Raw genomic sequence first — 55,812 nt, forward strand, 5'->3', positions numbered from 1 at the left:
GATGTGGCCGTTGGGCCAGGGGGAGATCCAGACGTCCTTCCAGGCGGGCGGGATGGCCAGGGCCCGCAACCGGTCCAGCCGGTCGTCCTTGATCAGCGCCCCGCGCTCGTCCTGGTAGGAGAACCCCTTGCCAGCGCGACGCCGGGTCCAACCCGGGGCGTGCACGTCACTGCGCCGCAGTCTCACGCCGGAGGGATGTGCACCACCGGGTGGGCTCAAACACGAGCGGTCACCAGGTCCCCCCGCCGGGTGGCGTCGCGCCTGATCCGGCCGTGGGCCGGCGTTTGGCGGTGCGCCCCGGTGGGCAACGCAGCCAGGCGGTCGGTCTACCGTCAAGGGAGCCGGGTCAGGCCTGACACCCGTCGCAGAGCGACCGCTCGTCGTCCGCGCTCCGAGCCGGAGCCGTGGGACGGGTGCGCGAAGACGGACAGCCGCGCTCCCGTCCGGGGGCGCGGGGGACGACGAAGGAGTGAACGACGCATGGTCGACACGACGGGCGCCGCCACCGGCGAGCGGCGCACCGAGCGGCTGGAGCTGCGGGTCCCCACCTCGCCGACCCAGCTGCCCGCGGTGCGGGCGATGACCGGTGACCTGGCGATGCGGATGGACTTCGACCTCGACGCGGTCGAGGACCTGCGGCTCGCGGTCGACGAGGCCTGCGCCACGCTCTCCTCCGTCGCCCTGGGGGACGCACCGCTCACGGTCGTCTTCGAGGCCGCCCGCGACGGTCTGCGGATCGACGCCTGGGTGCCGACGGCGACCGGGGTCGACGTGCCGCGCGACGGCTTCGGCTGGGCCGTGCTGCACACCCTGGTCGACACGGTCGAGGCCGGCCCGAGCGACCAGTCGATCGTGGCGGCCGGCGACGGCCGGAACACACCTGTCGCCTGCATCAGCCTGGTCAAGAAGCTGCGGCGCTACAGCGCGATCGACGCCCTGACCGAGCAGCCCGATCCCGACGTGTCGGTCGCACGGTGACCCGGTCGGCTGCTCCGGACTCCCCGGCTGCCGACGACGCCGTCCTCGGCTCGGGTGAGCCCCTCGGGTCCCCGGCCCCCGCCGCTGTCGCCCCTGCGGTCGCCGACACCGCCTCGGAGACCGAGATGACGACCGAATCCACCGACACCCCGAAGGAGGCCCCCACGGAGTCCTCCGCGACGACCCCGGAGCCGGCTGCTGACCCGGTGCCGATGTCGGACAACCGCAAGCGGGCCGAACGGACCGCACCGCTGTTCGCCGAGCTGGCCACCCTGGACAAGGGCGACCCGCGGCGGGAGCGACTGCGGGAGATCCTGGTCGAGGAGCACCTGCCGCTGGTCCGGCACTTCGCCCGCCGGTTCAGCAACCGCGGCGAGCCCTTCGACGACCTGCTCCAGGTGGGCACCCTCGGCCTGATCGCCGCCATCGACCGGTTCGACCCGGGTCGCGGGGTGGAGTTCCTCTCCTTCGCCGTGCCGACCATCACCGGCGAGATCAAGCGGCACTTCCGCGACCAGGGCTGGTCGGTGCGGGTGCCGCGGCGGCTGCAGGAGCTGCACCTCTCGCTGAACGCGGCGGTCAGCGAGCTGTCGCAGAAGAACGGCCACGCCCCCACGCCGTCCGAGCTGGCCGAGCACCTCGGCATCCCCCGGGCAGAGGTGCTCGAGGGCCTGGCGGTGGCCAACGCCTACCGCAGCAGCTCGCTGGACGAGCGCCTCTCCGGTGAAGAGGACTCCCCCACCCTCGCGGCGACCCTCGGCGAGGAGGACGCCGCCCTGGAGGGCGTGGAGTACCGGGAGTCGCTGCAGCCGCTGCTGGCCACCATCCCGCCCCGCGAGCGCCGCATCCTGATCCTGCGGTTCTTCGGCAACATGACCCAGTCGCAGATCGCCGCGGACATCGGCATCTCCCAGATGCACGTGTCCCGGTTGCTCAGCCAGACCCTCGCCAAGCTCCGCGAAGGCCTCCTCAAGGATTGACGAAGGACCCCGTCCTCCTCACCCCTCGCAAGCTCGGGGACGAGCCTCTGGACGGGGGGCCGTGAACGCCGATGGCCCAGAACTCGACGAGTTCTGGGCCATCGGCGTTCATCGGGTCAGCCCGGGGGCAGCTGGAGCGGGTCGTCGTCCGCGGGGCGGTTGCGCGGGTCGGCGGCCGGGCCACTCTCCTGCACGTCCTGCTTGACCTGGGACAGCGGTGGCGGCTTGGGGATCTGCGGCGCTGTCTCCCCCGCGGCGTCGGCGATGCTGGACAGCGAGATCTTGGCCTCGGGCTGCTCGGCGGCCGGCGGCAGGTTCGAGTCGAACCAGTTGCTGGTGTCCAGGGACGACGCCGGCGGCTGGGTCGCACCCTGGGCGCCGGAGGACGCGTCGACGTCCAGCCAGCTGCGCTGCCCCTCACCGTCGTCGCCGCCACCCAGCTTGGACAGCCCCTCCAGCGCCTTGCTGAACTCGCTGGGCACGATCCACATCTTGTTGGCGTCGCCCTGCGCGATCTTCGGCAGCGTCTGCAGGTACTGGTAGGCCAGCAGGCCCTGGTCGGGCTTGCCGTCGTGGATGGCCTGGAACACCGTCTCGATGCTCTTCGCCTGCCCCTGCGCCTGCAGGAACAGCGCGGCGCGCTCACCCTCGGCCCGCAGGATCCGGCTCTGCCGCTCGGCCTCGGCGTCCAGGATCGCGGCCTGCTTCTTTCCCTCTGCGGAGAGGATCGAGGCGGCCTTCTGGCCCTCGGCCGTGGTGATCGCCGACTGCCGCTGCCCCTCGGCGGTCAGGATGACCGCGCGCTTGTCGCGGTCGGCGCGCATCTGCTTCTCCATGGAGTCCTGGATGGACGGCGGCGGGTCGATCGCCTTGATCTCCACCCGGGCCACCCGCAGGCCCCACGGGCCGGTGGTGCCGTCGAGCACGGTGCGCAGCTGGGAGTTGATGCCGTCCCGGCCGGTCAGCGCACCCTCGAGGTTCAGCCCACCGACCACGTTGCGCAGCGTCGTGGTCGTGAGCTGCTCCATGCCGGTGATGTAGTTGGCGATCCCGTAGACCGCCAGGCGTGGGTCGGTGACCTGGAAGTAGACGACGGTGTCGATGCCGACCTGCAGGTTGTCGGCGGTGATCACCGGCTGCGGCGGGAAGGAGATGACCTGCTCGCGCAGGTCGATCGTCGCGCGCACCCGGTCGACGAAAGGCACGAGCAGCGCCAGGCCGGGCGAGAGCGTGCGGCTGTACCGGCCCAGGCGCTCGACCACCTTCGCCTGCGCCTGCGGGACGATCGTCACGCTCTTGGCCAGCACGAAGGCCACGAGCACGGCGATCACGATCAGAGCGATCAGGGCGGGTGTCACGAGGGCGGTTCTCCGTTCCTAGGAGTGGTGCGACCATCTGATCTTGCCCCGTCCGGCGCCATCTGAGGACCCCTGGGGGCTCCCGGTCACCCGGACGTCGACTCAGAGACGGCTGACGTAGGCGATCGGCCCCTCGATCTGCACGATCCGCACGTCGGCGCCCACGTCGTATGCCTCGTCGTCGAGCTGCGTGCGAGCCGTCCACTCGTCGTCGCCCAGCCGGATCCGGCCCGCGTTGTTGTCGACGCGCTGGCTGACCACGGCCTCCCGGCCGACGTAGGTCGCGACCCCGTCGATCTGCTCGGGGGTGCGGTCGACCAGGTGCCGCTTGGCGACCGGCCGGACGAGGACCAGCAGCCCGGCCGAGACGACGATGAACGCGACCACCTGGAGGAGCAGGTCCCCACCCAACAGGGCCACGCCCATGCCGCCCAGCGCGCCGCCGGCGAACATCAGCAGGACCAGGTCCAGGCTGGCGACCTCACCGGCCGCGAACAGGCCTGAGGCGATCAACCAGAGCAACCAGGCGGGCACGGTCCGAGTCTGGCACGCGAACGCGTGATCCGGTCGCCGTCCCACGCCTGCGCGACCCACGGGACCGCGACCCACGGCACATCGCCGGTCGGGCGGGCGACGGCCGGTGGCGCGACCGTCGTAGCCTCGTTCACCGTGCACGACATCGCCGCCGGCCGGTTCGCCGTCTGGGCCACCGCCTGGCTCACCGGCCGCAGTTCCTACGACGAGGCACTCGACGTCCTGCTGGGCGAGACGGCCCACCGGGTCGTCGGGCTGCCCGGCACCGACGAGGCGGTACCGCTGGGCTGGGCGCTGAGCGCCCTGCGCGGCCTGGGCGAGCAACGGCTGCGGCTGGTGCTGCCGGTGCCCGGTGACACCCGGGGCCTGCCTGGGGTGCCGGAGCTGGTGGCGCTCGGTCTGGAGGCCGGGCAGGCCGCCGTCGGCACCCGGCTCGCCCTGGTCCCGGAGGCGCTGGGGCCCGAGGCGGTCCCCTGGACGGCGGTCTCCCTCGACGGCGCCCCGCCCCTGGCACCGCCGGTGGAGGGCAACCTGCGGGCGGTCTCCGGTGCGCTGGACCTCGCCGTCGGCGACTCCGCCCGCACGCTCGCCTCGCTGGACCTCGCCCGCTGGAACCCCGAGGTCCCCGGTCTGCTGGCCGGGCTGGCCCGGACCGTGCACGCCCCCGGGCTGCCGGCCGACCACGACCCGGTGGCGCTGTCGGTGCTCGGCCGGGCGCAGCGGCTGTCCCAGGTGCTCGACCTGGCGATGGCCGACGCGCCGGGGGCCGCGGTCACCCACGCCCAGGCAGCAGCCCGCGACGAGGCGCTGCGCCCGCTGGCGACCGCCGTCCGCGAGGCGACGGTCGCCGCCTACAACTGGGTGCCCCGGGGCTGACGCCCCGGCGCTCTCTCGCCCTTCCACCTGCTCCCGCGCTGCTGCGACAGCGCCGGAGCGTGCGGAACTGCGCCAGAGCGCGGCTCAGCCCGCGGTTAGGGCCCGGGCCATGCAGACCGAGGTCGCGCTGTCGGCGTACGGGCCGAACCGCGGGACCTCGACGAAGCCGTGCCGGCGGTAGAACCGCATCGCCGCCTGCTGCTGGTCACCGGTCTCCAGCCGGAGCAGCCGCACGCCGTGCCCCGCGGCGTGGTCGACCAGGGCGGTCATGACCGCGTCCGCCACGCCGGTCCCCCGGCTCGCCGGGACGACGAAGAACCGCTTCAGCTCGGCGACGCCGTCGTCCTGCAGCTCGACACCGCCGATGCCGACGAGCTCATCGCCGCACCGGGCGCCCACCAGGTGCACGCCGGACGCCGCGAGCTGCTCCGGCGAGTAGCCGAAGGTCTCCTCGGCCCGGTACCCGCCGCTGGCCAGCTCCGCGGTCAGGGCCTGCACCATCGCGAGCACCGCGCGGTCGCGGACGTCCGCCACCTGCACGCGGACGTCCGCCACCTCCAGCCGGTCGGTCACGGAGCGGTCAGGCCTGCGGGCGGGCCGGGCGCTGGACGAAGCAGCAGGACGCCGGGCAGTTGGTGCCCAGCCGGGGCTCGCCGCCTCCCCGGCGCTCGACCAGCAGCTCCCGCAGCGAGGCGACGAAGGCCGGGTGCGTGCCTGCGGTCGCCGCCCGGGCGAAGGCCAGGCCCAGTTCGCCGGCGGTCTCCTCGGCCTCGTTGTCCAGGTCCCAGATGACCTCGAGGTGGTCGGAGATGAAACCGACCGGGAAGACGACGACGGCGGTCTCCCCCGACTCGGCCAGCGCGCGCAGGTGGTCGTTGACGTCGGGCTCCAGCCACGGCACCGACGGCGGCCCGCTGCGGCTCTGCCACACCAGGTCGAAGTCGCGCCCCGGCGCCGCCGCCTCGACGACCAGCTGGGCGGCCCGCTGCAGCTCGGCCTCGTAGGCGCCCCCGCCCGGCCCGGCCACCGCGGCCATCGCGTTCGGGATGCTGTGCGCGGTGGCCACCAGCCGCGCGGTGCCGCGGACTGCCTCGGGCAGCGAGGCGATCGCGGCGGCCAGCGCCTCGGCGTTGGCCTGCACGAACCCCGGGGCGTCGAAGTAGTGCGGCAGCTTCTCCGCGGTCGGGCCGGCCGGCGCGGACGGGTCGAGCTCCAGCGCGACCCGGGCCCGGGCGACGTCCTCGTGGTACTGCCGGCACCCGGAGAACGAGGCGTAGGCCGAGGTGGCCAGCACGTAGGCGTGCTCGATGCCGTCGTCGGCCATCTGCCGCCAGGCGTCCTCGACGTAGGGCGCCCAGTTGCGGTTGCCCCAGTAGACCGGCAGGTCGATGCCGGCGCCGGCGAGCTCGGCCTCCAGCGCGGCGACCAGCGCCTTGTTCTGGTCGTTGATCGGGCTGACGCCGCCGAAGTGGTGGTAGTGCTCGGCGACGGCTTCCAGCCGCTCGGGCGGGATGCCCCGGCCACGGGTGACGTTCAGCAGGAAGGGCATCACGTCGTCGGAGCCCTCGGGGCCGCCGAAGCCGAGGACGAGCAGCGCCTCGCGCCGGCCGTCGGGCGCCGGCTCGCGCGAGGGCTCGACGCCGCCGTTGTTGCGGATGGCCAGCGACGGGGACTCGTTCGGCTGCTGGCCGGGAGGGGTGATGGAAGCCCCGGCGGGGAGCGGGTGCCGGGGGCGCGCGAGGTCGGTCACCAGACCGTCATACCCCCACAGCGTGGAAGCCGCCGTCGACGTGCACGATCTCACCCGTCGTGGCCGGGAACCAGTCCGACAGCAGCGCGGTGACGGCCTTGCCGGCCGGCTCGGTGTCGGTGACCGACCAGCCCAGCGGGGCGCGACCCTCCCAGGCCTCCTCGAACTGAGCGCTGCCCGGGATCGACTTCATCGCCATGGTGCGCAGCGGGCCGGCCGCGACCAGGTTGACCCGGACGCCCTCAGGGCCGAGCTCACGGGCCAGGTACCGGGACGTCGACTCCAGGGCCGCCTTCGCCGCGCCCATCCAGCCGTAGACCGGCCAGGCGACGGTGGCGTCGAAGGTCAGGCCGACCACCGAGGCGGTGTCGCCGAACAGCGGCCGGCAGGCCTGGGTGAGCGAGGCCAGCGACCAGGACGAGACCTGGAACGCCGTCGCCGCGTGCTCCCACGCGACCTCCGGGAACCCCTCGCCCATCGCCTCCTGCGGCGCGAAGCCGATGGAGTGCACCACGCCGTCCAGGCCGTCGACGTGCTCGCGCAGCCGGTCGGCCAGCGTGGCCAGGTGCTCGGTGTTCGTGACGTCCAGCTCGACGACCGGCGCCTCCTGCGGCAGCCGCTTGGCGATCCGCTGGCAGAGCGACAGGGCCCGGCCGAAGTTGGAGAGGACGACGGTGGCGCCCTGCTCCTGCGCGAGACGCGCGACCGAGAACGCGATCGACTGCTCGGTGAGCACGCCCGCGATGAGGATCTTCTTGCCGTCCAGAATGCCCATGGTCAGTGCCCCATCCCCAGTCCGCCGTCGACCGGGACGACCGCCCCGGTGATGTACCCCGCCTGCTCGCCCGCCAGGAAGCGGACGACGCCGGCGATCTCGTCTGCCTCGGCGAGCCGGCCCAGCGGCACCTGCCCGAGGATCTCCTGCTGCCGCTTCTCGGGCAGCTCCGCGGTCATGTCGGTCGACACGAACCCCGGCGCGACCACGTTGGCGGTGATGTTGCGGCCGCCCAGCTCACGGGCGATGGAACGGGCGAGCCCGACCAGGCCGGACTTGCTCGCCGCGTAGTTGACCTGGCCGGCCGAGCCGAGCAGCCCGACGACCGAGGAGATGAAGACCATCCGCCCCGCGCGGGCGCGCACCATCTTCGGCGCCGCCCGCTTGGCGACCCGGTAGGCGGCGGTGAGGTTGGCGTCGATGACGTCGGTGAACGCGTCCTCGCCCATCCGCAGCAGCAGCCCGTCCCGGGTGATCCCGGCGTTGCTGACCAGGACCTCGACGGGCCCCTGGTGCTCCTCGACCTCGGTGAAGGCGCGGTCGACGGCGGCGGCGTCGGTGACGTCGCACTGCACCCCGAACAGCCCGTCGGGGGCGCCACTGCCGCGATGGGTCACCGCCACGGAGTCACCCGCCTCGGCGAACGAACGGGCGATGGCCAGCCCGATCCCGCGGTTCCCACCGGTCACCAGCACCGACCTGCCCACTGCGCCCACCTCATCGAGCCGACCGTGCACTTCGTCGTGGTGAACCTAGTCGGTGGGCCCAGGTCACATCGGACGAGCCCCGAGGTCGAACCCGCCGCACACTGGCCGGGTGACCTCCCCCCTGACGGGCCCGCGCGGGCTGGTCCGGCTGCTGAACACCGCCGACGGGCGTGCCCTGTGCCTGGCCGGAGCGGTGGACGCCGACGTCGTCGCAGCCTTCCAGCGCCGCTACGGCCGCGAGCCGGTGCGGGTCGACGTGATCGACGCCGGATCGGTGACCGCACTGTCCGGAGCGGCCTTGGAGCTGGTCCGCGACCACCTGGACGTCGCCGCGCTGGGCGGGCGAACGGTCGCCCTCCGGCGGTCGCCCGCCTTCGGCAGGCTGCTCCAGCAGACCTGAGGAGACCGGGGCAGTCAGCCCCGACCACCCAGTGGCGGGCTCCCCGAGTGACAGCTCAGCGGGGTCTCCCGTGCCGCTGATGCCCGCTGAGCTGTCACTCGGGGAGGAACGCCCCTCCTCGGGAGGGGCGCCTCGTCAGTCCAGGTAGTCGCGCAGCACCTGGGAGCGGCTGGGGTGGCGCAGCTTGGACATCGTCTTGGACTCGATCTGCCGGATCCGCTCGCGGGTGACCCCGTAGACCTGGCCGATCTCGTCCAGGGTGCGCGGCTGGCCGTCGGTGAGCCCGAACCGCAGCCGGACGACGCCGGCCTCCCGCTCCGACAGCGTCTGCAGCACGCTGGTCAGCTGGTCCTGCATCAGGGTGAAGCTGACCGCGTCGACGGCCACGACGGCCTCGGAGTCCTCGATGAAGTCACCGAGCTGGCTGTCGCCCTCGTCGCCGATGGTCTGGTCCAGGCTGATCGGCTCCCGGGCGTACTGCTGGATCTCCACCACCTTCTCCGGGGTGATGTCCATCTCCTTGGCCAGCTCCTCCGGGGTGGGCTCGCGGCCCAGCTCCTGGAGCATCTCCCGCTGCATCCGGCCGAGCTTGTTGATGACCTCGACCATGTGCACCGGGATGCGGATGGTGCGGGCCTGGTCGGCCATCGCGCGGGTGATCGCCTGCCGGATCCACCAGGTGGCGTAGGTGGAGAACTTGAAGCCCTTGGTGTAGTCGAACTTCTCCACCGCGCGGATCAACCCGAGGTTGCCCTCCTGGATCAGGTCCAGGAACGCCATGCCGCGGCCGGTGTAGCGCTTGGCCAACGAGACCACCAGGCGGAGGTTCGCCTCCAGCAGGTGGTCCTTCGCGCGCTCACCGTCCCGGACGATCCAGGTCAGGTCACGACGCAGCTGGGTGGCGAGCTTCCCGCCGCCCTCGATGGCCTCGTGCAGCTTGTGGCCGGCGTAGAGGCCGGCCTCGATCCGGCGGGCGAGGTCGACCTCCTCCTCGGCGGTCAGCAGCTTCACGCGGCCGATGAGCTTCAGGTAGGCGCGGACCGAGTCGGTCGACGCAGTGAGCTCGGCGTCCTTGCGCGCCTGCCGGAGGGCGAGGGTGTCCTCCTCGTCGTCCCACTCGGACGCGGCTGCGGCGGCGCCGCCGTCGGTGTCCTCGGCGACCTCCTCCTCGGCCGGCGCAGCCGTGGTGATCACGTCGGCAGCCGTCATGGGCGGTGGGGTCTCGGCGGTCGCGATGGCCGGGTCCTTCGTGTCAGCAATGCTCATGTTCGCCTTTCCTGACGATGCCAGTCGGCATCGCACACCGGGGACGGGTGGCGGAGAGGCCGTGGGGTGAGGTGCAGTGCTGGCACCGGCACCTGTCAGCGGCCTGGGCGACTGCCTGGCGCAGCAGCCGGTCGCCCGGGCCGCCAACGGATCAACGCCATGGTAGGCGCCGGTGCGGAGGGAGCAACCCTCGCCCGAGGGATGAGGCCCCACCGCCACTGTGCTCTCCCCCGCCGCGCCCACGCCCGTTTGGCCTCGCGGCCCCGGTGGGAAGGGTGAGCGGAGCCGTCCACGTCGAACGAACGCGTCCTCGAGGAGAGTCCCGCCATGCTGTCGTCCCACGGCAAGCCGATCGCCCGCGTGTCCCTGTTCGGGCTCACCACGGCCCTCGTGCTGGGCCTGTCCGGCTGCGGTGAGGAGGAGCTCGCGGTCGGCGAGACGGACGTCGCGGACGTCCGGGGCGAGGACGACCTCACCGATCCCTACACCGGTGAGTACGACGAGGCGTTCCGGGAGGACGTCGACGTGTACGCCGGCACGGAGGTGACCGTGGGCGCCCAGGTCGAGGACGTGCTGAGCCCCAACTCCTTCACCATCGTCGGCCCGGACGACACCTCGGTCGAGCCACTCCTGGTGGTGGTCGCCGAGGAGCCGGACCTGGAGCTGGAGCCGGGCCTGCCGGTGACGGTGGCCGCCACCGCGGCCCTCGAGTTCGACCTCGCCGAGGTCGAGGGCCAGCTCGGGGTCGACCTGGAGGACGAGCAGTACGGGGAGTGGGAGGACCAGCCGTTCCTGCTGGCCACGATCGTCGAGGCCTCGGCCGAGTAGCTCGGGCCGCCGCTGCCCTCGTCTACGGAGCTGCCCTCGTCGACGGAGCTCCCCTCGTCAGCGGAGCAGGACGAAGGCCAGCGCCAGCAGCGCCACCAGCAGGCCGACGCCGGCCAGCGCGGCGATGGGGGCACCGGCCGAACGGACGGCGGCCAGGTCCCCCCGGGCCCTGAGCGACTGGTGGACGGCGCGGTACCTGCGGCGGGACACCACCAGGACGACCACCGCCCCGACCACGCCCAGCACGGCGACCGCGAGGGACCCCGCGCCGAACACGGGAACGGCCAGCCGCCCGGCGACGAGCGCCCCGATCGCCACGGCCAACGCGGTCCGCTGCCAGGCCAGCGCCGTCCGCTCGGCCTGCAGGCCCAGGTCGAAGACGGCGTCGGGGCGGTCGGTCACCGCAGGACCAGGCCCACGAGGACCAGCAGGCCCGCCACGGTGGTGCCGACCGCCAGCAGCAGGCCCAGCCGTGGCGAGGGCAGCGGACGCCCCTGCCGCAGCGCCCGCTCGGTGGCGGCCCAGCCCAGCCACGCCTGGGCGGGGGCGAGCAGGCCCAGCACGATGAAGACCAGCGCACCGGCCAGCCGCAGACCGTCGGCGATGGGCAGGTCCAGCGCCTCCAGGGCGACCCCGGCGGCCACCAGTGCCAGCGACGTCCGGATCCAGGCCAGGAACGTGCGCTCGTTCGCCAGGCTGAACCTGGGGTCCGGCTCCCGCCCCGCCCGGTAGACCCGCCTGGGGAACCGGCGGTCGGTGGGCGCCTCGTCCGGCACGTCCTCGGCTCCCTCGTCCACGGCAGGTCACGGCGCCCGCTCCCGGCGATGCTCGCACGACGACCGTCGGGGTCAGGGGCACCGCACCGGCGACAGACGCCTCCGGATGGGTTGTGTCACAGGACACACGACCACTACGCTGAGCCGGTAAGAGAACGCATCGCTCGATATGCGGGCGGTGTTCCATCCTGCACGGGAGCTCTCATGGCAGCGAAGCCCTTCGCCTCATCCGCAGACCTCGGCGTCAAGGAGCAGACCCTCGAGGTGCTCGCCGACGGGGTGTACGCGCTCACCGCGGAGGGCGATCCCAACCTCGGCGCCATCGAGGGCGAGGACTTCCTCGTCTGCTTCGAGGCGCTGGCCACCCCGGTCGCGGCCCGTCGCTGGCTGGCCAAGCTCCGCGAGCACACCGACAAGCCGGTGCGGTACCTGGTGCTCAGCCACTACCACGCCGTGCGGGTGCTCGGGGCCAGTGCGTTCGACGCCGAGGCGATCATCAGCTCCGAGCAGACCAAGGGCCTGATCGCCGAGCGCGGCCAGCAGGACTGGGAGAGCGAGTACGGCCGGATGCCGCGGCTGTTCGAGGAGCCCGAGTCCATCCCCGGGCTGACCTGGCCGACCATGACGTTCCGCGACAAGCTGACCATCGAACTCGGCGGCGACCGCGGCGAGCTGGTGCTGGAGCACCTGGGCCGCGGGCACACCGAGGGCGACATCGTGGCCTGGCTGCCGAAGACGAAGGTGCTCTTCGCCGGCGACCTGGTGGAGTCGCAGGCGGCGCTCTACACCGGCGACGCCTTCCACTTCGACTGGGCCACCGGCACCCTCGACCGGATCAAGGCCCTCGGCGCCGAGCAGCTCATCGGCGGCCGGGGTGCCATCGCCCGTGGCCGCGACGAGGTCGATGCCGCGATCGAGCAGACCCGAGCCTTCCTCACCACGATGCACGAGACGGTCGGCACCGCGCACCGCGCCGGCGGGACGCTCAAGGAGGCCTTCGAGGCCACCCACGCCGCCCTGGCGCCCAAGTTCGGGCACTGGCCGATCTTCGAGCACTGCCTGCCCTTCGACGTGCAGCGGCTGTGGGACGAGTTCAGCGGCATCGAGCGCCCGGTGATCTGGACCGCCGAGCGCGATCGCCAGGTCTGGGACGAGCTGCAGGGCTGACCCGGCGATGACCACCCCCGAGAGCTCCGGGACGGCGCCGGTCGTCGTCATCGGGTGCGGCCCGGTCGGCCAGACCACGGCCCTGCTGCTCGCGCGCTGGGGCCTCCCGGTGGTCGTGCTGGACGGCCGTCCCGCGCGGGACCTGGTCGGCAGCAAGGCGATCTGCCAGCAGCGCGACGTCCTCGACGTCTGGGACTCCGTCGGCGTCGGGGCCGAGGTCGCCCGCCGCGGCGTCACCTGGACCACCGCGCGCACCTTCCACCGCGACGCCGAGCTGTTCAGCTTCGAGTTCGTCGACCGCGGGCAGTCCCCGTTCCCGCCCTTCGTCAACGTCTCGCAGTGCCTCACCGAGGAGCTGCTCGACTCCGCGATCGCCGCCCAGCCGTTGATCGAGGTGCGCTGGGGTCACGAGGTCACCGGCATCGAGCAGGACGACGCCGGGGTGTGGGTCTCCTGCGCCGACGGGACGACGGTCGCCGGCAGCTACGCGGTCGCCTGCGCCGGTCCGCGGGCCGACGTCGTCCGCACCGCCCTGGGGCTGACCTTCGAGGGGCAGACCTTCGGCGACCAGTTCCTCATCTGCGACATCCGCACCGACCTGCCCGGCTGGGAGACCGAGCGGCGCTTCTACTTCGACCCGGAGTGGAACCCCGGCCGCCAGGTGCTCATCCACCCCTGCCCGGACTCCACCTTCCGGATCGACTGGCAGGTGCCGCCGGAGTTCGACCTGACCGCCGAGGAGGCCTCCGGCGGGCTGGACCGGCGGATCCGCCAGGTCATCGGCGAGCGGCCCTACGAGGTCGTCTGGAAGTCGGTCTACCGGTTCCACTCCCGGGTGGTCGACCGGATGCGGGTCGGGCGCGTGCTCGTGGCCGGGGACGCCGCCCACCTGGTCTCCCCGTTCGGCGCCCGCGGCCTGAACTCCGGGGTGCTGGACGCCGAGAACGCGGCCTGGAAGCTCGCCTTCGTGCTCCGTGGCTGGGCGCCGGAGACGCTGCTGGACAGCTACCACGACGAGCGGCACGCCGCGGCCGTGGAGAACCTCGACGTCACCGGGGCCACGATGCGCTTCCTGGTGCCGGGCACCCCGGCCGAGGCCGCGCACCGGCTCGAGGTGCTGGAGCGCGCCACCACCGATCCCGAGGCACGGGCACAGGTCGACTCCGGTCGGCTGGCGGAGCCGTTCTGGTACGTCGACTCCCCGCTGACCACCCCCGACGAGCGGCGCCCGTTCCCCGGCCGGCCGGCGCGCGGCGACGTCCCGGTACCGGCGCCGGGGGTGCTGGCGCCCGACGCCCCGGTCACCGTCCCCGGTCGGCCGGACGTCGTCCGGCTGCGGCAGCTGGCCCGGGCCGGGGTGACCGTCCTCGTCGGCGACGACGCCGCCCTGCCCGACGCGCTCCCCGGTGACCTGCCGGTCGCGGTGCACCGGGTCAGCGACCTGGACGCCGGCTCCACGCTGCGCGAGGCGCTGGGCGTCCGCCCCGACGAGACCTGGGTGCTCCGCCCCGACGCGCACGTCGCCGCCGTGCTGACCCGCCCCGCCGACGTCGCCCCCGCGGTGGCCCGGCTGCTCGCCCGCCCCGTCCCCGCCCCCGTCTGACGACGACCCGATCCCACCAAGATGGCCATCTTGGTGGGGACCAGCCCCGAAGGAGAGCCCCGATGGCGTTCTACCGGCAGGTGGGCAGCGTCCCGCCCAAGCGGCACACCCAGCACCGTCGTCCCGACGGCGGCCTGTACTCCGAGGAGCTGGTCGGTGAGGAGGGCTTCTCCTCCGACTCCGCGCTGCTCTACCACTCCGGCATCCCGTCGGCGCTGGTCGACGCCCGGCCGTGGGAGCTGCCCGACCAGACGCTGACCCCCAACGCCCCGCTGGTGCCCCGGCACCTGAAGCTGCACGACCTGTTCCCCGGCGAGGAGCACAAGGCGACCGACGCGGTGACCGGCCGACGACTGGTGCTGGGCAACGCCGACGTGCGGATCTCCTACGCCGTCTCCTCGCTGACCAGCCCGTACTACCGCAACGCCACCGGGGACGAGTGCGTCTACGTGGAGCGCGGGTCGGCGACGGTGGAGACCTCCTTCGGCGCACTGGAGGTCGGCCAGGGCGACTACGTGATCATCCCGCGGACGACGACGCACCGCTGGGTCCCCACCGGCACCGAGCCGCTGCGCACCTACGCCGTCGAGGCGAACTCGCACATCGCCCCGCCCAAGCGCTACCTGTCGAGGTACGGGCAGTTCCTGGAGCACGCCCCGTACTGCGAACGCGACCTCCGCGGCCCCACCGAGCCGCTGCTGGGCGAGGGCACCGACGTCGAGGTGTACGTCAAGCACCGCGGCAACGGGCCCGGTGGCCTGGCCGGCACCGTGCACGTCGTCCCCGAGCACCCGTTCGACGTGATCGGCTGGGACGGCTGCCTCTACCCGTACGCCTTCAACATCGCCGACTACGAGCCGATCACCGGTCGGGTGCACCAGCCGCCGCCGGTGCACCAGGTGTTCGAGGGCAACAACTTCGTGATCTGCAACTTCGTGCCCCGCAAGGTCGACTACCACCCGCTCGCGGTGCCGGTGCCCTACTACCACTCCAACGTCGACTCCGACGAGATCATGTTCTACGTCGACGGCGACTACGAGGCCCGGAAGGGCTCCGGGATCGGCAAGGGCTCGATCTCCGTGCACCCCGGCGGGCACAGCCACGGCCCCCAGCCGGGTGCGGTGGAGCGCTCGCTGGGTGCGGAGTACTTCGACGAGACCGCCGTCATGGTCGACACCTTCCGGCCGCTGGACCTCGGTGAGGCCGGCGTCGCCTCCGACGACGGCAAGTACGCCTGGTCCTGGTCCGGCCGCGGGCCGTCGGCGTGACGGGCAGCTGGCTGGAGCTCCCCGCGGACACCGGCTACGGGCTGGGCAACCTGCCCCACGGCGTCTTCTCCACCGCGGGCACCGCCCCCCGCACCGGGATCGCGATCGGTGACCGGGTGCTGGACCTCGCCGCGGCCACCGGTGACGACGTGCACGCCACCGGCACCCTCAACGGCTGGCTGGCGCGGGGGCCGGAGGCGTGGGCGGCGCTGCGCGCCCAGCTCGTCGAGTGGTTCACCGACTCCGCGCACCGCGCCGAGGTGGAGCCGCACCTCCTGCCGCGGGCCGACGTGACGATGCACCTGCCGATCGAGGTCGCCGACTACGTCGACTTCTACAGCTCCCAGCACCACGCGGAGAACCTCGGGGCGATGTTCCGCCCCGACTCCGCGGCACTCACCCCGAACTGGAAGCACCTGCCCATCGGCTACCACGGACGGGCCGGCACCGTGGCCGTCTCCGGCACCCCCGTCGTCCGGCCCTGCGGTCAGCGCAAGGCACCGGCCGACGACGCCCCGACCTTCGGGCCCTCCCAGCGGCTGGACATCGAGGCCGAGGTCGGCTTCGTCGTCGGCGTCGGCTCGGAGCTGGGCACCGCGGTGCCGGTCGGCCGGTTCGCCGACCACGTGTTCGGGGTCTGCCTGGTCAACGACTGGTCCTCCCGCGACCTGCAGGCCTGGGAGTACGTGCCGCTGGGGCCGTTCCTCGGCAAGTCCTTCCTCACCTCGGTCTCCCCCTGGGTCGTGCCGCTGGCCGCCCTCGAGGCCGCCCGCGTCGACCCGCCGGCCCGCGACCCGCAGCCGCTGCCCTACCTGCGCGACGACGCGGAGCCCTGGGGGCTGGACATCAGCCTGGAGGTGCGGCTCAACGGCGAGGTGCTCAGCCGGCCGCCGTTCGAGCTCATGTACTGGACCCCGGCGCAGCAGCTGGCGCACCTGACCGTCAACGGGGCGTCACTGCGCACCGGCGACCTGTTCGCCTCCGGCACCGTGTCCGGCCCCCGCGCCGACCAGCGCGGCTCGTTCATCGAGCTGTCCTGGGGCGGCAAGGAGCCGATCACCCTCGCCGACGGCTCCACCCGCACCTTCCTCGCCGACGGCGACGAGGTGGTCCTCACCGCCACCGCGCCCGGCCCCGACGGCACCCGCATCGCCTTCGGCGAGGTCACCGGCCGGGTCGAACCGGCCCGCTGACCGCCCCTGTCCGTCCCCTGCACCGCCCCCACCACGAGAGGCCGACGATGACCACTCCCACCGTTGCCACGCCCGTCGACACCGACGCGGACACCCCGACGTACGAGCGCCTGCTGGCCGCCGTCTCCGACCCCGCCGGCCGGGAGGTCCTCGACCCGGCGACGGGCGAGGTCGTGGGGCGGGTCGCCTTCGGGTCCGCCGAGGACGTCGACCGCGCCGTCACGACCGCACGGGCCGCCCAGCGGGCCTGGGCGGCCCGCGCGGACTCCGAGCGCATCGACCTCCTGCTGCGGGCCGCCGACGCCGTCGACGCGGCCGCCGAGCCGCTGGCCGAGCTGCTCTCCCGCGAGCAGGGCAAGCCGCTCAACGGCCCCAACGCCCGGTTCGAGGTCGGTGCCTGCTCGGCGTGGCTGCGGGCCACCGCCGCCACCGAGCTGCCCGTGGAGACCGTCGTCGACGACGGGGACACCCACGCCGAGCTGCACTACCGGCCCATCGGCGTCGTGGGCGCCATCGGCCCGTGGAACTGGCCGATGATGATCACCATCTGGCAGGTCGCCCCCGCGCTGCGGATGGGCAACACCGTGGTCGCCAAGCCCTCGGAGCACACCCCGCTCAGCGTGCTGGCGCTGCTGGAGGTCCTCAACGGCGTCCTGCCGGCCGACGTCCTCATCGGCGTCGCCGGCGAAGGTGACGTCGGCGCCCGGCTGTCCAGCCACGCGGGAGTGGACAAGGTGATGTTCACCGGCTCCACCCGCACCGGCCAGGCGATCATCAAGAGCTCGGCGGACACCGTGAAGCGGCTGACCCTGGAGCTCGGCGGCAACGACGCCGGGATCGTCCTCCCCGACGTCGATCCGAAGGCGATCGCGCAGGACCTGTTCTGGGGTGCGTTCATCAACACCGGCCAGACCTGCGCCGCGCTCAAGCGGCTGTACGTGCACACCGACGTCTACGACGAGGTCTGCGCCGCGCTCACCGAGGTCGCGAAGGCGATGCCGATGGGCCGTGGCCTGGACGAGCAGAACGTGCTCGGCCCGCTGCAGAACCGCGCCCAGTACGAGATCGTCGCGCGGCTGGTCGACGCCGCCCGAGAGTCCGGCGCCACGATCCTGACCGGCGGCGACCCCGACACCGAGGCCCCGGGCCACTTCTACCCGACGACGCTGGTCGCCGACATCGACGACCAGAACCCGCTCGTCGCCGAGGAGCAGTTCGGACCGGCCCTGCCGATCATCCGCTACGACGACCTCGACCAGGCCGTCGCCATGGCCAACCGGCTCGACGTCGGCCTGGGGGCCTCGGTCTGGAGCAGCGACCGGGACGCCGCCCGCGCCGTCGCCGCCCGGCTCGAGGCCGGCACCGTCTGGATCAACGCCCACGGCGGGGTGCACCCGATGATCCCCTTCGGCGGGCACAAGAAGTCCGGGTACGGGCTCGAGTTCGGCGCCGAGGGCCTGAAGGCCGTCGCCGTGCCCCAGGTGATCAACGGCTGAGCCGCACCGATGCCCGCAGCCTAGGGTGGACCACCACGCTCACAGGGGACGGCGACCACAGGGGGACGGCGATGCCAGCGAACGACAGCGGGGGTGCTCCGCAGTCGCAGACGCTGGACCGCGGCATCCGGATCCTCGAGCACCTGGCCAGCGCGGGCACGCCACAGCCGGTGACCGAGATCGGCCGTGCCCTGGACCTGCACCGGTCGATCACCTACCGGCTGCTGCGCACCCTGGAGGACCACCAGCTCGTCGAGCGCGACCCGTTGGGCCACTACGGCCTCGGCCTGGGGGTGGCCGCGCTGGCCCGCGGGGTGCGCACGGACCTGAACGCCGCTGCGCTCCCCCGGCTCAACTCGCTCTCCACCGAGCTGGGCATGACGGCGTTCCTGGTGGTGCGGGCCGGCGACGAGGCGGTGACGGTGACCAGCGTCGAACCGCAGGACACCCGGGCGCACGTCACCTACCGGCCGGGCACCCGGCACCCGGTCGGCCGCGGCGCTCCTGGCCTGGCCCTGCTCATGCCGGAGCCACCGGCGGACGACGACCGTGTGGCCCTCCAGCAGGCCCGCCGGACCGGCTGGGCCAGCTCGCACGGTGAGGTGATCCCCGGCATCCGGTCGATCGCCGCACCGGTCCTCGGCCCGGACGGCGGCGCCCGGGCCGCACTCGCCGTCGTCTTCGTCGACGAGAACAGCGACGTCGAGCAGGTGGGCCGGGCGGTCGCCGCCGCCGCCGGGAAGGTCGCCGCCGTCCTGCGCTGAGCGCCGGCCGGTCACCCGGACCGAGGGTCAGCCGCCGACGTAGGCCGCGAGGTGCTCCCCGGTGACGGTGGCGCGGCCGGCGACGAGGTCGGCGGGAGTGCCCTCGAAGACGATCCGGCCGCCGTCGTGCCCGGCGCCGGGGCCGAGGTCGATGATCCAGTCGGCGTGCGCCATCACCGCCTGGTGGTGCTCGATGACGATGACCGACTTGCCGGAGTCGACGAGCCGGTCGAGCAGCCCGAGCAGGTTCTCGACGTCGGCGAGGTGCAGGCCGGTGGTCGGCTCGTCCAGCACGTAGACGCCGCCCTTCTCGGCCATCCGGGTGGCCAGCTTGAGCCGCTGTCGCTCGCCGCCGGACAGCGTGGTGAGCGGCTGGCCGAGGGTGAGGTAGCCGAGCCCGACGTCGGCCAGCCGGTCCAGGATCGTGTGGGCGGCCGGGGTGCGTGCCTCGCCGTCGCCGAAGAACTGCTCGGCCTCGGTGACCGACATGGCGAGCACCTCGGCGATGTCGCGGCCGCCGAGCGTGTGCTCCAGGACCGAGGCCTGGAACCGCTTCCCCTCGCACTCCTCGCAGGGGGACTCCACCGTGGCCATGACGCCGAGCTCGGTGTAGATGACGCCGGCGCCGTTGCAGGTCGGGCAGGCGCCCTCGGAGTTGGAGCTGAAGAGGGCCGGCTTCACCCCGTTGGCCTTGGCGAAGGCCTTGCGGATGGGGTCGAGCAGCCCGGTGTAGGTCGCGGGGTTGCTCCGCCGGGAGCCGCGGATCGCGCCCTGGTCGACGACCACCACGCCGTCCCGGTCCGCGACGGAGCCGTGGACCAGCGAGCTCTTCCCCGACCCGGCCACGCCGGTGAGCACCACCAGCACGCCGAGCGGGATGTCGACGTCGACGCCCTGCAGGTTGTGGGTGTCCGCGCCGCGCACCTCGAGGGCTCCGGTGGAGGCGCGCACCGCGGGCTTGAGGCCGACGCGCTCGTCGAGGTGCCGGCCGGTCAGCGTGCCGCTGGTCCGCAGCCCGTCGACGGTGCCCTCGAACACGACCTCACCGCCGCCGGTGCCGGCACCCGGGCCGAGGTCGACGACGTGGTCGGCGATGGCGATCGTCTCGGGCTTGTGCTCGACGACGAGCACGGTGTTGCCCTTGTCCCGCAGCTGCAGGAGCAGGTCGTTCATCCGCTCGATGTCGTGCGGGTGCAGGCCGATGGTCGGCTCGTCGAAGACGTAGGTGACGTCGGTGAGCGCGGACCCCAGGTGGCGGATCATCTTGGTGCGCTGCGCCTCACCGCCGGACAGCGTCCCGGCCGGCCGGTCGAGGGAGAGGTAGCCCAGTCCGATCTCGGTGAACGAGTCGAGGAGGTGCCGCAGACCGGTGAGCAGCGGGGCGACCGATGCGTCGTCGAGTTCGCGGACCCAGGCGGCGAGGTCGCTGATCTGCATCGCGCAGAGGTCGGCGATGTTCTTGCCCCCGATCATCGAGGACCGGGCCTCCGGGGTGAGCCGCGTCCCGTCGCACTCCGGGCAGGTCTGGAAGGTGATCACGCGCTCGACGAAGGCGCGGACGTGCGGCTGCATCGCGTCGACGTCCTTGGTGAGCATCGACTTCTGGATCTTGGGGATGACGCCCTCGTAGGTGAGGTTGATGCCCTCGACCTTGATCTTGGTCGGCTCCTTGTACAGGAGGTCCTGCAGCTCCTTCTTCGTGTACTCCGCGATCGGCTTGTCCATGTCGAAGCCCGCGCCGGCGAAGACCCGGCCGTACCAGCCGTCCATGCTGTAGCCGGGGACGGTCAGCGCACCTTCGGCCAGCGACTTGCCCTCGTCGTACAGCGCCGTGAGGTCGAAGTCGGAGACCGAGCCCATGCCCTCGCAGCGCGGGCACATGCCGCCCAGGTAGACGGCGTCCTTCACCACGGCCTTCTCGACCCGGCCGCCGGACTTCTCCGTGCTCATCACCCCGCTCGCCTTGCGGGTCGGGACGTTGAAGGAGAACGCCGTGGGCGGCCCGATGTACGGCGTACCGAGCCGGCTGAAGAGGATCCGCAGCATCGCGTTGGCGTCGGTGGCCGTACCGACGGTGGAGCGGGGGTTGGCGCCCATCCGCTCCTGGTCGACGAGGATCGCCGTCGTCAGACCCTCCAGCAGGTCGACCTCCGGCCGGGCCAGCGTCGGCATGAAGCCCTGCACGAAGGCGCTGTAGGTCTCGTTGATCAGCCGCTGGGACTCCGCGGCGATCGTGTCGAACACCAGCGAGCTCTTGCCGGAGCCGGAGACGCCGGTGAACACCGTCAGCCGGCGCTTCGGGATCTCGACGCTGACGTCCTTGAGGTTGTTCACCCGCGCGCCGAGCACCCGGATCAGGTCGTGGGTGTCGGCAGCGTGCTCCGGTGCGGTGCTCACGTGTCTCCTCGGGGCGGGTCCGGTGGTCGCAGATGCGGCGTCCTGGTGCGGCGGCGGGGCCAGCGTGCCGCAGATCGGCGTGCAGTGGGGAGCTCGCGCCCGGCCGGCGGTGCTCCCCGGGCCATCACGCTAGATACGTCCGCACCGCCTGCGCTTCTCCGTTCCTGACCGGTCGTGCCCCTTGTCCCGCGGCGACCACCGGGGCTACCGTGCGGCTGTGGCTGGGCAGCGGATTCCGTGCGGGCTCGTCGGCGACTGACCCTCGCACCGGCGGGTCCGTGGGCACGTCCATCGAGGTCGCTCCCCCGCTGACCAGGGCCACCCGGCCCGGAGGCTCCCCATGTCCCCCCGCCACAGCTCCGCCCACGATGCGGCCAAGGTGCGCGTCGTCGTCACCGATGCACTCGGCCTGCAGCGCGTCCTCACCATGCTGACCGGGCGCCACCACGCCTTCACCCGGCTGTCGGCCGAGGAGGCCGGCACCGACCGCTGGACGATCAGCGTCGACCTGATCGCCACGCCCGGTGAGGTCGACCTGGTGGCCGCCCGGCTGCACCGGCTCCCCTGCGTGCTGACCGTCGACGTCACCCTCGCCGGGCGGCTCGCCTCGACGGCCTGACGCCGCTGCCGGTCAGGCCGCGCGCCGCGTCCGGGAGGCCTCGGCCAGCTCTGCCAGCAGCTCCTCGGTGGTGCCGAGGTCGACGCAGGCGTCGGTGACGCTCTTGCCGTGCTCCAGCCGCTCGGGGTGCCGGCGGTCCAGGTCCTGCCGGCCGGCCACGAGGTTGCTCTCGATCATCACCCCGCGGATCGCCTGCTCGCCGCCGGCGACCTGCCCGGCCAGGTCGCGCACGACCTCGACCTGACGGCGGTGGTCCTTCTGGCTGTTGCCGTGCGAGGCGTCGACGACGACGACCTCCGGCAGACCACGGGCGGCCAGCGCCCGCTTCGTGGCGGCGATGTGCGCGGCCGAGTAGTTGGGCCCGTCCTTGGCGCCCCGGAGGATGACGTGGCCGGTGTCGTTCCCGGTGGTCGACAGCTGGGCGCTCACGCCGTGGTGGTCGACCCCGAGGAACTCGTGCGGCGCCCGTGCGGTCAGCACGGCCTGGATCGCCACGTCGACACTCCCCTCCGGCGAGTTCTTGAAGCCGACGACGGAGGAGAAGCCGGACACCCGTTCCCGGGCGGTCTGGTCGGTGACGTTGCGGGCCCCGACGCCGTTGTAGGTGACCAGCCCGTCGACGTACTGCGGCGTGAGCGCGTTCAGCGGTTCCGCGGCCACCGGGACGCCCAGCGCGGTGATCCGGCCCATCAGCATCCGGGTGGCGACGAGGCCGACGCTGATCCGGCTGGAGCCGTCCAGGAACGGGTCGTAGGCGAACCCCTTCCAGTCGACCTCGGTCCGCGGCTTCTCGGTGTAGGTCCGCATCAGGATCTCCAGGTCCGCGCCGTGCCTCGCCCGCATGTCGGCGAGGAAGGCGGCGTACTCCAGAGCGGCGGCTGCGTCGTGGATCGAGCAGGGACCGGCGATGACGGCCAGCCGGTCGTCGGCACCGCCGACGATGTCGGTCGTGGCGCGGCGCGCGTCCCGGGTGGTGGCGGCAGACTCCGCCGACAGCGGGACGACGGTCGCCACCGCGGCCGGGGTGACGACGACGCTCAGGCCGGTGATCCGGGCGTTCCCCAGGTCGCTCAGGTCGACGTCCGCCGCCGGCGCGGCACCCAGCCGCTGCTGAACCGCGGGCAGCAGGTCGGTCAGCGCGGCGTCGATCTGGGCGTTCACCCGGGTCTGGACCTCGAGCAGCGCATCGGCGATCCGCGTCGCCTCGTCCAGCAACTGGTCAGCCGGCATGGGGTCTCCTCCGTCGTTCGCGACTCGCCAGCACCCCGGCCGGGGTCGCGCCCGCTCCCGCGAGGCTGACCGGCACAGCATCCCGGAGCCCGGGATCGGCGTGCCGCCCCGGGGTGCCGCGGGGCGACACGCCGACGCGGCCGAGCTGCGCCGGGGTGCCGTCACTCCGGCCAGGCGGAGCCTCGGACCACCTCGGTGAAGTCGGTGCGGCGGAAGTCCGGGTCGAAGTGCGCGAGGACGTCGTCGTTCACCGTGCCGAACGTCGTGTCCGGGCGGTCGGCGAAGCCGTCCCGGAACGCGGCCAGGATCTGCCGCTTGAAGTCCGGCCGCGGATGGGCCGCGGTCACCTCGGCGAGCTGTTCCGGGGTCAGCCGGTCCAGGGCCAGGCCGAGCACGTCGGTCTCGACCCCGGCGGTCACCAGCGCGATCTCCGGCTCCAGGTGCTCGGGGACGCCGGGGGTGGTGTGCAGCGCGATCGCCAGCCACACCGCGCGTGCGTCGGCCGCACTGCGACCGTGCTCGAGCAGGAGGTCACGCGCGGCGTCCGCGCCGTCGACCTCGAACCGCTGGTCGGTGCTCCGGTGGCCGTCGACCAGGCCGAGGTCGTGGCACATCGCGCCGACGTAGAGCAGCTCCGGGTCGGCCTCCACCCCGCGGGCGCGGCCCTGCAGGGTGCCGAAGAGGAACACCCGCCGGGAGTGGTGGAACAGCAGGTCCCCGGAGGTCTCCCGGATGAACCGGGTCACCTCCTGGGCGAGCGGCGAGTCGGGGATGCGCACGTCGGCGATGGTCTCGGTCATGGGGCGGTGCTCCTCGGGTGCGGGGACGATGTCGCCGTCGAGCCTGCGGGCCGGGCCTGCCCCGCGCTCGGTCACCGGCGTGGCGCCCCGTCCTCACCCGGCTGGTGATGCGTGCTCGGGCAGGTAGGGCGAGAGGAAGCCGCACATGCCGAGCACCGGCTCGGTCGGCCGGGACAACCGGTGCACCCCGGCGGCGCGCAGGTGCGGTGCCCCGCCCCCTGCCAGCGCGTCAAGCCGCTCCCCGGTGCGGGTGGCGGCGGCCAGGGCCCCGGCCGCCCACCGCTCCCGCCAGTCCGGCACCCGGGGCCGCACCAGCGCCGCGGCTGCCTCGTGGAAGGCAGCGAGGGCACCGGTGTCCCCGGCCGTGGTGCGCTCGCGCAGCTCCAGGAAACCGGCGACGGCCAGGTCGCGGCGGGCCCGCGCCCGCTCCGGCGACGGCTGCCCGTCCGGACCGGCGAGGGAGGTGGCCGCGGCGTAGGCGTCGGGGTCCCGCAGGTGCTCGGCCGGCAGGGTGAGGACGGCGTCCCCGGCCTCGGGCAGCCCGCTGTTCTCCATGGCCACGACCACCTGCAGGTCCTCGTCGTCCACCGCCCGGTGGATGGTGCCGGGGGTGAACCACACGACGTCCCCGGCGGTCAGCGGCAGCTCCGCCGCGCCACCGGCCACGGTGAGCGTCTGCAGCCGACCGTGGCCACCGACCACGACGTAGGCCTCCGAGCAGCACAGGTGCAGGTGCGGAGAGCCGCCGTGCAGCCCGTCCTCGGTGCCCCACGGGTAGACCGACAGGCCGCTCAGCCCGACCGCCCCGGGCAGTGGCGGCACCGTGCTCCCGGCGCCGCTCACAGCGCGTGCTCCGCCGCGAACGCCGTCACCTCGGCGCGGTTCCACGCCCGGTCGGCGAACACCACCTGGTGCCGCAACGTCAGCGTCTCCTCGGGGGCGATCGTCACCTCCTCGCTGAACGCCGGCGAGGGGTTGACCGCGGGGAACGGCTCGCGCCGGACGAACCAGCGCAGCGGCACCGGCGCGGAGCTGGTGCCGGCGGAGAACAGCAGCGTCGCGCCGCCGTCGACCTCGTCGTGCTGCCCGGTGTAGGCCAGCCACGGGGACGTCGTCCCCATCGGCTCGGCCGGGGCGTCCGGGTCGGCGGTGACCACCTCGCCCCCGGTGAACCCGCGCGGCCCGCGCCAGAAGAACCCGGTGTAGCCGGCGTCCGGGCGGCCGTGCGTGGTCGGGCTGCCGACGCGGAGGTCCGCGCCCCGCACGTTGCGCAGCTCGGTGGCGAAGTCCAGCGTCCAGGTGCCCCGCTCGACGTCCAGGCCGTGCCAGCGCAGCTCACGCCGCTCGCTCACCCAGTCCTCGCCGGCCGCGGTCACCCAGGTCAGATCCTCGGCCAGGCAGACCTCGGCGTCGGTCACCTCGACCGCGGCGAACCCGTCGTGCCGCATCCGGCCGACGTTGTCCACCGGCACGTAGCCCTCGCCGTGCCGGTAGCTGGACCCGCCCCAGAAGTTCTGGTCGTCCAGGTGCGAGACCGTCATCTGCAGGCCCTTGTGCCACCGGTGGTCGTGCGGCCGGTAGGCCGACACGAGCGCGCCGGAGAGGGTGCGCAGCGGGTGCAGGTAGGGCTTGGGCGCCTCGAAGGCGGCCACGTCGGAGCCCAGGTCGTAGGTCGCGACCTCGACCCGGCCCGAGCCCTGCCCCACACCCTCCCCCTCGACCGCGACGACGACCCGGCGGCCGTGCTCGGAGGTGACCCGGAACGCCGCGCCCATCGGGCGGCTCATCGGGCACCGCCCGCCGTGAGCAGGTCGCCGCCGAGCCGGTCGTAGTGCGGGCTGCCCGGCACCAGGTCCGCGCGGGCGACGCTGCGGCCGGTGGCGGCCGACCGGTAGATGCCGGTGACCAGCTCCATCGTCTCCCGGCCCTGGACGCCGCTGACCTGCGGCCGCTCCCGCCGGTCGAAGGAGTCCAGCAGGCTGCGCAGCTGGGCGGCGTGCCCGCTGGGCACCCCGGCGGTGGCCCGCCAGCCGGCGACCCGGTCGGGGTCGGCGACGTGCGGGGCGGGGGTCCACGTCCAGTCGTCGTCGCCGTAGCCGTAGAGGTGCTGCAGCTCGACGGTCGCGTCGGTGAAGTCGAAGCGCAGGTAGCTGGTCTCCCGCGGCGACAGCACGCTGTTGACGACGGTGGCCATCGCGCCGGACGCGAAGGTCACCACCGCCATGGCCACGTCCTCGGTCTCGACCTCCCGTTCCAGCGTGCCGGTGACCGCCGTGACCTCGCGCCAGTCGCCGAGCAGGGACAGCAGCAGGTCCATCTGGTGGATGCCGTGGCCCATCGTGGGGCCGCCGCCCTCGGTGGCCCAGCGCCCCCGCCAGGGCACCTCGTAGTAGGCGGGGTCGCGGTACCAGAGGGTGTGGCAGACGGCGACCAGCGGCCGGCCCAGTTCACCGCTGCACACCAGCTCGCGCAGCCGGGTGGCGCCGGAGCCGAAGCGGTGCTGGAACACGTAGGTGGCGTACGGGCCGCCGTCGCGCTCGAGCTCGGCCACCGTGTCGAGCTCGGCGAGGGAGAGCATCGGCGGCTTCTCGCACCACACCCAGGCACCGGCGCGCAGGCACGTCGTCACGCCATCCAGGTGCGCGACCGGCGGGGTGCACAGCACCACCAGGTCGGGCGACTCCGCGGCCAGCATCGCGGACAGGTCGCCGAAGGCGTGCGGGACGTCCCAGCGCTGGGCGAGGGCACGGGCCCGGGGCTCGTCGACGTCGGCCAGCGCGACCACCTCGACGCGCTCCCCCATCTCCCGCAACGCCGGGAGGTGGCGGTCGTCTGCGATGTTCCCGGCACCGACGACCGCGACGCGGACCGGCTGCTTCGAGTGGGTCACGGAGCTCCTCTGATCTGGCAGGTCACCGCCGGGTGCACCGACTGGCAAGCGCTTTCCTACCAACCCAACCGGTCCGCCACGAACTGTGTCAAGGGCCACACTCCGCATCGGGAGGCGGCGCCCGGCACGGCACCGGCTGGGTCGACCCGGCCGCACGACCCGCGCCGACCGGCCCGGCGTGGAAGGCTCGGCCCATGACCCCACGGGTGTGCGGAGAGCACGCTGTGCGGTCGCTGTTCCAGCCGATCGTGGACCTGTCCGACGGCGCGCTGGTGGCGGTGGAGGCACTGTCCCGCGGCGAGCCGGGGCCGCTGGCGTCCCCGACCGAGCTGTTCGCCGCGGCCGCAGCAGCCGGGACCACCGCGTCGCTGGACGCCGCCTGCCTGCGCGCTGCACTGCGCGGGGTCGCCGGCGCCGCCGAGCCGACCACCTTGTTCGTGAACATCGAGCCGGCGACGCTGTCCACGCTGTCCCCCGCCGACCTGGCCGACCTCGCCGAACTGACGCCGGCCGGGGTGCAGGTCGTCCTGGAGGTGACCGAGCGCGACCTGCTCGAGCGCCCCGCCGACCTGGTCCGCGGCGTGCGGGGCGCGCGGGAGATCGGCTGGCGGGTGGCGCTGGACGACGTCGGTGCCGAGCCGGCCGGGCTCGCACTGGTGTCGTTCCTGCGGCCGGACGTGATCAAGCTGGACCTGGCCCTGGTGCGCGGACACACCAGCCTGCAGACCGCCGCGGTGGTCAACGCCGTGCGTGCCGACGCCGAGCGCTCCGGCGCGCTCGTCCTGGCCGAGGGCATCGAGACCGCAGAGCACCTGGACCGCGCGCTGGCGATGGGCGCGCGACTGGGTCAGGGCTGGATGTTCGGGCATCCGGGGGACCTGCCGGCGGCCGGCATGCGGGCCCTGCAGCTGCCCCCGGCCACCCCCGCGCGGGGCGCCGGGGGAACCGGTCCGGGGACCCCGTACGAGGTGCTCGCCGCCGCCTCGGGACCGCAGCGCGCCGGCGTGCCGCTGCTCGCCTCGATGACCCGTCAGGTCGAGCGCCAGGCACTCCTGCTGGACGAGCAGACCGTCGTCCTGGCCAACTTCCAGCACGCCGAGCTGATGAGCGGGCGCACCCGCCGCCGGTACGAGACGCTCGGCAGCCTCACCGCCCTGACCGCGGTGACCGGCGCGGGGATGCCCGACGAGCCCGTGCCGGGCGTGGTGGGCACCGCCCTCGATGCCGACGACCCGCTGACCGACCAGTGGGTCGTGACCGTGGTCAGCCCGCACTTCGCGGCCGCGCTGGCCGCCCGCGAGGTGCCGGTCGACGGTCGCGGCGACCCGACCGAGGCGACCGCCCCGGTGCGCACGGCCGGTCGCCGACTCGACTACGTGCTGACCTACGACCGGCAGCGGGTGCTCGAGGCCGCCGGGCTGCTGCTGGAGAAGACCCGCCCGCCGGTCGGGACGGCCACGCCGCTGCCCCTCCCCGCCCCGCCCGCCGGTGACCCCGTCGCGCGGGTCACCGAGGCCGACCTGCCGGACCTGATGCTCCGGGCCGTCTCGGTCGCGAGCAACGGAGTCGTCATCGCCGACGCCCGCCGCCCCGACCTCCCACTGGTCTACGCGAACGCCGCGTTCCTGCGGATGACCGGCTACCCGGAGTCGGAGGTGCTCGGCCGCAACTGCCGCTTCCTGCAGGGGGCCGACACCGACCGCAACCAGGTGCACCCGATCCGGCGGCGGCTGCTCGCCGGACGGGACGTCGACGCGGTGCTGCTGAACTACCGGCGCGACGGCTCGACGTTCTGGAACGAACTGCACGTCAGCGCCGTCCGGGACGCGCACGGCGAGGTCACCCATCTCATCGGCAGCCAGCTGGACGTGACCGCCCGGGTCGACCGGGAGCGGCGGACGGCGTACCTGGCCCACCACGACGAGCTCACCGGCCTCCCCAACCGGGCGCACGTGCTCGAGCACCTGAACCTGGAACTGCACCGTGCCCGCCGCAGCGGTGGGAGCGTGGCGGCGGTGCTGCTGGACCTCGACGACTTCAAGGCGATCAACGACCGCTTCGGTCACGCCGTAGGAGACGCCGCGCTCGTCGGGGCAGCCGGCCGGCTGCGTTCGGCCGTCCGCTCCGGCGACCTGCTGGGCCGGCTGGGCGGCGACGAGTTCCTCGTCGTCCTCGCCGGCCTCCCCGCGACCGGCCGGGCACGGCCGGACGACGGCAGCCGTCCGCCTGCGGAGGAGATGGTCCGGCGGGTGCAGGAGCACCTGCGTGCCGCCCTCGAGGCGCCGCTCCAGGTGCCCGGGACGGCCCTGCTGATCCGCGCCAGCTCCGGAGCGGCGGTCTTCCCCGCGGACGCCGACGACCCGGCATCACTCCTCGCCTGCGCCGACGCCGCCATGTACCGGACCAAGCGCGCCCCGGTGCGACACCGGGACTGAGGGCCTGGGCTCAGCGGCCGGCGTCCACCCGCCGGGCGAGCTCCACGCGCGACCGCACGCCGAGCTTGGTGAAGGCGTTGCGCAGGTGGGTGTTGACCGTGTGCGGGGAGAGGAACAGCCGCGCCGCCACCTCCCGGTTGGTGCCGCCCTCGGCCACCAGGCACACCACCTCCCGCTCGGCGGGGGTGAGCGCGGCCAGGCCGTGCTCCGCGGCCGGTGGGCCGAGGGTGCGGCGTCGCCGGACCCCCAGGTCCCGCAGCCGCCTCCGGGCCCGGGCGGCGTCGCGCTCCGCGCCGGCTGCGGTGTAGGCCGCCAGGGCGTCGTCCAGCAGCGCCACCGCCTCGCGCGGCCGCGCAGCGGCGACCAGCCGGGCGAGGTCCTCCTGCGCCGATGCCCGCACCAGCGGCCGTTCGGTGTCGGCCATCAGCCGCAGGGCCTCGCGGAGGCAGGCCGCGTCGTCGTCGAGCAGGCCGCGCGCGTGCCGCGCGACCGCCGCGGCCAGCGGGTACGTCGGGTTCGCGGCGGCGCGGCGCTGGGCCACGGCACCGGCGCGGACGGCGACCCCGCGCTCCCCGGCCCGCAGCGCCATCCGGACGAGCAGCACCTCGTCGGCGATGTCGGGCAGGCCGGCCAGCGACGGCCCGGGGCGTTCCAGGGTCGCGATCGCCTCCGCCGCCGCGGCGAGCGCCGCGCCGGTGTCCCCGGCGGCGTCGGCGATCAGCGCCGTCAGCCACAGCCCGTTGCGCCGCACCGGCCCGGAGTCGTCGGTGGCCATCTGGTCGACCCGGGGGCGGTGGGCCCGGACGACGTCGGGCCGGCCGGCGTGCAGCGCCCCGCGGATCAGCACGTGGACGACGAGCAGGTCCAGCAGGCCTCCGACGAGGTCGACGTCCTCCATGTCGAGCACGGCCTCGGCCTCGGCCCGCGCGTCCACCAGGCGCCCCGCGTCGAACAGCGCGCGGGCGCGCAGGCTGCTGTACAGCAGCAGCGAGCCGATCCGGCCGTCGGCCCGCGCGGCGGACAGCTCCACGTCGACCAGCGCCAGGCAGCGCGCCGGCAGGCCGATCGAGGTCAACATCGCCGCCTCCCACATGCCGGGTGGGTTGATGTCCTCGCCGGCCGGGGCGAGCCGGACGACGTCCCGGTGCCGACGGAACGCCCGGTCCCACCGGTGCCGGTGGAAGGCCACGTACGTCTCGGCCCGGGCCAGCACCGAGACCAGGCGGGGGTCTGCGGCGTCCTGGACCGCGTCGCGCACCGGTGTCAGGACGGCGTCCGCGGCCTCGGGGTCACCGCCGAGCCCGTGGTTGACCGCGAGGACCAGCCGGAGCCGCATCCGCAGGTCCTCGGGGAGGCCGGGCAGGGCCAGCGCCGTCTCGCACTGTCGCACCGCCTCGGTCGCGGAGTACCGGGTGGCGAACCGGGCCAGCCCCAGCCGGACCTGCGCCTCGGCGACGGGGTCGACCCCGAGCGTCCCGGCGAGCATGGTCGCCGCCAGCTCCTGGGCTGCGACGGCCCGGCCGCACTGCCACAGCAGCAGCACCGACTCGACCGCGACCTCCGGGCGGAGAGGTGAGTCCGCCGGGAGCAGCTCGAGCGCCCGGAGGCTGAACCCCGCCGCCGCCGGGGACGACGTGAGGGCCAGGGTCGCGGCCGCCGAACGGAGCGCCGTGACCGCCGCCAGGTCGCCCGGCGCTGCCGACTCGGCCAGCATCGTCGCCACCTGCAGCGTCGGCGCGCCCCGGGCGAGCAGGACGTCGACGGCGTGCCGGCGCAGCACCCGGGCGAACCCGGCGGGCATGCCGGCGGCCACCGACTCCCGGATCAGGTCGTGCCGGAAGCCGATCTGCTCCCCGGCGTCGGCCAGCAGCCCCGCAGCGATGACCTCCTGCAGTGGGCCGAGCACCGCGGTGGGCGGCCGGTCGAGCACCGCGGCGAGCAGGTCCGGCGGGAACTGCCGGCCGAGCACCGCGCCGACCTGGAGCAGCTCGCGCGCCGGTGCCGACAGCCGCTCGGTGCGCCGGGCGACCGCATCGCGCAGCCGCGCAGGCAGGACGTCACCGACCAGCCGGGCCCGCCCCGCGTCCAGCTGCACCAGCTCCTCGTCCTGCCAGCCGCGGAGCAGCTCGACCAGCAGCAGGGGGTGGCCGCCCGCGCGCGCCGCCGAGGCGAGGACGTCCTCGGCCGGTGTCGCCCCCAGCACGTCACCGGCCAGCTGCGCCACCGCCTCGTCGTCCAGGGGGTGCAGGTCCACCCGGTCGGCGCCGGCCTCGGTCAGCGCGCGCACCGTGGCCGAGACCGCCGGGTCGACCTCTCCGTCGCGGACGGCGACGACCCAGACCACCGCTTCGGTGGCCAGCCGCGGCGGCAGGGTGCGCAGCACGCGGAGGGTCGCGTGGTCGCACCACTGGAGGTCGTCCACGCTGACGAGCACGGGCTGCTGCATGGCGAGGCGTTCCAGCCGGGCCTGCAGCTCGTTGCGCAGCCACCAGCCCTGCTCCGGCCCCCGGGGCAGGGCAGCGAGGACGTCGGGTGGGAGCAGCGGGTGCGGCCCGGCCTGCACCGCGTCCAGCAGCGGGCCGTGCGGGATGACGTGTGCGTCCGGGTCGCCGGAGACCGCCAGGACCCGCGCCCCGGCGCCGGCGGCCAGCGCCTGGGCCTCCTGGAGCAGCCGTGACTTGCCGGAGCCCGGGGCGCCGGCGATGACCACGACCCGGCCCCGGCCGTCCTGCCGGGCGGCGCCGACCCGGCGGTGCAGCAGGGCCCGCTCGGCGTCCCGCCCGCGCAGCGGCGTGCGGTCGTTGGGCAGCACGACGACCTCCTGGAGCGGGCCCGGACCCGGGCCTCGGACTGACCTGTACGCGACGACGGACGTCGTGGATCTGGTACGTCCGTGCGATGTCCGCGGGGCTCCGGCCGCCGACGCTGGGGCCGCGTGGCGCTCGCGCCACCACCGCGGTCGTCACCGTGGCACACCCGTTCGTCCACGACCAGCCCCTGGAGGCCTCCATGACCCAGCCCACCGTCGTCCTCGTGCACGGCGCCTTCGCCGAGTCCGCGAGCTGGGGCGGCGTCATCGCCCGGCTCCACTCGGCCGGGCACCGCACCGTGGCCGTCGCGAACCCGCTGCGCAGCCTGTCCGGCGACGCCGCCGCGGTGCGCGCCGTCCTCGACTCGCTCGAGGGGCCGGTCGTGCTGGTCGGCCACTCCTACGGCGGTGCGGTCATCTCCGCGGCAGCCCAGGGCAACCGCGCGGTCACGGCGCTGGTGTACGTCGCCGCGTTCGCCCCGCAGGAGGGCGAGAGCATCGCGGAGCTGTCCGGCCGGTACCCCGGCAGCACGCTCGGCGACACGATCCAGCCGGTCCCGCTGGCCGACGGCAGCACCGACCTCTACATCCGGCAGGAGCTGTTCCACCAGCAGTTCGCCGCGGACCTGTCGGCGGAGGACGCGGCGCTGGCGGCGGCCACCCAGCGGCCGCTCAGCGACGTCGCCCTGAACGAGGGCGCGCCGGCCGACCCGGCGTGGCAGCACGCCCCGTCCTGGTTCCTGGTCCCGGAGCTGGACCGCAACATCCCGCCGCAGGCGCAGCGGTTCATGGCCGAGCGGGCCGGTGCCCACGAGGTCGTCGAGCTGGCCGGCGCCTCGCACGCGGTGCCCGCCTCCCGGCCCGACGAGGTCGCCGACGCGGTCCTGCGTGCGATCAAGGCGACGGCAGCCTGACCCACCGGCGGCCTGACCCACCGGCGGACGCCGCCCGGCTGATCACCCGGGCGGCGTCCACGGCCCGCCGTCAGGCTGGGCGCGCGGTCTTCGCCAGGTGCAGCCAGGTGTCGACGACGGTGTCCGGGTTCAGCGACATCGACTCGATCCCCTGGGCCACCAGCCACTCGGCCAGGTCGGGGTGGTCGCTGGGGCCCTGGCCGCAGATGCCGACGTACTTGCCGCGCTCCAGGCAGGCCGTGATCGCCATCTCCAGCACGGCGAGGACGGCGGGGTTGCGCTCGTCGAAGCTGCCGGCCACCAGGCTGGAGTCGCGGTCCAGGCCGAGCACCAGCTGCGTCATGTCGTTGGAGCCGATGGAGAAGCCGTCGACGTGGTCGAGGAACTGGTGAGCCAGCAGCGCGTTGGACGGCAGCTCGCACATCATCACCACCGACAGGTCGTTCTCCCCGCGGCGCAGGCCGTGCTCGCCGAGCAGCCGCACCACGCCCTCGATCTCCGCCACGGTCCGGACGAACGGGATCATGATCTTGACGTTGGTCAACCCCATCTCGTCGCGGACGTACCGCAGCGCCTCGCACTCCATCGCGAAGCAGTCGGCGAAGTCGGCCGACAGGTACCGCGACGCCCCGCGGTAACCCAGCATCGGGTTCTCCTCGTGCGGCTCGAAGGCCTCACCGCCGAGCAGGTTGGCGTACTCGTTGGACTTGAAGTCGCTCATCCGCACGATCACCGGCTCGGGCGCGAACGCCGCGGCGATCATCGAGACCCCCTCCGCCACCCGCTGCACGAAGAAGTCCCGCGCCGAGGGGTAGGCGACGATCCGCTCCTCGATCTCCGCCTTGAGCGACGCGTCGAGGGTGTCCAGCTCCAGCAGGGCGCGGGGGTGGATCCCGATCTGCCGGTTGATGATGAACTCCAGCCGGGCCAGCCCGACCCCGGCGTGCGGCAGCCGGGAGAACGAGAAGGCCTGCTCCGGCGTCCCCACGTTCATCATGATCTTGGTGGGGATCTCCGGCATCGCGGCCAGCTCGGTCTCGGCCACCTCGAAGCCGACCTCGCCGGCGTAGACCAGCCCGGTGTCGCCCTCGGCGCAGGAGACGGTGACCGGGTCACCGTCGGACAGCGCCCGGGTGGCGGTGCCGGTGCCGACGACGGCGGGGATGCCGAGCTCGCGGGCGATGATCGCCGCGTGGCAGGTGCGCCCGCCGCGGTTGGTCACGATCGCCGAGGCCCGCTTCATGATCGGTTCCCAGTCCGGGTCGGTCATGTCGGCGACCAGCACGTCGCCGGGGGTGAAGGAGTCCATCTCGTCGATGTCGGTGAGCACCCGGACCGCGCCCGCGCCGATCTTCTGCCCGATCGCCCGCCCCTCGACCACGACGTCCCCGGTGCCGGTGAGCCGGTAGCGCTCGGAGGTGGTCCCGGCGCGCGACTGCACCGTCTCCGGACGCGCCTGCAGGATCATCAGCTCCCCGGTGCGGCCGTCCTTGCCCCACTCGATGTCCATCGGCCGGCCGTAGTGCTCCTCGATCTTGAGCGCCTGGCGGGCCAGTTCGAGGACCTCGTCGTCGGTGAGGGACAGCTTCCGGCGGTCGGCGGGGTCGACGTCGACGAACTCCGTCGTCCGGCCGACCTCGGCGTGCTCGGTGTAGACCATCTTGGTGGCCTTCTCCCCCACGCCGCGCTTGAGCACGGCCGGGCGCCCGGCGCGCAGGGCGGGCTTGTAGACGTAGAACTCGTCGGGGTTGACCGCCCCCTGCACCACGCCCTCCCCCAGCCCGTAGGCCGAGGTGACGAAGACGGCGTCCCGGAAGCCGGACTCGGTGTCCATGGTGAACAGCACGCCCGACGCCCCGACGTCCGAGCGGACCATCCGCTGCACGCCCGCCGACAGCGACACCGACTCGTGGTCGAAGCCGTGGTGCACCCGGTAGGCGATCGCCCGGTCGTTGTAGAGGGAGGCGTAGACCTCGCGGACCGCCTGCAGGACGGCGTCGATGCCGCGCACGTTGAGGAAGGTCTCCTGCTGGCCGGCGAAGGAGGCGTCGGGCAGGTCCTCGGCGGTGGCGCTGGAGCGCACCGCGAAGGAGGCCTCCGCGTCGTCCCCGGCGAGCCGGGAGTACGCGGCCCGGATGTCGGCCTCCAGCGCCGGCGGGAACGGCTGGGAGACCACCTCCCGGCGGATCTCGGTGCCGGCGGCCGACAGCGCCCGGACGTCGTCGGTGTCCAGCGTGCGCAGCCGGTCGGCGATCCGGGCGGCCAGCCCGGTGTCGCCGAGGAAGCGCTGGTAGGCCGCGGCCGTGGTCGCGAAGCCGTCGGGGACGCTGACCCCGGCGTCGGCGAGGTGGGAGATCATCTCCCCCAGCGAGGCGTTCTTGCCGCCCACGACCTCCAGGTCGCCGAGCCCGAGCTCGGCGAACCAGCGGACGTTGTCGCCGTCGTCCCCGCTGCCTCCCGGGGTGCTGCCGGCCGGGGCCTCGGGTGCGGTGTCGGTGCTCATGATCGGGGGGTCCTTCCTCGCCGGAGGTCGTGGCCGGTTGGGGGGCGGCCGGTGCCGCGCCGCTGCCGCGCCAGGGTCTGGATCACCACGGCGGCGATCTCCTCGACGGAGGCCGCCGAGGTGTCGACCGTGGGCAGGGAGTGGGTCTCGTACATCGCCGTCGCCCGGCGCAGCTCGTACCGGCACTGGTCCTCCGACGCGTACCGCGAGTCCGGGCGCCGCTCCTGCCGGACCCGGCTGAGCCTGGTCACCGTGGTGGTCAGCCCGAAGCACCGTTCCCGGAGGTCCTTCACCGGACGGGGCAGGTCGGTGGTCTCCAGGTCCTCGTCGACCAGCGGGTAGTTGGCCACGAAGAGGCCGTGCTGCAGCGCCAGGTACATCGCGGTCGGCGTCTTGCCGCACCGGGACGGCGCCAGCAGCACGACGTCGGCCCGGTCCAGTCCGCGCGGGCTCAGCCCGTCGTCGTGCTCGATGGCGAACTCGATCGCCGCCATCCGGCTGTTGTAGCGCCGGACGTCGCCGACCCCGTGCAGCCGCCGCGCCTCCCGCAGGCCGCGGGTGCCCAGCTGCTCCTCCACCCGGTCCATGTGGATGCCGAAGAAGTCGATGATCGGGGCCTTGGTCCTCAGCAGCTCCTCGCGGACCTCGTCGACGGCGGCGGTGGTGAACACCAGCGGGGTGACCGGTCCCTCCATCGCCTCGTCGAGCTGGGCCACCACCTCGCGGGCCTCCTCGACCGAGGAGATGAACGGGACGAGGGTGCGCTCGAAGTGCACGTCGGGGAACTGGATGAGCAGCGCGTTGCCCATCGTCTCCGCGCTGATCCCGGTGCTGTCGGAGAGGAAGAACACCGGGACGACGGCGTCCGGGTCGCGGTCCGCGGGACCCGCGTCGGTCACCGGGCGCCCCGGTGGCGGTTCCCGGCGCAGTGCCCCGGCAGGTCAGGCGTCATACGGCACCTCTGGTCTTCCGCGTCGTTGCAGAGAAGAGCGAGCTCGGGGTGAGCATCCCCCGGCGGTGGCCTCCCGCGCACCTGCGCGGTCGCGCCACGGTCCCCGCGGACCACGGCCGGGGCCTCAGCCCGCCGGGTCGATGCGCCTGATGTCGGTCCAGCCGGTCCAGCCGCGCTGCTCGAGGAGCCGGAGCAGCCGCGGCGCGCACGGGAAGGACTGCACGAACGCGGCGTCGAGCAGCGCGATCAGGTCCGCGCTGATCGGCCATTCCTCCGCCCCCGCGGACACGGCGGCCGCCTCCTCGAGGAATGCCTCCACCCGGTCGGCGAGCGACGGCAGCCGCGGGTCGTCCGGCGCACAGTCGGCGAGGTCCCTGAGGTCCAGGTACAGCCGGCGCAGCGGCTCGTGCTCGATCTGCGCGCGCTTGATCGCCATCAACGTCGGCACCTCCGCCGGCATCCGGGCTGCGATCAGGATCCAGCTGTCCCGCTCGATCTCGATCAGCCGCTCCGGGAACCCGAACTCGTGCATCCGGTCGAGGTAGGCGACCGCCTCGGGCGGCAGCACGAGGCTGTCGCCCGCAGCCAGCTGGGCGATCCGGGCCCGGTGCCGCTGGCGCTGGCGGATCTCCGCGCGGAGGCGGCGGTCGACCGCCTCGACCGCCGCGGCGAACTCCTCCTCGCCGGCCACCAGCAGCTCGCGCACCCGCGACAGGGGCACCCCGGCCTCAGCCAGGGTGCGGATCCTGATCAGCTCCACGACGGCCGCCGCGTCGTAACGCCGGTACCCGGAGGAGTCCCGCTCGGGCTCGGGCAGCAGCCCCGTGACGTGGTAGTGCCGGACGGCGCGGACCGTCACCCCGGCGTAGGCCGCGAGCTGGCTGATGGTCAGCATGGAACTCCGGTCTCCTCTCCGCCGTCGTCCCGGTCAGCCGGTCTTCCGGCGGTAGGTGCTCATCGCCAGCGCGTACGCGACGAGCAGCAGGCCGACGCACCAGGCGACTGCCAGCCAACCGTCGTCCCCGACCGGCTGCTCCGCGAACAGACTGCGGATGGTGCCGACGATCGGGGTGACGGGCTGGTTCTCGGCGAACCAGCGCACCGGGCCCGGCATGCCGTCGGTCGGGACGAACGCCGAGCTGATGAACGGCAGGAAGACCAGCGGGTAGGAGAACCCGCTGACCCCGTCGATCGACCTCGCGGTCAGCCCGGGGACCACGGCCAGCCAGGTCAGCGCCAGGGTGAACAGCACCAGGATCCCGAGGACGGCGAGCCAGGCGAGCACGCCCGCACCGGTCCGGAACCCCATCGCCACGGCGACCAGGACGACGAGCGCGAGCGCGAGCAGGTTGGCGACGACCGAGGTGAGCACGTGCGCCCAGAGCACCGCCGACCGGGCGATCGGCATCGACCGGAACCGCTCGAAGAGCCCGCCGGAGACGTCGGTGAAGAGCCGGAAGGCGGTGTAGGCGATCCCGGAGGCGACGGTGATGAGCAGGATCCCGGGCAGCAGGTAGTCGACGTACCGGCCCCCGCCGACGTCGATGGCGGAACCGAAGACGTAGACGAACAGCAGCAGCATGGCGATCGGCGTGACGGCCGTGGTGATGATCGTGTCCGGGCTGCGCAGGACGTGGCGCAGCGACCGCTTCGACAGGGTCGCGGTGTCCCGGAGGACGGCGGCGGTCATCGGTCGGCCCCCTGCTCGCTGGCGCCGTCCTGGCCGACGATCGCCAGGAAGACGTCCTCCAGGGTCGGCTGCTTCTGCACGTACTCGACCTCGGCCGGCGGCAGCAGCTGCTGGAGCTCGGCGAGGGTGCCCTCGGCGATGATCCGCCCCTCGTGCAGGACCGCGATCCGGTCGGCGAGGTGCTCGGCCTCGTCCAGGTACTGGGTGGTGAGCAGCACCGTCCTGCCTCGAGCGACGAGCTCGCGGACCGTCGTCCAGACCTCGATCCGCGACTGCGGGTCCAGCCCCGTCGTCGGTTCGTCGAGGAAGAGCACGGGTGGGTCGCCGATCAGGCTCATCGCGATGTCGAGGCGGCGGCGCATGCCGCCCGACCAGGTCGCCACCCGGCGTCCGGCCGCGTCGGTCAGTTCGAAGCGGGCGAGCAGCTCGTCGGCGGTGCCGCCGACGTCGTCGAGGTGGCGCAGCTCCGCGACGAGCACCAGGTTCTCCCGCCCGGTGAGCACTTCGTCGACGGCGGCGAACTGCCCGGTCAGGCTGATCGACGCGCGGACCTCGCCGGGCGCGGTCGCCACGTCGTGCCCGTGGACGGTCGCCGTGCCGCCGTCGGCCCGGAGCAGGGTGGACAGGATCCTCACCGTGGTGGTCTTGCCGGAGCCGTTGGCGCCCAGCAGGGCGAGGACGGTGCCCGGGGCGACGCTCAGGTCGACGCCGGAGAGCACCGCGTGGTCGCCGTAGGACTTGGTGAGCCCGGTGAGCTCGATGGCTGGTGTGGTGGTCATGGCGGGAGCGTCCAGCCCTGACCCTGCGTCAAGGTCAAGCCCTGTTCCGCACGTCACGGCCGGGCACCCCGCCAGCGCAGCACCTCCAGCGCCGCGGCGACGGCGACGGCGTTCTCCGCCAGGGGCCGCGGCAGCAGGTCCTCGGCCCGGGCCAGCCGGCGGAGCACGGTGTTCCGGTGGGTGTACAGCCGCGCCGCCGTCCGCGAGGCGTTGCCGAGCTCGCGGACGTAGACCAGCACCGTCTCGCGGGTGACCGCATCGGCACCGAGGAGGCCGCCGAGGGTGTCGGTCAGGAACTCCTCCACCCGGGCGGGATCCCGGGTGAGCAGCGCGACCAGCTGCACGTCCTCGTAGCGGGCGACCTGCTGCGGCGAGGTCAGCCGGTCGAGCATCTGCTGAGTGGTCACCGCGTCCAGGTGGCTGCGCCGGAACCCCTCGACGTCGACCCCCGGGCGCCCCACGGCCACCCGGACGTCCGGGGCGCCGGCCAGCCCGGCGGCCACCGAGTCCGCCTCGGGCGCCCGGCCGACCGGCAGCCACACCCACAGCGCGGCCGCTCCGGCCACCACGGTCAGCCGCCCCGCGGCACCAGCGGCCCGCATCGCCGCCTCGGCCGCCGCCTCCAGCTGGACCGAACCGGCAGTGCCGGCATCGCTCCACACGATGACGGCGGTGTGCGGCCCGGTGAGCCCGTAGCCCAGCTGCGCCTCGGCCCGCGCCCGGGCGAGCGGCGCCCCCTCCAGCAGCAGCGACACCGTGGCCCGGCGCTCGGCATGGGCACCGCGGGTCAGCTCGGCGCGCTCGGCGGCCATCCGGGCGGACACCGCGGCCACGGTGTCGTCGATGAATGCGCTGATGGACCGCGCCGAGACGTCCAGCAGCTCGCGCAGCTCGGCGGTGTCCGAGGTGAGCCGGAAGCAGATGTCCATCCACCGGCGCCAGGCGACCGCCTGCGCGGTGCGGTAGGCGTCCAGACCCCGGTGGTCCAGGCCGCGCCGGACCAGGTCCCGCGCCCCCTCCAGCACCTCGGGCCCCAGGTCGACCGGCACCCGCTCCCCGGGGCGCTGCACGTTGGCCGCCGCCCAGCGCAGCAGGTTGGCGCGGTTGGCCCGCCGGGCCCCCTCGGCGAGCACCGGGTCCTCGGCGACCGGGCGCATGCCGGACCCGCTCAACGCCGCGGTGTGCATCTCGGCGACCCACTCGGCCCGGGGATCGAGGGCGAGCTCCGCGCCGCGCCGGAAGAGCTCCCGGACGGCCGGCGACGGGGTGGGCCACTCCGGGGTCACCGGTTCATCGTGCACCACTCCGCCGTGACCGTGGTGCTGATCGTGCTGGCAGAACGCCCTCCGGTCACCGAAGGTCGAGACGGCGCCGTCCCCTGCTGAGCTGGAGAGAGCATGAGCACCCCGACTCCCGTCGAGCACCTCGACGTCCTGATCGTGGGTGCCGGCCTCTCCGGCATCGGCGCCGCGTACTACCTGCAGCGCGACCACCCGCAGCGCAGCTTCGCGCTGCTGGAGGCGCGCGACGCGACCGGCGGCACCTGGGACCTGTTCCGGTACCCGGGCATCCGTTCGGACTCCGACCTGCACACCTTCGGCTACGAGTTCGCGCCGTGGCGGGACCCGCAGTCCATCGCCGGCGCCGACCGGATCCTCGACTACCTGCGCGGCACCGCGGCCGAGCACGGCATCGACGGCCACGTGCGCTTCCACTCCCGGGTGGTCGCGGCGTCGTGGTCCTCGGAGCAGGCGCGGTGGACCGTCGAGGTGGAGCGCACCGACACCGGCGAGCGGACCGCGCTCACCTGTGGCTGGCTGTTCGTCGCCGGCGGCTACTACCGCTACGACGAGGGCTTCACCCCGCACTTCGAGGGACGCGAGCGGTTCACCGGTCAGATCGTGCACCCGCAGCACTGGCCCGCGGACCTGGACACCACGGGCAAGCGCGTCGTCGTCGTCGGCAGCGGGGCCACCGCGGTCACCCTCGTGCCGGCGCTGGCCGAGACGGCCGCGTCCGTCACCATGCTGCAGCGCACGCCCAGCTACGTCATGCCGGTCCCGGCCGAGGACAAGCTGGCCAACCGGCTGCGCCGGGTGCTGGGCGAGGAGCGCGCCCACCCGCTGATCCGCCGCAAGAACATCGCCAAGGGCCGGCTGGTCTGGCAGTTCTGCCAGCGGCACCCGGAGCGGGCCCGGAAGCTCATCCGCTGGGTCAACGCCAAGCAGCTCCCCGAGGGCTATCCGGTCGACGAGCACTTCAACCCGCCGTACGGCCCGTGGGACCAGCGGCTGTGCGCCGTCCCGGACGGCGACCTGTTCCGCGCGATCCGCGAGGACCGCGCCGAGGTCGTCACCGACCGGATCGTCACCTTCACCGAGACCGGGGTGCTGCTGGCGTCGGGCCGGGAGCTGCCGGCCGACGTGATCGTCACCGCCACCGGGCTGAACCTGCAGGCGTTCGGCGGCGTGCAGTTCACCGTCGACGGGAGGGAGGTGCGGCTGCCCGAGACCGTCGCCTACAAGGGGATGATGCTCTCCGGCGTGCCGAACCTCGCCTTCGCGGTCGGCTACACCAACAGCTCCTGGACGCTGAAGATCGGGCTGCTCTGCGAGCACTTCACCCGGCTGCTCAGCCACCTGGACGCGCACGGGTACGACAGCGTCCGCCCCGAGCCCCGCGACCCGGACATGCCTACCCGACCGTTCCTCGACTTCGCCGCCGGTTACGTCCAGCGGGCGGTGCACCAGCTGCCACGGCAGGGCGACCGGATGCCCTGGCTGACCTCGATGGACTACCGGTCGGACCTCAAGCTGCTCCGGGCCGACAGCGTCGTCGACCCGGAGCTCGTCTTCACCCGCAGCGGCGTCGCCGAGCAGGTGGCCGCGTGAGCGCCGCGGACCTGGACCGGTTCGTCGACCTGCCCGCCGGGCCGCGGCTCTGCTACCGCACCGACGGCCCGGACGACGGCGTCCCGCTGCTGCTCGTCGCCGGCCTCGGCCTGGACCTCACCTCGTGGCCGCAGCGGATGGTCGACGGGTTCACCGGCTCCGGCTTCCGCGTCGTCCGCCTCGACAACCGCGACATCGGGCGGTCCAGCTCGAGCGGCACCCGATCGCCGGGGCGGCTGCGCCAGCTGCTGGCCCGGCCACGGCCGGACGCCTACGACCTCGCGGACATGGCGGCGGACACCTACGGGCTGCTGGAGCACCTGGCGGTCGACCGCGCCCACCTGGTCGGCATGTCGATGGGCGGCATGATCGCCCAGACGCTCGCCGCGCGGCACCCGGACCGGGTCGCCAGCCTGACGTCGATCTTCTCCACCACCGGCAACCGACGGATCGGGCAGCCGGCCCGCTCCACCCTGGCGCGGCTGGCCCAGGCGCCGGCGCGCACGGTCGAGGAGTCGGTCGAGCGCCACCTGTCCCTGCTGCGGCACATCGGCTCCCCGACCGCCCTGCCCGACGACGACCTCGAGCGGGCGTGGGCACTGGGGCTGTGGGAGCGGGGCGGCGGCGTGCGCGCCCGGGCCGGTGTGCCGCGGCAGATCAGCGCGATCCAGGCCTCCGGCGACCGGACGGCGGAGCTGCGGCGGATCACCGCCCCCACCCTCGTCGTGCACGGGTCGGCCGACCGGATGGTGCACCCGAGCGGCGGCCGGGCCACCGCGGCCGCCGTCCCCGGCTCCCGGTTCGTCGAGCTCCCCGACCTGGGGCACCACCTGGCCCCCGGCGTCGTCGACCAGCTCGTCGACCTCACCACCGACCTCGCCCGCAGCACCGGCGCCCCGCTGGCGCCGCTGTCCCCGACAGGAGACCCCCGATGAGCAGCGTGCAGGGCAAGGTCGCCGTCGTCACCGGCGCCGGTTCCGGCATCGGCCGGCAGCTGGCCCTCGAGCTGGCCCGGCGCGGTGCCCGGGTGGCGGTGTCCGACGTGGACGGGGCCCGGGCGGCCGAGACCGCCGCCCGCGCGCGGGCGCTGGGTGCGGAGGTGCACAGCGCCGTCCTCGACGTCGCCGACCGCAGCGCGGTGCTGGCGCACGCGGCCGCGGTGGCCGACCACTTCGGCGTCGTGCACCAGGTCTACAACAACGCCGGGGTCGCGGGCGGGAGCACGGTGCTGGACAGCGACTGGGCCGACTACGACCGCATCCTGGGCATCAACCTCTTCGGCGTCCTGCACGGCACCAAGGCGTTCCTCCCCCACCTGGTGGCCTCCGGCGACGGGCACGTGGTCAACGTGTCCAGCCTGAACGGGATCATGGGCCAGGCGTCGATCAACGCCTACAGCGCGAGCAAGTTCGCCGTCCGCGGGTTCACCGACGCGCTGCGCAGCGAGATGCTGCTGGCCGGGCACCCGGTACAGGTCACCGTCGTCCACCCCGGTGGCGTGCGCACCGACATCTCGAAGGCGGCGCTGGAGCACTCCCGGCAGCACGGCCTGGTCACGCCGGAGGACGAGGCGCGGGCGCGGATGTACGACGAGAAGCTGCTCCGGATGCCCGCCGAGCAGGCGGCCAGGATCATCGTCGACGGCGTGGAGGCTGGGCGGGCGCGGGTGCTGGTCGGCACCGACGCGAAGGTCGTCGACCTGCTGGTGCGGCTCCTCCCCGCCAGCTACCCGCGGCTGGCCGCCCTGGTCCAGCGGCGCGCGCTCCGCGCCTGATCGGGCCCCGGTCCCTCACCCGAGCCGGGCGAGCGTGGGACGGTCGGTCGTCCGGGTGGCGTCGTCCTGCTGCACCGACGGTCCGGTCGTGCGAGCGACCAGGGCCAGGAGGGCCAGGCCGGCGACGACCCACCACGGGTTCGCGATCAGCGTCTCCTCCACCCCGGCCAGCGGGTCGGCCTGCCGGCCCAGCCGGTCCAGCGCCCAGGTCGTGGCGGCCACCAGCGCGATGAGCGCGCCGGTGGTGCGGACGGCGGGGTACCAGCGAGTGCGGGAGAGCAGGTACAGCGAGGGGAAGACCAGCGCGACGGTGAGCAGCTGGGCCAGCTCCACACCGACGTTGAACGCCAGCAGCGCGGGCACCGAGGTCACCCCGCCCAGCCCCAGGTCGGTGAGGATGCCGGCGAACGCCAGCCCGTGCACCAGGCCGAACCCCCCGGCGACGAGCACCTCGCCGCGGTGGGCCAGCGGGCGCAGTGCGTGCACGGCGGCGACCCCCACCGACACCGCGATCAGCACCTCGACCGGCGCGCTGGGCGCGGTCACCCAGCCCAGCGCCGAGGCCAGCAGGGTGAGCGAGTGCCCGACGGTGAAGGCGGTGACCACGGCCAGCACCGAGCGTGCGGTGGGCCGCATCCCGTCCCGCCGGCGCCACCGGCCGGCGACGGCGGCCACCGGTGCGACCAGCAGCAAGGTGAGCAGGAACAGCAGGTGGTCGGCGCCCTCGAGCACGTGGTGCAGCCCGTACCCGACCATGTCGGTCAGTCCGGTGCCCAGGACCCCGGGGTCGCCGACGGTGAGGCTGTCGTCGGTGGCGGTGAGCACGCCCGCCGTCGAGATCTCCCCGGCGGCGTCGGTCAGCACGATCACCGCCTCGTGCGAGGCGTCGGCGGCGATGACGCCGTCGTAGCCGAGGGTGAACGTGGACGGGTCGGCGCCGCCGGGGTCCAGCACGACGACGACGCGGTAGGAGTCGACGCCCTCCACCGTCTCGCGCACCACCGATGACCAGGTCTCGGTCCAGGTGCTGCCGTCGCTGCCGGTGACGGTCAGGTGCTCGGCGAGGTAGCCGGTCACCTCCGCATCGGTCGCCGGGCCGCCGAGCACCGTGTCGAGGGTGTCGGCGGCGACGGAGACGGTCGCCTCGACGGACTCCTCGCCGACCCGCACGGCCAGGGTGCTGCTGGTGAGGCTGTGCGCCTGGGCGGTGCCCGCGGTGAGCAGGGCCAGACCACCGGTCAGCACCCCGGTCAGGGCGGTGACGGCCAGGGCACGGGTGGGACGCGTCGTCATGGCGTCCACCGTGGCCGGGCCGGCTGTGCGGTGGCTGAGGACGTCGTGTGCATCCGTCCAGGCAGTGCTCAGGAAGCGCACAGGCAGCGCACGTGGCGCACAGAGCCCGGGGGGTCAGCGTGGTCGGCACATCCCCCGGTCGTCCTCCGACGACCCGACCGACAGGACTCCACCGTGAAGATCCGCAAGACCGTCGCCGCCCTGGCCCTCTCCGTCTCCCTGGCCCTCCCGCTGGCCGCCTGCGGGACCGCCGACGACTCGGCCGCCGCCAGCACGTCGACCACCTCCACGGAGTCGACCACCTCCACCGACTCGACCACCTCCACCGACTCGCCGTCCGAGACGACCGGCTTCGGCGGCGGGATGCCAGGCGGCGGTCAGGGCGGCCCCGGCGGGTCCGTCGACGTCTCCTCGGTGACCACGGAGGAGCAGCTCGTCGAGCTCGTCCAGGACGCCTACGGCGACCCCGGCCTCGACCTGCACCGCGGTCACCAGCCGGTGGAGGACGTCCTCGACGAGGTGCTCGGCATCTCCCACGAGGAACTGCACGTCCGGATGGACGCCGGGCAGGGCCTGGCCGAGGTCGCCGAGGACCTCGGCGTCGACCCGCAGGAGCTCATCGACGGCATGGTCGCGAAGTACGGCGTGGCGATCGACACGCTGCTGGCCGACGGCACGATCACCCAGGCGGAGGCCGACCAGTACCTCGCCGACCTCGAGACGGCCTTCGAGTTCCGGGTCACCTGGGACGGCGAGGCGGCGACGCCGACCTACTCCGGCCTCGACGCCTGACCCCGGGACCCCGCCGCCCGACCGGCGTACAGGGGCCTGACAGCGGCGGGACGTGCCACGATCCCGTCCGTGGAGTCCTCGTCGCTGGACCAGGTGCGTCAGCAGGTCATCGCGTCCTCGGCCGAGGCGGTGGTCGCGGCCAGCGGGCAGCGGGCCCGGGAGGTCGCGGAGCTCGGCGTCTTCCTCTCCCTCGCCGACCACCCAGAGCCGGGCGAGGGGCTGCTGGCCGGTGTCCCGCTCGCGGTCAAGGACAACCTGGACACCCGCGACCTGCCCACCACCGGCGGGACGCCGGCCCTCCGGGACTCCCGGCCGGGGCGGGACCACCACGCCGTGGCACGACTGCGTGCGGCCGGCGCGGCCGTGCTCGGCAAGACGAACCTGCACGAGCTCGCCTTCGGCATCACCAGCAACAACGCGGCCTTCGGGCCGGTGCGCAACCCGCACGACCCGGCTCGCTCGGCCGGGGGCTCCTCGGGCGGGTCCGCCGTCGCGGTGGCGACCGGGGTCGTGCCGATCGCCCTGGGCACCAACACCGGCGGGTCGCTGCGGGTGCCGGCGGCGCACTGCGGAGTCGTGGGGTGGCGTCCCACGACCGGCCGCTGGGGCACCGGCCGGACCGTCCCGATCTCCCGCACCCGGGACACCGCGGGCGTGCTCGCCACCTCGGTCACCCCACCGTGCCCCTGCCCCCTCCGCCACTCGGGGACGACGACACGACCGAGCTCAACGGGCGTCAGGTGCCGGTCTTCCTGACCACCATCCGGAACACCGGGCCCGGCTCGACCGCGGGCATGCCCGCCATCTCGCTGCCGGCCGGGACGACGCCCGCCGGCCTCCCGATCGGGATCTCGCTGGAGGCCCTGCCCGGTGAGGACACCGCCCTGCTGGCGAGCGCCCGGCTCGTCGAGGCCGCCCTGGACCGTGGCCGGGCTCCGGTCAGCTGAGCAGCCGCGTGCTCACCGCTGCGCCGCCGGGCGGAGGACGATCTCGTTGACGTCGACCTCTGCGGGCTGGGCGAGGGCGTAGGAGATCGCGCCGGCCACGGCATCGGCCGGGATGGCGTTCGCCCGGTAGGTGCGCATCAGCTCCTGGGCCCCGGGGTCGGAGATGGTCCCCGCGAGCTCGGACTCGGTCACCCCCGGGGTGATCGTGGTGACCCGGATGCTCGGGTCGGCCTCCTGGCGCAGCCCCTCGGTGATCGCCCAGGCCGCGTACTTGGTGCCGCAGTAGACCGCGGCCGTCGGCGACACCGCGTGCGCGCCGATCGAGGCGAGGGTGACGACGTGGCCACTGCCCTGCCGCTGGAAGTGCGGGAGGACTGCGGCGATGCCGTACAGCAGGCCGCGGACGTTGACGTCGATCATCCGGTCCCACTCGTCGACGAGCAGCGCGTCGAGCCGGGACAGCGGCATCAGCCCGGCGTTGGCGACCAGGACGTCGAGCCGGCCGTGCCGGTCGACGATGCCGGCGACGGCTGCGGCCGTCGCCGCCCGGTCGGTGACGTCGAGCTCCAGCGGCTCGACCCGGCCGCCGGTCGCGGCGCACTCGGTGGACAGCTGGGTCAGCCGCTCGGTGCGGCGGGCGGCTGCGACGACGAGGTGTCCCTCGGCAGCGAGCCGCCGGGTGGTCGCCGCGCCGATGCCGCTGCTGGCGCCGGTGACGAGCACGACCCGCGCGGTGACCGGGGTGGTGGTGGTCATGGTGTCCCTCCTGTCTGGGGTGTGGCTCCACCGTCGTCCGGCGCGATCGGCTGCGGGGTGCCGCCGTCCTCCTGGGTGCGTGGCACCCACCCGGGCGCGTTCCGCGGGCCCTACGGTCGAGGGCATGTCAGCAGGCGAACTGGGCGAGTTCCTCCGCGCGCACCGCGCGCTGGTCACGCCCGCGCAGGTGGCCCTCGCGCCGGGGCTGAACCGCAGGGTGCCGGGGCTGCGGCGCGAGGAGGTGGCGCTGCTGGCGGGGGTGAGCGTCGACTACTACGTCCGGCTGGAGCAGGGCCGCGAGCGGCGCCCGTCGGTGCAGGTGCTGGACGCGCTCAGCGGCGTGCTGCTGCTCGACGACGACGCCCGGCTGCACCTCTACCGGCTGGCCGACATCGCACCCCGGCCGGTCACCGACCGGTCCCCGGAGCGCGTCGACCCCGACCTCGTGCAGCTCATGGACGCCTGGCCGGAAAACCCCGCGTTCGTGCTCGGCCGCAGCTACGACGTGCTGGCCCGCAACCGACTGGGCGCGGTGCTCCTCGCGCCGTTCACCCACTCGGACAACCTGCTGCTCAACGTGTTCCTCGACCCGGCCGCCCGGCGGTTCTACGCCGACTGGTCGCGGGCGGCGGTCAACACCGTCGCCGGCTTCCGGCTGCAGTCCGGGGCGGTGCCCGGGGACCCGCGCGCCCGGCACCTCGTCCGCCACCTGACCGACCAGAGCCCCGACTTCGCCCGCATCTGGGCCCGGCAGGAGGCGCGGGGGAAGAGCGCCGAGGTCAAGACGTTCCTGCACCCCGACGTCGGCCGGCTGACCCTTCGGATGCAGACCCTCGACGTCCGCAGCTCCCCGGGACAGCAGCTCGTCGTCTACCTCGCCGAACCCGGCTCCACCGACGCGGACGCCGTCCGGCTGCTCGGCACGCTCGCCGCCGACCGGGAACAGGGAGTGCACGAGCACTGACACCACCCGTCGGGACGGCGATGCTGTCCCTCGACGCAGCGGTCGACACGTTGCTCCAAACGATCGACGAGGTGGTGGGCATGGCCGTGCGCCGGACCCAGACGTTCGAGAGCGCCCGCTGCGCCGTGCTGTACCCGGCGCTCGCCGAGGCGGCGCACCGGGTGGGCGCGGCCGCGGTCGGGCTGGTCGACGTGGGCTGTTCGCCCGGGCTGGACCTCCAGGTCGATCGGGTGGGCCTCACGTACGGCAACGGCCAGGTGCTGGGCGACCCGTCGTCCCCCGTGCAGCTGTCGGCGGCGATACGCGGAGACCGGCGGCTCCCGACGCGGGCGATCCCCGACGTCGTCGCCCGGATCGGCATCGGTCGCGATCCGCTCGACGTCACCGACGCCGATGACGTCCGCCGGCTGCGCGCCTGCCTGACGCGGGGTCAGCCGGAGCGGGCTGCGGAGCTCGACGCGGAGCTGGCGCTGGCGGCGACGGCCCCACCGCTGCTGCTGCGCGGCGACCCCGTCGAGCTGCTCGCCGAGGCGGTCGCCCGGGTGCCCGGCGACGCCCTGCCGGTGGTCACCACGACGTGGGCGCTGTCGCAGCTGCCGCTGGAGCAGCGCCTGCGCTTCCTGCACCGGCTCGACGACGCGGCGGCCGGACGCCCGGTGGCGTGGGTCTCCGCCGAGGGCGTCGGCGTCGCACCGGCGGTTCCGACCCTCGGCGACCGCCGCGCGTCCGGCCACAGCATCATCGGCCTGGCGCTGGTCGAGCAGTCGACGCTGCGGACCGAGGCCGTCGGTCGCTGCTGGTCCCGCGGCCGCCTGCTGTCCTGGCTGGCCCCTGCGGGGTCGCCGGCACCGTGACGCGGGGGGTGCTCGGCCTGGTCAGCCGTCCGGCCGGCCACCGGTCCTCGCGCTGCCGGTCGACCTGCGCAGGATGAGCTCGGAGGGCACGACCAGTTCCGGGGCGTGGTCCCGGGGATGCTCCATCGAGTTCAGCAGGATCTCCACCGCCGCCCGCCCGACGTCAGCGTGCGCACCGCCGAGCGTGGTCAGGGTCGGCGTGCACAGGTCGGCGGCGAAGATGTCGTCGAACCCGACCACGCTCACGTCCGCCGGCACCTGGACACCTCGGTCGGCCAGCCGCCGCAGCACCCCGATGGCCAGCAGGTCGTTGTGCGCGATGGCCGCGGTCGCGCCGGTGGTCAGCGCCGCATCGGCGGCCGCGCCCCCGCTGGCGACGGTGGGGGCGAAGGGGCCCATCCGCTGCGCGTGTAGACCCAGCTCCGCCGCGGCTCCGCGGATGGCCGCCCAGCGGCTCGCCGCCGTCCACGAGTTGCGCGGGCCGGCGAGGTACACGACCGAGCTGTGCCCGAGGGACGCCAGGTGGGCGACCATCTGCCGGCACCCCTCGGCGTGCTCCAGGACGACGCTGGCCAGACCGGGCACCCGGCGGTTGACCACGACCACCCGGTGGCCGGCCGCCAACTGCAACAGGTCCTCCTCCGGCTGACGGCTGGCGGCGAGCAGGAAGCCGTCGACCGAGCGGGTCAGCCGGTTGATCTGCTCCAGCTCGATCCGCGGCGACTCCTCCGCGTTGACCAGGACGAGCGTGTAGCCGGAGGCCTTGGCCCGCATCTCCGCGCCCCGGATGAGCTCGAAGAAGTGCGGGTTCGTGATGTCCGAGACCACCATCGCCACGGTCCGGGTCCGGCGGGACACCAGCGCCCGGGCGTGCGGGTTGGGCTGATAGCCGAGTCGGCGGGCCACCTCGAGGACGTGCTCCCGGGTCACCGCCCCGACCCGGTCGGGGTTGCTGAACGCCCGCGACACCGTGGAGGTCGCGACGCCGGCGGCCTGGGCGACGTCGTAGATCGTCGAGCTCTTCATGTGCACATCACGGTCAGGTTACGAGAACGTGGCAACACGTGGCAACCGTTTGCCGTCTTGAGCGACGGCTTCGTACGGTCCCCCGGTGCTGTGACGGGCAGCACAGAGGCGGAGAGAGGTTGGCGATGACCGGAGCTCACGGAGGGACCACCGCCCGGCGCAGACCGGCGTGGATCTCGGTGATCACGAAGGTGGAGCTCGGGCTGGCCGCGACGGCGCTGGCGGTGCTGTTCGTGCTCGTGCTCGTGCAGGCCGCCCAGCGCTACCTGCCGGTCGGCGGCTGGTCGTGGACCGGCGAGCTGGCGCGGTTCTGCCTGGTGTGGGTCACGTTCACGGTGGTCGGGGTGCTCGTCACCACCGACTCCCACATCGCGCTGCAGCTGGTGGACAACGTGAAGAACCCGAAGGTCGTCCGGTTCGTGCGGGTCCTCGCCAGTGCGATCGTGGCCGTGATCGGCGCCGGCTTCGCCGCGGAGGCATGGGAGCTGATGTCCTCGCAGGGCCAGCTCAAGTCGCCGTCCCTGCGCATGCCGCTGACCTTCCTGTACCTCTTCCCGTTCCTCGGCTTCCTCAGCACGGCCATCCGGGGTGCCGTGGCCGCGGTGCTCTTCGCCGTCCGCGGTGTGCCGGCTCCGGTCGGGACGACGGAGGTGCGGCCGGCATGAGCCTCCTGCTGCTGACCATCGCGATCGTCGTCCTGCTCTTCGTCCGCGTCCCGGTGGCGTTCGCCTTCCTCGGCCCCTCGCTGGCCTACATGCTGCTCACCGGCCAGTCCCTCGGCCTCAGCCTCCGGCTGATCGTCAACGCGACGGCGAGCTTCCCACTGCTGGCCGTGCCGCTGTTCATCCTGCTCGGCGTCATCGCCAACCGGGGCGGCATCGCCGACCGGCTCTTCGACTTCGCCCTGGCGCTGCTGGGCCGGGTGCGCGGCGGGCTGGGCTACGTGAGCGTCGGCGTGAGCCTCGGCTTCTCCTGGATGAGCGGCTCGGCGGTCGCCGACGCCGCCGCCCTCGGCAAGATCCAGATCCCGGCCATGGTGCGCAACGGCTACCCGCTCCGCTTCGGGCTGGGCGTCACCGGCGCGGCCTCGCTGATCGCCCCGGTGATGCCGCCGAGCATCCCCGCGGTCATCTTCGCCGGGCTGGCCGCGGTCTCGACCGGCGGGCTGTTCGCCGCCTCCGTCGTGCCGGCGCTGCTGATGGCCTTCGGCCTGTGCGTCGTCGTCTTCTTCCTGGTGCGGAAACAGCCGGACATCGTCCGGACCGACTTCTCGATGCGCCAGCTGGTCGTCACCGGACGACGGGTCATCGGCCCGATCCTCGCCCCGGTGATCATCCTGGGCGGCATCCTGGGCGGCTTCTTCACGCCCACCGAGGCGGCCGCCGTCGGCGTCGCCTACATGCTGGTGCTCTGCCTGGCCTACCGGAGCCTGAAGGTCCGGGAACTGCCCAAGGTGCTCACCGAGACGGTGACGACGACCGGCGCGATCATGCTGATCGTCTCCTCCGCGTCCCTGCTCGGCTACATCCTGGCCCGCGAACGCGTCCCTCAGATGCTGGCCGAGAACGTCTTCGGGTTCACCGAGAACGCCACGGTCTTCCTGCTGATGACGGCGATCCTGATGCTCGTCCTGGGCACGGTGGTGGACCCGACCGCCGTCCTGGTGCTGGTGGTGCCGATCCTGCTGCCGATCAGCGCGAGCTTCGGCGTCGACCCGATCGTGCTCGGTGTGCTGATGATCGTCGCGCTGATGATCGGGCTGCTCACCCCGCCGGTCGGCACCGTGCTCTACGTCCTCAGCTCGGTGGCCGAGACGAAGGTCAGCGAGGTCTTCCGCGGCTGCCTGCCGTTCATCGTCCCGCTCGTCGTGATCCTCGGGCTGATCATCGCCTTCCCCGACGCCGTCCTCTGGCTGCCGGGGGTGCTGGGCCTGTGACCGGCTCCGCACCGCAGACAGGTACACCCGCTCCGCGCCGGTCCTTCCTCGCCGGGCTCCTCGGTCAGGGCATCGGGCCGTCGCTCTCCCCCGAGCTGCACGAGCGGGAGGGGGCCCGGCAGGGCCTGCGCTACACCTACAAGACCGTCGAGCTGCCGGACGACGCACTGCAGCCGGACCACCTGCGGAGCCTGCTGCGCGCGGCGGTGGAGCTGGGCTTCGACGGGCTCAACGTCACCCACCCGGTCAAGCAGGTGATGGCACCGCTGGTCGACGAGCTGGCTCCGGAGGCCGCCGCCATCGGCGCGATCAACACGATCGTGATCGAGGACGGCCACACCCGGGGTCACAACACCGACGTGACCGGCTTCGCCGCCGCCCTGCAGGCCGGGCTGCCCGGGGTCCCGCTCGAGCGGGTCGTCCTGATCGGCGCGGGCGGTGCGGGGGGCGCCGTCGCGCACGCCCTGGTCAGCCAGGGCGTCCAGCAGCTGTCGGTGGTGGACCGCGACGCGGTGCGCGCCGAGAAGCTGATCGGCGCGCTGGCGGCATCCGGCAGCCAGGTCCCAGCGGCGGTCTTCCCGCCGGAGGAGCTGCCCGGCCTGCTCGCCGACGCCGCAGGCCTGGTCAACGCCACCCCGATGGGGATGGCGGCCCACCCCGGCACCCCGGTGCCCGTCGACCTGCTGCGCGCCGACCTCTGGGTCGCCGACATCGTCTACCGCCCGCTGCTGACCCAGCTCGTGCGGGAGGCGACCGCCCGCGGGTGCCGGGTGATGACCGGTGCCGGGATGGCCGTCAACCAGGCGGCCGACTCCTTCGAGCTGTTCCTCGGCCGTGCCGCGGCACGACCGGCCATGTTCGCCGACTTCGACCAGCTCGTCGCCGCCGAGATCGACGGCGACGCCCCGACGCCCGACCCCGCACGACCGCTCGACCAGACCCACCCGACCGAGCACTGAGAATCCCAACGAAGGGAAAGACCATGCCCAACCGTCCCCTCCCCAAGCGCCCGCTCCTCGCGGCCTCCGCCCTGCTCCCGCTCCTGCTCGCCACCGCCTGCGGCGGCGACGACGCCGGCGGCGGGGACGCCGGCGGTGCCGGCGGCGAGGTGGAGCTGACGCTCGCGCACAGCTACACCGAGGCACAGCCGCAGCACCGGTGCGGTGCGCAGGTCATCGCCGACGAGCTCGAGGCCGCCGACGTCGGCGTGACCGTGGAGATCTTCCCGAGCAGCCAGCTCGGTGGCGACGCCGACCGGATCCAGTCGGTGATCTCCGGCGACATCGACCTCGACATCCAGGGCGCCTCCGCGCTCGGGGCGGTCTACGAGCCGATGAGCGTCGTCGACGCGGCCTACGCCTTCGACGACGGCGAGCACCTCGCCCGGTTCTTCGGCAGCGACGCCTCCGACGAGCTGACCCAGGGGTTCGCCGACTCCACCGGCGCCAGCGTGCTCGGTGCCTGGTCCGCCGGCGCCCGGCACTTCACCGCCGGCCAGGCGATCCGCGAGCCCGCCGACCTGGAAGGCCTGCGGATGCGGTTCCCCAACTCGCCGCAGTACCTGATGAACGCCCGCGCCCTCGGCGCGGACCCGACCGAGGTGGCCTACGAGGAGCTGTACCTGGCCCTCCAGCAGGGCATCGTCGACGGTCAGGAGAACCCGATCGTCAACATCGACGCGCAGAACCTCGGCGAGGTGCAGGACTACCTGAGCCTGTCCGCCCACCAGGAGAACTCCAACCTGGTCATCGCCGGCCCGGGGGTCGAGGAGCTGTCCGACGAGCAGCGGGAGGCGCTCGACGCCGCGGTCGCGGCAGCCGTCGAGCAGGTGCCCGAGTGCGTCGCGGAGGACGAGCAGCAGGTCCTCGACGAGTGGACCTCCGGCGGCGAGTTCGAGGTCGTGGAGGACGTGGACGTCGACGCCTTCCGCACCCAGGCCGAGGAGTACCTGCGGGCCAACCTGAGCGAGGAGCAGCTCAGCGTCTACGAGGCCATCCGCAACTCGGCCGAGTGACCGACGCTCTCCGCACCCACCCCCGGGGCGACTCCGCGAAGGAGCGCCCCGGGGCGGTGGTGCAGACCTTCCGCGGCCCGGTGCACCCCGACCAGCTCGGGTCGACCCTGGTGCACGAACACGTCTTCGTCGACAGCCCGGAGCTCGACCTCAACCACCCGCACCCGGAGTGGGAGCCGGACACCGCCGTCGACCGGGCCGTCACCGCCCTGACCCGGTTGCGCGACCTCGGCGTCCGCACGGTGATCGACCTGACCGTCCTGGGCCTCGGCCGGGACGTCGCCCGGCTGCTGCCCGTGGCCGAACGCGCCCCGGTGCACCTGATCGCCTCGACCGGCTACTACACCGCCGACGTGCTCCCGCCCTTCTTCCGCACCCACGGGCCGGGGCTGCTGGTCGACGGCCCCGACCCGCTGATCGAGTTCTTCCTGCACGACATCGAGGAGGGCATCGCCGGCACCGGCGTGCGGGCCGGGATGCTCAAGGTCGTCACCGACGAGGAGGGCATCACCGAGGACGTCGCCCGGGTGATGACCGCCGCCGCGGTGGCCGCCCTGCAGACCGGCGTCCCGATCACCACGCACAGCCGCCCGGCGCTGCGCAACGGGCTGGACCAGCAGGCGTTCCTGCGGAAGCGCGGCGTGCCGCTCGACCGCGTGGTCATCGGCCACTCCGGGGACACCGAGGACCTGACCTACCTCCGGGTGCTCATGGACGCCGGCTCGACCATCGGCATGGACCGGTTCGGCATGGAGCACGTCCTGCCCGACGAGCGCCGGGTCGCCACCGTGCTGGCGCTGCTCCGGCTCGGGTACGCCGACCGGATGGTGCTCTCGCACGACGCGGCCTGCTTCAGCCGCGTCACACCGCCGTCGTGGCGCGCCGCCCACGCACCGCACTGGCGTTTCGAGAACCTCCCGACCCGGGTGGTCCCGATGCTGCTCGCCGGCGGGGCGACCGAGGACGACGTCCACCAGATGACGGTGGTCAACCCGGCCCGACTGCTCACGCCGCACCCGAGGAGGACGTCATGAGCTCGGTGCTCGTGCTCAACGGCCCGAACCTGGACCTGCTCGGCACCCGCAAGCCGGAGGTGTACGGCTCGGCCACGCTGGCCGACGTCGAGCAGCTGTGCCGGGTGCGGGCGGCCGAGCTGGGGCTGGACGTGGAGTTCCGGCAGTCCAACCACGAGGGCCAGCTCATCGACTGGGTGCACGAGTGGGGCCGGCGCGTCCGGGACGGCCTGGCGATCGGCGCCGTCTACAACCCCGGTGCGCACGCGCACACCTCCCTCGCCCTGCGGGACGCGATCGAGGGGGTGGAGCTGCCGGTGGTCGAGGTGCACATCTCGAACGTGCACGCCCGCGAGCCGTTCCGGCACCACTCCTTCATCTCCCCGGTGGCCCGGGGCGTCGTCGTCGGGCTCGGCGTCCTCGGGTACCCCCTGGCGCTGACCGGCCTCGCTGAGCTGGCCCGCCAGCAGCGCTGACCCCCGGGGCCTGGGGTCAGCCGGCAGCCAGCCGGCGGGCGCGCGCCCGGGGGTGTTCGAGCATCTCGTCGACCAGGCCGTGCAGCCGGTGCAGTCGGGCGGTGGGGTCGTCGGTGAGCACGCCGACGGAGTCGTCGCCGCCGAGCGCCACCGGGACGTGCGGCGGGAGCGTGGCGAGCAGCCCGGCCGTGGCCGCACCCGCCCCTTCGACCTGCCGGGCGCTGAGCCGGACGTAGCCGAGGGACTCACCGAGCACGTCGACGGCCGCCTCGACCTCGGCCGGCGTGCAGATGTCCACCGGCACGTCCAGGACGACGCCGCCACCACTGGGCCGCACGA

At 73.8% G+C, this 55,812-nt stretch carries 55 protein-coding genes (2 of these 55 running past the window's edge); 28 read left to right on the forward strand and 27 right to left on the reverse strand.

Annotated elements, in window-relative coordinates:
- Positions 1-186: the start of a DNA topoisomerase IB gene (locus O2V63_RS10040; protein WP_269167395.1), read on the reverse strand. 822 nt of this gene lie to the left of the window's left edge; only the first 186 of its 1,008 coding nucleotides appear in the window; its start codon is at positions 184-186; its stop codon lies off the left edge, out of view.
- A 294-nt stretch (positions 187-480) separates the two neighbouring features.
- Here O2V63_RS10040 and O2V63_RS10045 point away from each other — a divergent pair, with 294 nt between their 5' ends.
- Positions 481-978 (forward strand): ATP-binding protein, encoded by a 498-nt coding sequence (locus O2V63_RS10045; RefSeq protein ID WP_269167396.1) that lies wholly within the window; start codon positions 481-483, stop codon positions 976-978.
- Positions 979-1,103: 125 nt separating this feature from the next.
- Positions 1,104-1,958: an RNA polymerase sigma factor SigF gene (locus O2V63_RS10050; RefSeq protein ID WP_269167397.1), complete on the forward strand. Its 855-nt coding sequence runs from the start codon at positions 1,104-1,106 to the stop codon at positions 1,956-1,958.
- Positions 1,959-2,074: 116 nt separating this feature from the next.
- On the opposite strand, the gene O2V63_RS10055 is transcribed toward O2V63_RS10050, so the two are convergent.
- Positions 2,075-3,316, reverse strand: a complete 1,242-nt coding sequence (locus tag O2V63_RS10055; protein WP_269167398.1) for an SPFH domain-containing protein — start codon at positions 3,314-3,316, stop codon at positions 2,075-2,077.
- Positions 3,317-3,418: 102 nt separating this feature from the next.
- Positions 3,419-3,850 (reverse strand): NfeD family protein, encoded by a 432-nt coding sequence (locus tag O2V63_RS10060; RefSeq protein WP_269167399.1) that lies wholly within the window; start codon positions 3,848-3,850, stop codon positions 3,419-3,421.
- A 135-nt stretch (positions 3,851-3,985) separates the two neighbouring features.
- Here O2V63_RS10060 and O2V63_RS10065 point away from each other — a divergent pair, with 135 nt between their 5' ends.
- Positions 3,986-4,726: a hypothetical protein gene (locus O2V63_RS10065; protein ID WP_269167400.1), complete on the forward strand. Its 741-nt coding sequence runs from the start codon at positions 3,986-3,988 to the stop codon at positions 4,724-4,726.
- Positions 4,727-4,810: 84 nt separating this feature from the next.
- Here the strand turns inward: O2V63_RS10065 and O2V63_RS10070 are convergent, their stop codons facing one another.
- From O2V63_RS10070 to fabG, 4 genes are read right to left on the reverse strand one after another with little or no spacing between them, the layout of a single operon-like run.
- On the reverse strand, positions 4,811-5,299 hold the full coding sequence (locus O2V63_RS10070; protein ID WP_269167401.1) for a GNAT family N-acetyltransferase: 489 nt from the start codon (positions 5,297-5,299) through the stop codon (positions 4,811-4,813).
- 7 nt (positions 5,300-5,306) lie between these two features.
- On the reverse strand, positions 5,307-6,476 hold the full coding sequence (locus O2V63_RS10075; RefSeq protein ID WP_269167402.1) for a ferrochelatase: 1,170 nt from the start codon (positions 6,474-6,476) through the stop codon (positions 5,307-5,309).
- A gap of 7 nt (positions 6,477-6,483) precedes the next feature.
- Positions 6,484-7,251: an enoyl-ACP reductase FabI gene (gene fabI, locus O2V63_RS10080; RefSeq protein ID WP_036338413.1), complete on the reverse strand. Its 768-nt coding sequence runs from the start codon at positions 7,249-7,251 to the stop codon at positions 6,484-6,486.
- A gap of 2 nt (positions 7,252-7,253) precedes the next feature.
- On the reverse strand, positions 7,254-7,958 hold the full coding sequence (fabG, locus tag O2V63_RS10085; RefSeq protein ID WP_269167403.1) for a 3-oxoacyl-ACP reductase FabG: 705 nt from the start codon (positions 7,956-7,958) through the stop codon (positions 7,254-7,256).
- 109 nt (positions 7,959-8,067) lie between these two features.
- Here fabG and O2V63_RS10090 point away from each other — a divergent pair, with 109 nt between their 5' ends.
- A complete protein-coding gene (locus O2V63_RS10090) occupies positions 8,068-8,358 on the forward strand; it encodes a hypothetical protein (RefSeq protein WP_269167404.1) in 291 nt (96 codons plus the stop codon).
- Between the two features lie 135 nt (positions 8,359-8,493).
- On the opposite strand, the gene O2V63_RS10095 is transcribed toward O2V63_RS10090, so the two are convergent.
- Positions 8,494-9,624, reverse strand: a complete 1,131-nt coding sequence (locus O2V63_RS10095; protein WP_331253836.1) for an RNA polymerase sigma factor — start codon at positions 9,622-9,624, stop codon at positions 8,494-8,496.
- 327 nt (positions 9,625-9,951) lie between these two features.
- On the opposite strand from O2V63_RS10095, the gene O2V63_RS10100 reads away from it, so the two are divergent.
- A complete protein-coding gene (locus O2V63_RS10100; RefSeq protein WP_269167405.1) occupies positions 9,952-10,452 on the forward strand; it encodes a hypothetical protein in 501 nt (166 codons plus the stop codon).
- A gap of 57 nt (positions 10,453-10,509) precedes the next feature.
- Here the strand turns inward: O2V63_RS10100 and O2V63_RS10105 are convergent, their stop codons facing one another.
- Positions 10,510-10,854 carry a DUF202 domain-containing protein gene (locus O2V63_RS10105; RefSeq protein ID WP_269167406.1) on the reverse strand — a complete coding sequence of 115 codons (345 nt, stop codon included), beginning with the start codon at positions 10,852-10,854 and terminating at the stop codon, positions 10,510-10,512.
- Positions 10,851-11,249 (reverse strand): YidH family protein, encoded by a 399-nt coding sequence (locus O2V63_RS10110; protein ID WP_269167407.1) that lies wholly within the window; start codon positions 11,247-11,249, stop codon positions 10,851-10,853. Before O2V63_RS10110 ends, O2V63_RS10105 begins: the two co-directional genes overlap by 4 nt.
- 183 nt (positions 11,250-11,432) lie before the next feature.
- Between O2V63_RS10110 and O2V63_RS10115 the strand changes: the two genes are divergently transcribed.
- The 6 genes from O2V63_RS10115 to O2V63_RS10140 all read left to right on the forward strand — a co-directional run bounded on the left by O2V63_RS10115 (position 11,433) and on the right by O2V63_RS10140 (position 18,719).
- Complete coding sequence (locus O2V63_RS10115) at positions 11,433-12,395, forward strand: MBL fold metallo-hydrolase (RefSeq protein ID WP_036338456.1); 963 nt, start codon at positions 11,433-11,435, stop codon at positions 12,393-12,395.
- Positions 12,396-12,402: 7 nt separating this feature from the next.
- Complete coding sequence (locus tag O2V63_RS10120; protein ID WP_269167408.1) at positions 12,403-13,998, forward strand: FAD-dependent monooxygenase; 1,596 nt, start codon at positions 12,403-12,405, stop codon at positions 13,996-13,998.
- Positions 13,999-14,060: 62 nt separating this feature from the next.
- Positions 14,061-15,266, forward strand: a complete 1,206-nt coding sequence (locus tag O2V63_RS10125) for a homogentisate 1,2-dioxygenase (RefSeq protein ID WP_269167409.1) — start codon at positions 14,061-14,063, stop codon at positions 15,264-15,266.
- Entirely contained in the window at positions 15,263-16,459 is a 1,197-nt protein-coding gene (gene fahA / locus O2V63_RS10130) for a fumarylacetoacetase (RefSeq protein ID WP_269167410.1), read from the forward strand. Before O2V63_RS10125 ends, fahA begins: the two co-directional genes overlap by 4 nt.
- Before the next feature lie 47 nt (positions 16,460-16,506).
- Positions 16,507-17,955 (forward strand): aldehyde dehydrogenase family protein, encoded by a 1,449-nt coding sequence (locus tag O2V63_RS10135; RefSeq protein WP_269167411.1) that lies wholly within the window; start codon positions 16,507-16,509, stop codon positions 17,953-17,955.
- Positions 17,956-18,026: 71 nt separating this feature from the next.
- Entirely contained in the window at positions 18,027-18,719 is a 693-nt protein-coding gene (locus tag O2V63_RS10140) for an IclR family transcriptional regulator (protein WP_269167412.1), read from the forward strand.
- 27 nt (positions 18,720-18,746) lie between these two features.
- Here the strand turns inward: O2V63_RS10140 and O2V63_RS10145 are convergent, their stop codons facing one another.
- A complete protein-coding gene (locus O2V63_RS10145) occupies positions 18,747-21,116 on the reverse strand; it encodes an excinuclease ABC subunit UvrA (protein ID WP_269167413.1) in 2,370 nt (789 codons plus the stop codon).
- A 340-nt stretch (positions 21,117-21,456) separates the two neighbouring features.
- Here O2V63_RS10145 and O2V63_RS10150 point away from each other — a divergent pair, with 340 nt between their 5' ends.
- Positions 21,457-21,735, forward strand: a complete 279-nt coding sequence (locus O2V63_RS10150; protein WP_269167414.1) for a hypothetical protein — start codon at positions 21,457-21,459, stop codon at positions 21,733-21,735.
- A 12-nt stretch (positions 21,736-21,747) separates the two neighbouring features.
- On the opposite strand, the gene O2V63_RS10155 is transcribed toward O2V63_RS10150, so the two are convergent.
- From O2V63_RS10155 to O2V63_RS10175, 5 genes are all read right to left on the reverse strand, one after another.
- Positions 21,748-22,965 carry a 3-deoxy-7-phosphoheptulonate synthase gene (locus O2V63_RS10155; RefSeq protein WP_269167415.1) on the reverse strand — a complete coding sequence of 406 codons (1,218 nt, stop codon included), beginning with the start codon at positions 22,963-22,965 and terminating at the stop codon, positions 21,748-21,750.
- A gap of 161 nt (positions 22,966-23,126) precedes the next feature.
- Positions 23,127-23,765, reverse strand: a complete 639-nt coding sequence (locus O2V63_RS10160; protein WP_269167416.1) for an HD domain-containing protein — start codon at positions 23,763-23,765, stop codon at positions 23,127-23,129.
- A gap of 93 nt (positions 23,766-23,858) precedes the next feature.
- Complete coding sequence (locus O2V63_RS10165) at positions 23,859-24,608, reverse strand: hypothetical protein (protein ID WP_269167417.1); 750 nt, start codon at positions 24,606-24,608, stop codon at positions 23,859-23,861.
- Positions 24,605-25,552 carry a PmoA family protein gene (locus tag O2V63_RS10170; protein ID WP_269167418.1) on the reverse strand — a complete coding sequence of 316 codons (948 nt, stop codon included), beginning with the start codon at positions 25,550-25,552 and terminating at the stop codon, positions 24,605-24,607. The genes O2V63_RS10165 and O2V63_RS10170 overlap by 4 nt, the downstream gene beginning before the upstream one ends.
- On the reverse strand, positions 25,549-26,655 hold the full coding sequence (locus O2V63_RS10175) for a Gfo/Idh/MocA family protein (RefSeq protein ID WP_269167419.1): 1,107 nt from the start codon (positions 26,653-26,655) through the stop codon (positions 25,549-25,551). Before O2V63_RS10175 ends, O2V63_RS10170 begins: the two co-directional genes overlap by 4 nt.
- Before the next feature lie 194 nt (positions 26,656-26,849).
- Between O2V63_RS10175 and O2V63_RS10180 the strand changes: the two genes are divergently transcribed.
- Entirely contained in the window at positions 26,850-29,090 is a 2,241-nt protein-coding gene (locus tag O2V63_RS10180; RefSeq protein ID WP_269167420.1) for a diguanylate cyclase domain-containing protein, read from the forward strand.
- A 10-nt stretch (positions 29,091-29,100) separates the two neighbouring features.
- Here O2V63_RS10180 and O2V63_RS10185 read toward each other — a convergent pair whose 3' ends face one another.
- On the reverse strand, positions 29,101-31,902 hold the full coding sequence (locus O2V63_RS10185) for a helix-turn-helix transcriptional regulator (RefSeq protein WP_269167421.1): 2,802 nt from the start codon (positions 31,900-31,902) through the stop codon (positions 29,101-29,103).
- Positions 31,903-31,988: 86 nt separating this feature from the next.
- Here O2V63_RS10185 and O2V63_RS10190 point away from each other — a divergent pair, with 86 nt between their 5' ends.
- Positions 31,989-32,813 carry an alpha/beta fold hydrolase gene (locus O2V63_RS10190; RefSeq protein WP_269167422.1) on the forward strand — a complete coding sequence of 275 codons (825 nt, stop codon included), beginning with the start codon at positions 31,989-31,991 and terminating at the stop codon, positions 32,811-32,813.
- A 70-nt stretch (positions 32,814-32,883) separates the two neighbouring features.
- On the opposite strand, the gene ppsA is transcribed toward O2V63_RS10190, so the two are convergent.
- The 6 genes from ppsA to O2V63_RS10220 form a co-directional block, all read right to left on the reverse strand.
- Entirely contained in the window at positions 32,884-35,316 is a 2,433-nt protein-coding gene (ppsA, locus tag O2V63_RS10195) for a phosphoenolpyruvate synthase (protein WP_269167423.1), read from the reverse strand.
- A complete protein-coding gene (locus tag O2V63_RS10200) occupies positions 35,313-36,215 on the reverse strand; it encodes a pyruvate, water dikinase regulatory protein (RefSeq protein ID WP_269167424.1) in 903 nt (300 codons plus the stop codon). The genes ppsA and O2V63_RS10200 overlap by 4 nt, the downstream gene beginning before the upstream one ends.
- A 177-nt stretch (positions 36,216-36,392) precedes the next feature.
- Positions 36,393-37,163, reverse strand: coding sequence for a MerR family transcriptional regulator (locus O2V63_RS10205; RefSeq protein WP_269167425.1), 771 nt, complete (start codon positions 37,161-37,163; stop codon positions 36,393-36,395).
- 33 nt (positions 37,164-37,196) lie between these two features.
- The gene (locus O2V63_RS10210; protein ID WP_269167426.1) at positions 37,197-37,958 is read right to left on the reverse strand and encodes an ABC transporter permease; all 762 of its coding nucleotides are present in this window, start codon (positions 37,956-37,958) and stop codon (positions 37,197-37,199) included.
- Entirely contained in the window at positions 37,955-38,737 is a 783-nt protein-coding gene (locus O2V63_RS10215; RefSeq protein WP_269167427.1) for an ABC transporter ATP-binding protein, read from the reverse strand. The genes O2V63_RS10210 and O2V63_RS10215 overlap by 4 nt, the downstream gene beginning before the upstream one ends.
- A 53-nt stretch (positions 38,738-38,790) precedes the next feature.
- Positions 38,791-40,023 carry a PucR family transcriptional regulator gene (locus O2V63_RS10220; protein WP_269167428.1) on the reverse strand — a complete coding sequence of 411 codons (1,233 nt, stop codon included), beginning with the start codon at positions 40,021-40,023 and terminating at the stop codon, positions 38,791-38,793.
- Between the two features lie 111 nt (positions 40,024-40,134).
- Here O2V63_RS10220 and O2V63_RS10225 point away from each other — a divergent pair, with 111 nt between their 5' ends.
- The 3 genes from O2V63_RS10225 to O2V63_RS10235 are packed head-to-tail and all read left to right on the forward strand — an operon-like array spanning position 40,135 to position 43,402.
- Positions 40,135-41,628 carry a flavin-containing monooxygenase gene (locus O2V63_RS10225; RefSeq protein WP_269167429.1) on the forward strand — a complete coding sequence of 498 codons (1,494 nt, stop codon included), beginning with the start codon at positions 40,135-40,137 and terminating at the stop codon, positions 41,626-41,628.
- Positions 41,625-42,563 (forward strand): alpha/beta fold hydrolase, encoded by a 939-nt coding sequence (locus O2V63_RS10230; protein ID WP_269167430.1) that lies wholly within the window; start codon positions 41,625-41,627, stop codon positions 42,561-42,563. Before O2V63_RS10225 ends, O2V63_RS10230 begins: the two co-directional genes overlap by 4 nt.
- Complete coding sequence (locus O2V63_RS10235) at positions 42,560-43,402, forward strand: SDR family NAD(P)-dependent oxidoreductase (RefSeq protein ID WP_269167431.1); 843 nt, start codon at positions 42,560-42,562, stop codon at positions 43,400-43,402. The genes O2V63_RS10230 and O2V63_RS10235 overlap by 4 nt, the downstream gene beginning before the upstream one ends.
- Before the next feature lie 15 nt (positions 43,403-43,417).
- On the opposite strand, the gene O2V63_RS10240 is transcribed toward O2V63_RS10235, so the two are convergent.
- Complete coding sequence (locus O2V63_RS10240; protein WP_269167432.1) at positions 43,418-44,695, reverse strand: HupE/UreJ family protein; 1,278 nt, start codon at positions 44,693-44,695, stop codon at positions 43,418-43,420.
- A 174-nt stretch (positions 44,696-44,869) separates the two neighbouring features.
- Here O2V63_RS10240 and O2V63_RS10245 point away from each other — a divergent pair, with 174 nt between their 5' ends.
- The 3 genes from O2V63_RS10245 (at position 44,870) to O2V63_RS10255 (ending at position 46,434) form a co-directional block, all read left to right on the forward strand.
- Positions 44,870-45,487: a hypothetical protein gene (locus tag O2V63_RS10245; protein WP_269167433.1), complete on the forward strand. Its 618-nt coding sequence runs from the start codon at positions 44,870-44,872 to the stop codon at positions 45,485-45,487.
- 69 nt (positions 45,488-45,556) lie between these two features.
- Entirely contained in the window at positions 45,557-46,243 is a 687-nt protein-coding gene (locus O2V63_RS10250) for an amidase family protein (protein WP_269167434.1), read from the forward strand.
- The gene (locus O2V63_RS10255) at positions 46,168-46,434 is read left to right on the forward strand and encodes an amidase family protein (RefSeq protein WP_269167435.1); all 267 of its coding nucleotides are present in this window, start codon (positions 46,168-46,170) and stop codon (positions 46,432-46,434) included. The genes O2V63_RS10250 and O2V63_RS10255 overlap by 76 nt, the downstream gene beginning before the upstream one ends.
- Positions 46,435-46,446: 12 nt before the next feature.
- Here the strand turns inward: O2V63_RS10255 and O2V63_RS10260 are convergent, their stop codons facing one another.
- The gene (locus O2V63_RS10260) at positions 46,447-47,190 is read right to left on the reverse strand and encodes an SDR family oxidoreductase (protein ID WP_269167436.1); all 744 of its coding nucleotides are present in this window, start codon (positions 47,188-47,190) and stop codon (positions 46,447-46,449) included.
- Between the two features lie 124 nt (positions 47,191-47,314).
- Between O2V63_RS10260 and O2V63_RS10265 the strand changes: the two genes are divergently transcribed.
- Together O2V63_RS10265 and O2V63_RS10270 are read left to right on the forward strand one after the other, a co-directional pair.
- Positions 47,315-48,154 (forward strand): helix-turn-helix domain-containing protein, encoded by an 840-nt coding sequence (locus O2V63_RS10265; RefSeq protein WP_269167437.1) that lies wholly within the window; start codon positions 47,315-47,317, stop codon positions 48,152-48,154.
- 20 nt (positions 48,155-48,174) lie between these two features.
- The gene (locus tag O2V63_RS10270; protein WP_269167438.1) at positions 48,175-49,008 is read left to right on the forward strand and encodes a DUF2332 domain-containing protein; all 834 of its coding nucleotides are present in this window, start codon (positions 48,175-48,177) and stop codon (positions 49,006-49,008) included.
- A gap of 21 nt (positions 49,009-49,029) precedes the next feature.
- Here O2V63_RS10270 and O2V63_RS10275 read toward each other — a convergent pair whose 3' ends face one another.
- The gene (locus O2V63_RS10275; RefSeq protein ID WP_269167439.1) at positions 49,030-50,034 is read right to left on the reverse strand and encodes a LacI family DNA-binding transcriptional regulator; all 1,005 of its coding nucleotides are present in this window, start codon (positions 50,032-50,034) and stop codon (positions 49,030-49,032) included.
- 179 nt (positions 50,035-50,213) lie between these two features.
- On the opposite strand from O2V63_RS10275, the gene O2V63_RS10280 reads away from it, so the two are divergent.
- From O2V63_RS10280 to aroQ, 6 genes are read left to right on the forward strand one after another with little or no spacing between them, the layout of a single operon-like run.
- Positions 50,214-50,699, forward strand: coding sequence for a TRAP transporter small permease (locus O2V63_RS10280; protein WP_269167440.1), 486 nt, complete (start codon positions 50,214-50,216; stop codon positions 50,697-50,699).
- Positions 50,696-51,970 (forward strand): TRAP transporter large permease, encoded by a 1,275-nt coding sequence (locus O2V63_RS10285; RefSeq protein WP_036338524.1) that lies wholly within the window; start codon positions 50,696-50,698, stop codon positions 51,968-51,970. The genes O2V63_RS10280 and O2V63_RS10285 overlap by 4 nt, the downstream gene beginning before the upstream one ends.
- Positions 51,967-52,929 (forward strand): shikimate dehydrogenase, encoded by a 963-nt coding sequence (locus O2V63_RS10290; protein ID WP_269167441.1) that lies wholly within the window; start codon positions 51,967-51,969, stop codon positions 52,927-52,929. The genes O2V63_RS10285 and O2V63_RS10290 overlap by 4 nt, the downstream gene beginning before the upstream one ends.
- Positions 52,930-52,952: 23 nt before the next feature.
- Positions 52,953-53,984, forward strand: a complete 1,032-nt coding sequence (locus tag O2V63_RS10295; protein WP_269167442.1) for a DctP family TRAP transporter solute-binding subunit — start codon at positions 52,953-52,955, stop codon at positions 53,982-53,984.
- Positions 53,981-55,018: a phosphotriesterase family protein gene (locus O2V63_RS10300; RefSeq protein ID WP_269167443.1), complete on the forward strand. Its 1,038-nt coding sequence runs from the start codon at positions 53,981-53,983 to the stop codon at positions 55,016-55,018. The genes O2V63_RS10295 and O2V63_RS10300 overlap by 4 nt, the downstream gene beginning before the upstream one ends.
- A complete protein-coding gene (aroQ, locus tag O2V63_RS10305; RefSeq protein WP_269167444.1) occupies positions 55,015-55,473 on the forward strand; it encodes a type II 3-dehydroquinate dehydratase in 459 nt (152 codons plus the stop codon). The genes O2V63_RS10300 and aroQ overlap by 4 nt, the downstream gene beginning before the upstream one ends.
- Before the next feature lie 16 nt (positions 55,474-55,489).
- Here the strand turns inward: aroQ and O2V63_RS10310 are convergent, their stop codons facing one another.
- On the reverse strand, positions 55,490-55,812 hold the 3' portion of the coding sequence (locus O2V63_RS10310) for a hypothetical protein (protein ID WP_269167445.1). 472 nt of this gene lie beyond the right edge of the window; only the last 323 of its 795 coding nucleotides appear in the window; the start codon falls outside the window, past its right edge; its stop codon occupies positions 55,490-55,492.

Source organism: Modestobacter sp. VKM Ac-2977 (assembly GCF_026968045.1).
Lineage (GTDB): Bacteria > Actinomycetota > Actinomycetes > Mycobacteriales > Geodermatophilaceae > Modestobacter.

Excerpts from the sequence above, each read along its gene's own strand:
- O2V63_RS10265 (WP_269167437.1), top strand. The coding sequence starts at position 47,315 with ATGTCAGCAGGCGAACTGGGCGAGTTCCTCCGCGCGCACCGCGCGCTG.
- O2V63_RS10225 (WP_269167429.1), top strand. The coding sequence starts at position 40,135 with ATGAGCACCCCGACTCCCGTCGAGCACCTCGACGTCCTGATCGTGGGT.
- O2V63_RS10190 (WP_269167422.1), top strand. The coding sequence starts at position 31,989 with ATGTCCGCGGGGCTCCGGCCGCCGACGCTGGGGCCGCGTGGCGCTCGC.
- O2V63_RS10050 (WP_269167397.1), top strand. The coding sequence starts at position 1,104 with ATGACGACCGAATCCACCGACACCCCGAAGGAGGCCCCCACGGAGTCC.
- O2V63_RS10215 (WP_269167427.1), bottom strand. The coding sequence starts at position 38,737 with ATGACCACCACACCAGCCATCGAGCTCACCGGGCTCACCAAGTCCTAC.
- O2V63_RS10285 (WP_036338524.1), top strand. The coding sequence starts at position 50,696 with ATGAGCCTCCTGCTGCTGACCATCGCGATCGTCGTCCTGCTCTTCGTC.
- fabI (WP_036338413.1), bottom strand. The coding sequence starts at position 7,251 with ATGGGCATTCTGGACGGCAAGAAGATCCTCATCGCGGGCGTGCTCACC.
- O2V63_RS10150 (WP_269167414.1), top strand. The coding sequence starts at position 21,457 with ATGTCCCCCCGCCACAGCTCCGCCCACGATGCGGCCAAGGTGCGCGTC.
- O2V63_RS10160 (WP_269167416.1), bottom strand. The coding sequence starts at position 23,765 with ATGACCGAGACCATCGCCGACGTGCGCATCCCCGACTCGCCGCTCGCC.
- O2V63_RS10135 (WP_269167411.1), top strand. The coding sequence starts at position 16,507 with ATGACCACTCCCACCGTTGCCACGCCCGTCGACACCGACGCGGACACC.
- O2V63_RS10235 (WP_269167431.1), top strand. The coding sequence starts at position 42,560 with ATGAGCAGCGTGCAGGGCAAGGTCGCCGTCGTCACCGGCGCCGGTTCC.
- O2V63_RS10095 (WP_331253836.1), bottom strand. The coding sequence starts at position 9,624 with ATGAGCATTGCTGACACGAAGGACCCGGCCATCGCGACCGCCGAGACC.
- O2V63_RS10140 (WP_269167412.1), top strand. The coding sequence starts at position 18,027 with ATGCCAGCGAACGACAGCGGGGGTGCTCCGCAGTCGCAGACGCTGGAC.
- aroQ (WP_269167444.1), top strand. The coding sequence starts at position 55,015 with ATGAGCTCGGTGCTCGTGCTCAACGGCCCGAACCTGGACCTGCTCGGC.
- O2V63_RS10180 (WP_269167420.1), top strand. The coding sequence starts at position 26,850 with ATGACCCCACGGGTGTGCGGAGAGCACGCTGTGCGGTCGCTGTTCCAG.
- O2V63_RS10045 (WP_269167396.1), top strand. The coding sequence starts at position 481 with ATGGTCGACACGACGGGCGCCGCCACCGGCGAGCGGCGCACCGAGCGG.
- O2V63_RS10115 (WP_036338456.1), top strand. The coding sequence starts at position 11,433 with ATGGCAGCGAAGCCCTTCGCCTCATCCGCAGACCTCGGCGTCAAGGAG.
- O2V63_RS10270 (WP_269167438.1), top strand. The coding sequence starts at position 48,175 with ATGCTGTCCCTCGACGCAGCGGTCGACACGTTGCTCCAAACGATCGAC.
- O2V63_RS10155 (WP_269167415.1), bottom strand. The coding sequence starts at position 22,965 with ATGCCGGCTGACCAGTTGCTGGACGAGGCGACGCGGATCGCCGATGCG.
- O2V63_RS10120 (WP_269167408.1), top strand. The coding sequence starts at position 12,403 with ATGACCACCCCCGAGAGCTCCGGGACGGCGCCGGTCGTCGTCATCGGG.
- O2V63_RS10100 (WP_269167405.1), top strand. The coding sequence starts at position 9,952 with ATGCTGTCGTCCCACGGCAAGCCGATCGCCCGCGTGTCCCTGTTCGGG.
- O2V63_RS10275 (WP_269167439.1), bottom strand. The coding sequence starts at position 50,034 with ATGAAGAGCTCGACGATCTACGACGTCGCCCAGGCCGCCGGCGTCGCG.
- O2V63_RS10170 (WP_269167418.1), bottom strand. The coding sequence starts at position 25,552 with ATGAGCCGCCCGATGGGCGCGGCGTTCCGGGTCACCTCCGAGCACGGC.
- O2V63_RS10295 (WP_269167442.1), top strand. The coding sequence starts at position 52,953 with ATGCCCAACCGTCCCCTCCCCAAGCGCCCGCTCCTCGCGGCCTCCGCC.
- O2V63_RS10210 (WP_269167426.1), bottom strand. The coding sequence starts at position 37,958 with ATGACCGCCGCCGTCCTCCGGGACACCGCGACCCTGTCGAAGCGGTCG.
- O2V63_RS10240 (WP_269167432.1), bottom strand. The coding sequence starts at position 44,695 with ATGACGACGCGTCCCACCCGTGCCCTGGCCGTCACCGCCCTGACCGGG.
- O2V63_RS10125 (WP_269167409.1), top strand. The coding sequence starts at position 14,061 with ATGGCGTTCTACCGGCAGGTGGGCAGCGTCCCGCCCAAGCGGCACACC.
- ppsA (WP_269167423.1), bottom strand. The coding sequence starts at position 35,316 with ATGAGCACCGACACCGCACCCGAGGCCCCGGCCGGCAGCACCCCGGGA.
- O2V63_RS10260 (WP_269167436.1), bottom strand. The coding sequence starts at position 47,190 with ATGACCACCACCACCCCGGTCACCGCGCGGGTCGTGCTCGTCACCGGC.
- O2V63_RS10205 (WP_269167425.1), bottom strand. The coding sequence starts at position 37,163 with ATGCTGACCATCAGCCAGCTCGCGGCCTACGCCGGGGTGACGGTCCGC.